The organism is Ruegeria sp. BHSC037 (assembly GCF_059613045.1).
Map to the genome: position 1 here is coordinate 1 of NZ_JBXWRT010000006.1, position 57,065 is coordinate 57,065.

49 protein-coding genes, 1 tRNA gene and 3 pseudogenes (1 of these 53 running past the window's edge) are annotated in these 57,065 nt (G+C 62.5%); 32 read left to right on the forward strand and 21 right to left on the reverse strand.

Annotation, left to right across the window (positions count from 1 at the left end; translation table 11 throughout):
- Nucleotides 1–136 (forward strand): EF-Tu C-terminal domain-related protein (locus AC2FMN_RS07330; protein ID WP_480664189.1); only part of this gene is annotated, 136 nt, incomplete at its 5' end.
- A 1,361-nt stretch (nucleotides 137–1,497) separates the two neighbouring features.
- On the opposite strand, the gene AC2FMN_RS07335 is transcribed toward AC2FMN_RS07330, so the two are convergent.
- Nucleotides 1,498–2,199 (reverse strand): lysophospholipid acyltransferase family protein, encoded by a 702-nt coding sequence (locus tag AC2FMN_RS07335; protein ID WP_496683381.1) that lies wholly within the window; start codon nucleotides 2,197–2,199, stop codon nucleotides 1,498–1,500.
- A gap of 142 nt (nucleotides 2,200–2,341) precedes the next feature.
- Here AC2FMN_RS07335 and AC2FMN_RS07340 point away from each other — a divergent pair.
- The 3 genes from AC2FMN_RS07340 (at nucleotide 2,342) to AC2FMN_RS07350 (ending at nucleotide 4,357) form a co-directional block, all read left to right on the forward strand.
- Nucleotides 2,342–2,417 (forward strand) — tRNA-Trp (locus AC2FMN_RS07340).
- A 127-nt stretch (nucleotides 2,418–2,544) separates the two neighbouring features.
- On the forward strand, nucleotides 2,545–3,684 hold the full coding sequence (gene lptF / locus AC2FMN_RS07345; protein ID WP_496687180.1) for an LPS export ABC transporter permease LptF: 1,140 nt from the start codon (nucleotides 2,545–2,547) through the stop codon (nucleotides 3,682–3,684).
- An 82-nt stretch (nucleotides 3,685–3,766) separates the two neighbouring features.
- Nucleotides 3,767–4,357, forward strand: a complete 591-nt coding sequence (locus AC2FMN_RS07350; protein ID WP_496683386.1) for an HD domain-containing protein — start codon at nucleotides 3,767–3,769, stop codon at nucleotides 4,355–4,357.
- Here AC2FMN_RS07350 and speB (AC2FMN_RS07355) read toward each other — a convergent pair.
- The 9 genes from speB (AC2FMN_RS07355) to AC2FMN_RS07395 all read right to left on the reverse strand — a co-directional run bounded on the left by speB (AC2FMN_RS07355) (nucleotide 4,354) and on the right by AC2FMN_RS07395 (nucleotide 15,255).
- Entirely contained in the window at nucleotides 4,354–5,196 is an 843-nt protein-coding gene (gene speB / locus AC2FMN_RS07355) for an agmatinase (RefSeq protein ID WP_496683388.1), read from the reverse strand. The genes AC2FMN_RS07350 and speB (AC2FMN_RS07355) overlap by 4 nt on opposite strands.
- Nucleotides 5,193–6,362, reverse strand: a complete 1,170-nt coding sequence (gene nspC, locus AC2FMN_RS07360) for a carboxynorspermidine decarboxylase (protein ID WP_496687181.1) — start codon at nucleotides 6,360–6,362, stop codon at nucleotides 5,193–5,195. The genes speB (AC2FMN_RS07355) and nspC overlap by 4 nt, the downstream gene beginning before the upstream one ends.
- Before the next feature lie 105 nt (nucleotides 6,363–6,467).
- Nucleotides 6,468–7,679: a saccharopine dehydrogenase family protein gene (locus tag AC2FMN_RS07365; protein ID WP_496687182.1), complete on the reverse strand. Its 1,212-nt coding sequence runs from the start codon at nucleotides 7,677–7,679 to the stop codon at nucleotides 6,468–6,470.
- Nucleotides 7,680–7,702: 23 nt separating this feature from the next.
- On the reverse strand, nucleotides 7,703–9,592 hold the full coding sequence (gene speA / locus AC2FMN_RS07370; protein ID WP_496683395.1) for a biosynthetic arginine decarboxylase: 1,890 nt from the start codon (nucleotides 9,590–9,592) through the stop codon (nucleotides 7,703–7,705).
- 99 nt (nucleotides 9,593–9,691) lie between these two features.
- On the reverse strand, nucleotides 9,692–10,780 hold the full coding sequence (locus AC2FMN_RS07375; protein ID WP_496687184.1) for a DUF1513 domain-containing protein: 1,089 nt from the start codon (nucleotides 10,778–10,780) through the stop codon (nucleotides 9,692–9,694).
- 3 nt (nucleotides 10,781–10,783) lie between these two features.
- Complete coding sequence (locus AC2FMN_RS07380) at nucleotides 10,784–11,794, reverse strand: imelysin family protein (protein ID WP_496687185.1); 1,011 nt, start codon at nucleotides 11,792–11,794, stop codon at nucleotides 10,784–10,786.
- A 3-nt stretch (nucleotides 11,795–11,797) separates the two neighbouring features.
- Nucleotides 11,798–13,345: a di-heme oxidoreductase family protein gene (locus AC2FMN_RS07385; RefSeq protein ID WP_496687187.1), complete on the reverse strand. Its 1,548-nt coding sequence runs from the start codon at nucleotides 13,343–13,345 to the stop codon at nucleotides 11,798–11,800.
- Nucleotides 13,305–13,790, reverse strand: a complete 486-nt coding sequence (gene bfr / locus AC2FMN_RS07390) for a bacterioferritin (protein ID WP_496687189.1) — start codon at nucleotides 13,788–13,790, stop codon at nucleotides 13,305–13,307. The genes AC2FMN_RS07385 and bfr overlap by 41 nt, the downstream gene beginning before the upstream one ends.
- 193 nt (nucleotides 13,791–13,983) lie before the next feature.
- Entirely contained in the window at nucleotides 13,984–15,255 is a 1,272-nt protein-coding gene (locus AC2FMN_RS07395) for an imelysin family protein (protein ID WP_496687190.1), read from the reverse strand.
- Nucleotides 15,256–15,509: 254 nt separating this feature from the next.
- Between AC2FMN_RS07395 and AC2FMN_RS07400 the strand changes: the two genes are divergently transcribed.
- Complete coding sequence (locus AC2FMN_RS07400) at nucleotides 15,510–16,022, forward strand: ZrgA family zinc uptake protein (RefSeq protein WP_496687191.1); 513 nt, start codon at nucleotides 15,510–15,512, stop codon at nucleotides 16,020–16,022.
- 17 nt (nucleotides 16,023–16,039) lie between these two features.
- On the opposite strand, the gene speB (AC2FMN_RS07405) is transcribed toward AC2FMN_RS07400, so the two are convergent.
- Complete coding sequence (speB, locus tag AC2FMN_RS07405; protein WP_496683415.1) at nucleotides 16,040–17,005, reverse strand: agmatinase; 966 nt, start codon at nucleotides 17,003–17,005, stop codon at nucleotides 16,040–16,042.
- Between the two features lie 311 nt (nucleotides 17,006–17,316).
- On the opposite strand from speB (AC2FMN_RS07405), the gene AC2FMN_RS07410 reads away from it, so the two are divergent.
- Nucleotides 17,317–20,976, forward strand: coding sequence for a flavoprotein (locus tag AC2FMN_RS07410; protein WP_496687192.1), 3,660 nt, complete (start codon nucleotides 17,317–17,319; stop codon nucleotides 20,974–20,976).
- Here the strand turns inward: AC2FMN_RS07410 and AC2FMN_RS07415 are convergent.
- Both AC2FMN_RS07415 and AC2FMN_RS07420 read right to left on the reverse strand, forming a co-directional pair.
- On the reverse strand, nucleotides 20,973–22,145 hold the full coding sequence (locus tag AC2FMN_RS07415; protein ID WP_496687194.1) for a hypothetical protein: 1,173 nt from the start codon (nucleotides 22,143–22,145) through the stop codon (nucleotides 20,973–20,975). The two genes, AC2FMN_RS07410 and AC2FMN_RS07415, sit on opposite strands and share 4 nt — an antisense overlap.
- 27 nt (nucleotides 22,146–22,172) lie before the next feature.
- On the reverse strand, nucleotides 22,173–25,460 hold the full coding sequence (locus AC2FMN_RS07420) for an adenylate/guanylate cyclase domain-containing protein (RefSeq protein ID WP_496687195.1): 3,288 nt from the start codon (nucleotides 25,458–25,460) through the stop codon (nucleotides 22,173–22,175).
- Nucleotides 25,461–26,053: 593 nt separating this feature from the next.
- On the opposite strand from AC2FMN_RS07420, the gene AC2FMN_RS07425 reads away from it, so the two are divergent.
- The 6 genes and pseudogenes from AC2FMN_RS07425 (at nucleotide 26,054) to AC2FMN_RS07450 (ending at nucleotide 31,198) form a co-directional block, all read left to right on the forward strand.
- Nucleotides 26,054–26,269 carry a 4Fe-4S binding protein gene (locus AC2FMN_RS07425; RefSeq protein WP_496683424.1) on the forward strand — a complete coding sequence of 72 codons (216 nt, stop codon included), beginning with the start codon at nucleotides 26,054–26,056 and terminating at the stop codon, nucleotides 26,267–26,269.
- Entirely contained in the window at nucleotides 26,266–26,553 is a 288-nt protein-coding gene (locus AC2FMN_RS07430; RefSeq protein WP_496687197.1) for a chaperone NapD, read from the forward strand. The genes AC2FMN_RS07425 and AC2FMN_RS07430 overlap by 4 nt, the downstream gene beginning before the upstream one ends.
- Nucleotides 26,550–28,783, forward strand: a pseudogene (locus tag AC2FMN_RS07435) (molybdopterin-dependent oxidoreductase). The gene AC2FMN_RS07430 and the pseudogene AC2FMN_RS07435 overlap by 4 nt, the downstream one beginning before the upstream one ends.
- A gap of 727 nt (nucleotides 28,784–29,510) precedes the next feature.
- Nucleotides 29,511–30,131, forward strand: coding sequence for a quinol dehydrogenase ferredoxin subunit NapH (gene napH / locus AC2FMN_RS07440; RefSeq protein ID WP_496687199.1), 621 nt, complete (start codon nucleotides 29,511–29,513; stop codon nucleotides 30,129–30,131).
- Nucleotides 30,132–30,170: 39 nt separating this feature from the next.
- A pseudogene (locus AC2FMN_RS07445) lies at nucleotides 30,171–30,581 on the forward strand (nitrate reductase cytochrome c-type subunit).
- 30 nt (nucleotides 30,582–30,611) lie between these two features.
- Nucleotides 30,612–31,198 (forward strand): annotated as a pseudogene (locus AC2FMN_RS07450) (NapC/NirT family cytochrome c).
- An 81-nt stretch (nucleotides 31,199–31,279) separates the two neighbouring features.
- Here the strand turns inward: AC2FMN_RS07450 and AC2FMN_RS07455 are convergent.
- Together AC2FMN_RS07455 and AC2FMN_RS07460 are read right to left on the reverse strand one after the other, a co-directional pair.
- Complete coding sequence (locus AC2FMN_RS07455) at nucleotides 31,280–32,080, reverse strand: hypothetical protein (RefSeq protein WP_496687200.1); 801 nt, start codon at nucleotides 32,078–32,080, stop codon at nucleotides 31,280–31,282.
- 3 nt (nucleotides 32,081–32,083) lie between these two features.
- Nucleotides 32,084–32,215 (reverse strand): hypothetical protein, encoded by a 132-nt coding sequence (locus tag AC2FMN_RS07460; RefSeq protein WP_496678654.1) that lies wholly within the window; start codon nucleotides 32,213–32,215, stop codon nucleotides 32,084–32,086.
- 519 nt (nucleotides 32,216–32,734) lie between these two features.
- Here AC2FMN_RS07460 and AC2FMN_RS07465 point away from each other — a divergent pair.
- The 4 genes from AC2FMN_RS07465 (at nucleotide 32,735) to AC2FMN_RS07480 (ending at nucleotide 34,621) form a co-directional block, all read left to right on the forward strand.
- Entirely contained in the window at nucleotides 32,735–33,100 is a 366-nt protein-coding gene (locus AC2FMN_RS07465) for a hypothetical protein (protein WP_496687202.1), read from the forward strand.
- Nucleotides 33,101–33,327: 227 nt separating this feature from the next.
- The gene (rpsD, locus tag AC2FMN_RS07470; RefSeq protein ID WP_005981478.1) at nucleotides 33,328–33,948 is read left to right on the forward strand and encodes a 30S ribosomal protein S4; all 621 of its coding nucleotides are present in this window, start codon (nucleotides 33,328–33,330) and stop codon (nucleotides 33,946–33,948) included.
- A 99-nt stretch (nucleotides 33,949–34,047) separates the two neighbouring features.
- Nucleotides 34,048–34,299 carry a YqhA family protein gene (locus AC2FMN_RS07475; protein WP_496678650.1) on the forward strand — a complete coding sequence of 84 codons (252 nt, stop codon included), beginning with the start codon at nucleotides 34,048–34,050 and terminating at the stop codon, nucleotides 34,297–34,299.
- Nucleotides 34,300–34,378: 79 nt separating this feature from the next.
- On the forward strand, nucleotides 34,379–34,621 hold the full coding sequence (locus tag AC2FMN_RS07480) for a hypothetical protein (RefSeq protein WP_496687203.1): 243 nt from the start codon (nucleotides 34,379–34,381) through the stop codon (nucleotides 34,619–34,621).
- 55 nt (nucleotides 34,622–34,676) lie between these two features.
- On the opposite strand, the gene AC2FMN_RS07485 is transcribed toward AC2FMN_RS07480, so the two are convergent.
- Nucleotides 34,677–35,138, reverse strand: a complete 462-nt coding sequence (locus AC2FMN_RS07485; protein ID WP_496687204.1) for an Lrp/AsnC family transcriptional regulator — start codon at nucleotides 35,136–35,138, stop codon at nucleotides 34,677–34,679.
- Nucleotides 35,139–35,241: 103 nt separating this feature from the next.
- On the opposite strand from AC2FMN_RS07485, the gene AC2FMN_RS07490 reads away from it, so the two are divergent.
- From AC2FMN_RS07490 to AC2FMN_RS07505, 4 genes are all read left to right on the forward strand, one after another.
- The gene (locus AC2FMN_RS07490) at nucleotides 35,242–36,657 is read left to right on the forward strand and encodes an aminotransferase class V-fold PLP-dependent enzyme (RefSeq protein WP_496687205.1); all 1,416 of its coding nucleotides are present in this window, start codon (nucleotides 35,242–35,244) and stop codon (nucleotides 36,655–36,657) included.
- A gap of 64 nt (nucleotides 36,658–36,721) precedes the next feature.
- Complete coding sequence (hisC, locus tag AC2FMN_RS07495) at nucleotides 36,722–37,807, forward strand: histidinol-phosphate transaminase (RefSeq protein ID WP_496687207.1); 1,086 nt, start codon at nucleotides 36,722–36,724, stop codon at nucleotides 37,805–37,807.
- The gene (locus tag AC2FMN_RS07500) at nucleotides 37,804–38,724 is read left to right on the forward strand and encodes a prephenate/arogenate dehydrogenase family protein (RefSeq protein WP_496687209.1); all 921 of its coding nucleotides are present in this window, start codon (nucleotides 37,804–37,806) and stop codon (nucleotides 38,722–38,724) included. Before hisC ends, AC2FMN_RS07500 begins: the two co-directional genes overlap by 4 nt.
- On the forward strand, nucleotides 38,721–39,578 hold the full coding sequence (locus AC2FMN_RS07505; protein ID WP_496687211.1) for an extensin-like domain-containing protein: 858 nt from the start codon (nucleotides 38,721–38,723) through the stop codon (nucleotides 39,576–39,578). Before AC2FMN_RS07500 ends, AC2FMN_RS07505 begins: the two co-directional genes overlap by 4 nt.
- Here AC2FMN_RS07505 and AC2FMN_RS07510 read toward each other — a convergent pair.
- Complete coding sequence (locus AC2FMN_RS07510) at nucleotides 39,575–40,576, reverse strand: DUF2125 domain-containing protein (RefSeq protein ID WP_496687213.1); 1,002 nt, start codon at nucleotides 40,574–40,576, stop codon at nucleotides 39,575–39,577. The genes AC2FMN_RS07505 and AC2FMN_RS07510 overlap by 4 nt on opposite strands.
- 67 nt (nucleotides 40,577–40,643) lie before the next feature.
- On the opposite strand from AC2FMN_RS07510, the gene AC2FMN_RS07515 reads away from it, so the two are divergent.
- From AC2FMN_RS07515 to AC2FMN_RS07525, 3 genes are all read left to right on the forward strand, one after another.
- The gene (locus AC2FMN_RS07515) at nucleotides 40,644–41,174 is read left to right on the forward strand and encodes a gamma-glutamylcyclotransferase (protein WP_496687214.1); all 531 of its coding nucleotides are present in this window, start codon (nucleotides 40,644–40,646) and stop codon (nucleotides 41,172–41,174) included.
- Nucleotides 41,175–41,243: 69 nt separating this feature from the next.
- A complete protein-coding gene (locus tag AC2FMN_RS07520) occupies nucleotides 41,244–42,422 on the forward strand; it encodes a biopolymer transporter ExbB (protein WP_496687216.1) in 1,179 nt (392 codons plus the stop codon).
- A 3-nt stretch (nucleotides 42,423–42,425) separates the two neighbouring features.
- Nucleotides 42,426–44,168, forward strand: coding sequence for a peptidoglycan -binding protein (locus AC2FMN_RS07525; protein WP_496687217.1), 1,743 nt, complete (start codon nucleotides 42,426–42,428; stop codon nucleotides 44,166–44,168).
- 320 nt (nucleotides 44,169–44,488) lie between these two features.
- Here AC2FMN_RS07525 and clpA read toward each other — a convergent pair whose 3' ends face one another.
- Complete coding sequence (gene clpA, locus AC2FMN_RS07530; protein WP_496678633.1) at nucleotides 44,489–46,813, reverse strand: ATP-dependent Clp protease ATP-binding subunit ClpA; 2,325 nt, start codon at nucleotides 46,811–46,813, stop codon at nucleotides 44,489–44,491.
- Nucleotides 46,814–46,990: 177 nt separating this feature from the next.
- Nucleotides 46,991–47,758 carry a hydroxyacylglutathione hydrolase gene (gloB, locus tag AC2FMN_RS07535; protein WP_496687219.1) on the reverse strand — a complete coding sequence of 256 codons (768 nt, stop codon included), beginning with the start codon at nucleotides 47,756–47,758 and terminating at the stop codon, nucleotides 46,991–46,993.
- Between the two features lie 61 nt (nucleotides 47,759–47,819).
- Between gloB and AC2FMN_RS07540 the strand changes: the two genes are divergently transcribed.
- The 7 genes from AC2FMN_RS07540 to AC2FMN_RS07570 all read left to right on the forward strand — a co-directional run bounded on the left by AC2FMN_RS07540 (nucleotide 47,820) and on the right by AC2FMN_RS07570 (nucleotide 54,188).
- Nucleotides 47,820–48,554, forward strand: a complete 735-nt coding sequence (locus tag AC2FMN_RS07540) for a class I SAM-dependent methyltransferase (protein WP_496678630.1) — start codon at nucleotides 47,820–47,822, stop codon at nucleotides 48,552–48,554.
- A gap of 314 nt (nucleotides 48,555–48,868) precedes the next feature.
- On the forward strand, nucleotides 48,869–49,429 hold the full coding sequence (locus AC2FMN_RS07545) for a F0F1 ATP synthase subunit delta (RefSeq protein WP_496678628.1): 561 nt from the start codon (nucleotides 48,869–48,871) through the stop codon (nucleotides 49,427–49,429).
- Nucleotides 49,430–50,968, forward strand: coding sequence for a F0F1 ATP synthase subunit alpha (gene atpA, locus AC2FMN_RS07550; protein ID WP_496678627.1), 1,539 nt, complete (start codon nucleotides 49,430–49,432; stop codon nucleotides 50,966–50,968).
- A gap of 12 nt (nucleotides 50,969–50,980) precedes the next feature.
- Nucleotides 50,981–51,856, forward strand: coding sequence for a F0F1 ATP synthase subunit gamma (locus AC2FMN_RS07555; RefSeq protein WP_005981511.1), 876 nt, complete (start codon nucleotides 50,981–50,983; stop codon nucleotides 51,854–51,856).
- Between the two features lie 20 nt (nucleotides 51,857–51,876).
- On the forward strand, nucleotides 51,877–53,301 hold the full coding sequence (gene atpD / locus AC2FMN_RS07560) for a F0F1 ATP synthase subunit beta (protein ID WP_490359724.1): 1,425 nt from the start codon (nucleotides 51,877–51,879) through the stop codon (nucleotides 53,299–53,301).
- A 12-nt stretch (nucleotides 53,302–53,313) separates the two neighbouring features.
- Entirely contained in the window at nucleotides 53,314–53,724 is a 411-nt protein-coding gene (locus tag AC2FMN_RS07565; RefSeq protein WP_490359723.1) for a F0F1 ATP synthase subunit epsilon, read from the forward strand.
- Between the two features lie 113 nt (nucleotides 53,725–53,837).
- On the forward strand, nucleotides 53,838–54,188 hold the full coding sequence (locus AC2FMN_RS07570) for an H-type lectin domain-containing protein (RefSeq protein WP_496678624.1): 351 nt from the start codon (nucleotides 53,838–53,840) through the stop codon (nucleotides 54,186–54,188).
- A gap of 85 nt (nucleotides 54,189–54,273) precedes the next feature.
- On the opposite strand, the gene AC2FMN_RS07575 is transcribed toward AC2FMN_RS07570, so the two are convergent.
- Entirely contained in the window at nucleotides 54,274–55,293 is a 1,020-nt protein-coding gene (locus AC2FMN_RS07575) for a ribose-phosphate pyrophosphokinase (RefSeq protein WP_496678622.1), read from the reverse strand.
- Between the two features lie 107 nt (nucleotides 55,294–55,400).
- Between AC2FMN_RS07575 and AC2FMN_RS07580 the strand changes: the two genes are divergently transcribed.
- Nucleotides 55,401–56,003, forward strand: coding sequence for a 2-hydroxychromene-2-carboxylate isomerase (locus AC2FMN_RS07580; RefSeq protein ID WP_496678620.1), 603 nt, complete (start codon nucleotides 55,401–55,403; stop codon nucleotides 56,001–56,003).
- Nucleotides 56,000–56,812, forward strand: a complete 813-nt coding sequence (locus AC2FMN_RS07585; RefSeq protein ID WP_496678618.1) for an alpha/beta fold hydrolase — start codon at nucleotides 56,000–56,002, stop codon at nucleotides 56,810–56,812. Before AC2FMN_RS07580 ends, AC2FMN_RS07585 begins: the two co-directional genes overlap by 4 nt.
- Here AC2FMN_RS07585 and AC2FMN_RS07590 read toward each other — a convergent pair.
- Nucleotides 56,809–57,065: the 3' portion of a threonine aldolase family protein gene (locus tag AC2FMN_RS07590; protein WP_496687221.1), read on the reverse strand. It continues 778 nt past the right edge of the window; 257 of the gene's 1,035 nt are visible here — the last part of the coding sequence; its start codon lies off the right edge, out of view; its stop codon occupies nucleotides 56,809–56,811. The two genes, AC2FMN_RS07585 and AC2FMN_RS07590, sit on opposite strands and share 4 nt — an antisense overlap.

A 57,065-nucleotide genomic window follows, 5' to 3' on the forward strand; every position in this document is an offset into this window, starting at 1 on the left:
GGTCATGCCGGGCGACAACGTCGGCTTCACCGTCGAACTGATCGCTCCGATCGCGATGGAAGACGGCCTGCGTTTCGCCATCCGCGAAGGCGGCCGCACCGTCGGCGCCGGGGTCGTCTCGAAAATCATCGAGTAATTCGCACACGCGAACGATCAGACGGAAAGGGCGTCCCTCGGGGCGCCCTTTTTGTTTGGATTCAATAATCACGAGACGCGCACAAAAAGTGTGTCGAAAATCATCGCGCGAGGCGCGCTTGCCGCGCCTGGTTGCGGCAGGTGATTTTCCAGGGGAAAATCTGCCGAAAGCAACTCGGTGAGGAAATCAGAGAAGGCCGCTCCCAATGGGGCGCCCTTTTTTGCGTCTGGGGCTCGGAAAACGACCGCTTCGACCCGGGAACCAGAGAGAATTGGTGGTTATGCAGGACACAATCGCCCGCGCATTGCACGACATGTTTTGCCAATGGGGTAGAAGGTTCAGAAATTAACCAATATCGAAGTCGACCAGCGGCGACTCCATGTAAATTCGACAGCCCGGATACAGTACAGAACCCGGTTTTTTGCACGTTTTCACGTTGGTGATTGGACCGCTGGAATTGCGGGAAATATACAGCTCTGTATCGCCGTAGGCGCTGGTTTTTTGGATCTCAGATGGGCGGCGCACCAGACACTAACGTTTTCAGCCCAAGTGATAGTCTCGACCGCATAAAACGCGGGTACATCAGTGGCTGTATACCCGCGAACGGGGGTGACATGATATGCGGCGAGATCATCCATCGGGACTTAGTCGGTCGACAACGTTTCGACATAGGGTCCCTCCTGGCTTTTGGGCAAAATCTCAGGTTGCCACGGGGTAAAAGCTTCACCTTGAATCAGTAAGACTTGGTCTTGCCGCGTCGCGTTGTTTCGAAATTTAAGTCGTGGATCGAAATAACCGCGCGGGGTGCTTAAGCAAACCTTTTCGATGTACGGCTGAAATTCCAGGAAAACGGTTATATTGTCAGACTGAACGGTCGGGTAAATGAAATCAGATGGCTCGAATGTGGATGCGTCGTAGGGGTCTGCCTTGCCCTTCACCATGCGCTAAATCTGAGCCGCCGGTGCTTTCTGTTTCTGGCTTGGGAGAAATGGACCAACAAAAAGTGCGGCGCAAATTGCCCCCCCAGCGCAACAATAAAAAGCTTTGTAGGAAGTATTGCATTCTACTTAAGGTAGATATGAGTGTGTCAAGGGCGCTGGTATTGATCAAGACAGCTCATAGTGCCGTCGAGACCCGTCGGCTTTCTCAGCAGACCGCCTTGCGATCAGTTGCATATTGATGAGCGACGGTTGACGAACGCGACAAATTCCTCCCAGCCTCTGGTGCGCGTTCTCATGCAGAACGTAAAGGCGGCGGCATGCGCAGCGTTTGGGTTCCATGGGGCTTGGAGCAGCATGACCGATATCAGGTCGACGGCTGTGGTTGCGGAGGAAACGCTGCCCAGGGCAAACCGGACGGCCCTATTCCGGCGCCCAGGGTTCTCGACCGACGATCCGGTCTGCTTCGGCGGTGATGTCGTTCATGTGCTGTTCCAGACTGAGACGAAGCGATTCGATCTCTTGTTCCGTCGCCTTGCGCGGGACGGTTTCAGTCCATTCGCGGCACAGGAACACCCCTTCGTTTCGCCAGGGGCGAGGCAGCAGGAGACGATCCCAAGTGCCGGCCTCACGGCCATGGCGCACGGAATATGTGATCCCGAACACTCGTTTGCCCGAACTGCGTGCCCATACCAGCGGAACAGTTGAACAAATCCGCTCGGGTCCTCGTGGGCCGTCTGCGGCTATGCCGATTGAGATGCCCTGCTTCATCTTGCCCAACACTTCGCGCGAGAGCGCCACATGACGTTTGTGGCTGGACATGGCGATGGTGTCCATTCCGAACAGTTTCTGCACCCGCCCCACCATGCTGCCGGCGCGCGCGGCCGAGGTGATGGAACAGATGCGCCCCTTGTCCAGCGGGAAGAAATAGGGGGACTGCGCCAGACGCTGATGCCACAACACCACGATGACCGGCTCGCCCTGTTCGGCCAGCTTGTCCAGCTCTTCATAGCCGATCCGTTGCCATCGCGTGTTGCGATGGACCAGTCGAATATATCCGGCGATGCGCCGAGCCAACCAGTTCAGAACGGCTTCGCTGTCTGCAATCTTCTTGCGCAGGCTCACGGCGGGTATCCTCTTTCTGGCCGAGCCCTGTCTTAGCGAACTGCACGGCCTGCGCAACTTGTTTGTCGAAACCGGAAGGCGCGGGAAACTGCAAAAAGCCTCTTGAGTCCGCCGCGTGGCTGGCATATCTGAGGCGCAGTATAGGGGTATAGCTCAGTTGGTAGAGCGACGGTCTCCAAAACCGTAGGTCGCGGGTTCGAACCCTGCTGCCCCTGCCATTTACCGCACATCGACCGTTGCTTTGCCGCCGAACCCACGCGCGCAACGAACGTGCAATCATGGTTTCTTCCGCCTTGCAAATGGCCTATTGTCCGCGTGATCGCAGGAACAGCTGAACGAGGTCACATGTCGCGCTTTGACGGATATTTCCTGCGGCAATTGCTGGTGCTTTTCGGCTTTTTCACCTTGGTGCTGGTGGGGGTCTTCTGGATCACCCGCTCGGTCAGCCTGTTCGAGCGGGTCATCAGCGGCGGTCAGTCGGCTATGGTGTTCCTCGAGTTCACCGCGCTGACTTTGCCGACGCTGATCCGCACGGTAATGCCGATGGCCGTGTTCGCGGCGGCCGTATATGTCACCAACCGCCTGACCCGCGAAAGCGAGCTGACGGTGATGCTGGCCACGGGCTCAAGCCCATGGCGGTTGGGGCGCGCGGTTTTCCTGTTCGGGGTGGTCACAGGGGTGATGATGGCGATCATCAGCGTGTTCCTGCGCCCCGCTTCGGTCGATCAGCTCGAACGGCGCGAATCCGAAGTGGCCGCCGATGTCACTGCGCAGTTGCTGAACGAAGGCGAATTCATGCATCCGGTGCCGGGCGTCACGGTCTATATCGGCCGAATTGATCTGGACGGTACGTTGCACGAAGTCTTCGTGTCGGACCGGCGTGACAGGGCCAATCCGGCTACCTATTCCAGCACCTCGGCCTATCTGGTGAACAACGGGTCGGGCGTGCATCTGGTCATGGTTGACGGGCTGGCACTAAGGCTGAACCGGGCCGGCCGAACGCTTGCGTCGACGCGGTTCGAGGATGCCGCCTATGACATCTCGGAGCTGACGCGAAAATCGGACTTGGGACAGCGCAGCATCGAAGCCATCTCGACGGCCGAACTTCTGGGCGACCTGGATACCTTGGCCGCGCAAGAGGGCCATTCCATCGGGCAGTTGGTGGATGAGCTGCATCAGCGGTTCTCGTGGGTTGCGATCTGCGTGGCCGTTGCCATGGTAGGATATGCAGCGCTGATGCTGGGCAGTTTTTCGCGTTTCGGTCTCTGGCCGCAGATATTCGGGGCCTTCACGATCCTTGTTCTGCTTGAAGGCGTGCGTGGGTTCGTTTCGCCGATCGTCATCGGCGACCCGCAGTTGTGGCCGCTTCTCTATGCGCCAGCGGCGCTTGGCGTGATTGTGTCGGGAGTGTTTCTGGCCCTGGCTGGCCGGCCGTTGACCCGTAGACGCGGCCGGTCCGATGCAGCTTGTCAGGCGGCGGCCTGACGGAGACTGCGCGGGTCATTTCGCTTTGAGGATGCAATCCGCCGCGCTACTCTCGGGGCAATATCCAACCGAGGGGCGCGCCATGCCAGACAATCGCCACACACCCAACTGGACCAGTTTCGAAGAGGCAACGAAGGCCGACTGGGATGCGGTCATGGCCTACGAGGACGCCTACAACGCTGCCCTGCCGGACCGCATCCTCGACGCCATCCGGTCACTGGACGAGGACTGGACGCCCTATCCGATCAACCGCTACCAGCATTGCCTGCAGGCCGCGACGCGCGCCTACGAGGATGGCGCGGACGAGGAAATCGTGATTGCGGCACTGGTGCATGACGTGGGCGACATCCTGTCGCCCTACAACCACGGCGAGCTGTCAGCGGCGATGATGAAGCCCTATGTGAGCGAAAAGGCTTATTGGATTTTGAAACATCACTGCGTGTTCCAAGGTTATTACTATAACCACCATCTGGGCGGAGACCGCAATGCGCGCGACAAGTATCGCGACAGCCCCTACTGGGAGGACTGCCGCTATTTCTGCCATGAATACGACCAGAAGGCGTTCGACCCGGACTATCCGACCAAGCCGCTGGAGTTCTTCGAGCCCATGCTGCGCCGCATCCTGAACAGGGGCGAGGGGCACATGGAGCTCAACGAAACCGCCGAGGACTAGCAGGAGGCCATCAGGCGATAGACGATCTGCGCGGCGGTGAAATCCCACGCCGCGTTGCCGTCCGGGGCCAGTTCCACCACGTCGAAGCCGACGCAGCGGCGGCCCTTCAGGGCGTGCTCGACGAGGTGCAGCGCCTGATAGTATCCCAGCCCGCCCGGAACCGGCGTGCCGGTTGCGGGCATCAGCGACGGGTCCAGCCCGTCGACGTCAAAGCTGACATAGACCAGTTCGGGGAAATCCTCGGGCAGGTCGACGGCATGGATGTTGCCGGTCACCAGTTCCTCGGCATCGACGTGAAAGACGTGGTGGCGCAGGCGGCTCTGGGCCTCTTCCTCGCAGAAGGCGCGGACGCCGAACTGGGCCAGGCGGATACCTTCCTCGGCCAGTAGGTGCATGACCGAGGCGTGGCTGTGCTTTTCGCCTTTGTAGGCATTGCGCAGGTCGGCATGGGCGTCGATCTGCACGATGCCGAGAGGCTGACCCAAGGCGCGGGCTACACCCATGACCGCGCCGTAGCTGAGCGAGTGTTCGCCGCCCAGCGTGACCGGCACCTTGCCGGCGCGGACGGCCACCTCGGTGCGTTGGGCCAGACGCTCCATGACGTCCGGCAGCGGGCCTTCGCAGTCCAGCGGGGGCTCGGTGAAGATGCCTTCGACACAGGGTTCGGCATGCCCGGTGATGCGTTCGAGTTCATTGCTGGCCTCGATTATCGCGGCGGGTCCGCCTGCCGTGCCCGAGCCGTAGGAGACCGTGCGCTCCAGAGGCACCGGGATCACGCGGAACCGGGCGTCTTCGCTGCGTTCGGCCTCGGTCAGTTCGCTGTCGAGGAAAATGCTCATGAAAGCCTCTCTTTGAAGTCGTCGTAGCCGAATTGCCTGATGATCTTCAGCTCATCGGTTTCGCTGTTCCACAGGGCGATCGTGGGCAGGGGCACACCGTTGAACGTGTTGGTCTTGACCATCGAGTAATGCGCCTGATCGAGGAAGGCAAAGCGCTGCCCGATCCGCAGCGGCTCGGCCCAGGTGTAATCGCCGATCACGTCGCCCGCCAGGCACGAGGGGCCGCCCAGACGATAGGTGTGGCCGGTTTCGGCCTCGTCCATCAGGGCGGGGCGATAGGGGGCTTCGATCACGTCGGGCATGTGGCAGGTGGCCGAGATGTCGGTGATCGCCAGATCCATGCCGTTGTGTGGCAGGTCCAGGATTTCCCCCACCAGGATGCCCGCATCCAGCGCCACCGCCTCGCCGGGTTCCAGATAGACCTCGACGCCGTATTTTGTGCGGATGTGTTTGATGAAGTCCACCAGCCCGTCGCGGTCATAGTCGCTGCGGGTGATGTGGTGGCCGCCGCCGAAATTCAGCCATTCCAGGTCGTTCAGGAAAGGCGCCAGCTTCGGTTCGACCGCGGCCCAGGTGCGCGCCAGCGGTTCGAACCCCTGCTCGCAGAGCGTGTGCATGTGCAGGCCATCCACGCCTTCCAGCGCCTTGGCGTCCAACTGGCTGACCGGGGTGCCGAGGCGCGAGCACGGAGCGCAGGGGTCGTATTTCGCAACCTCGCCTTCGGAGTGTTCGGGGTTGATGCGCAGCCCGACCTGCCGCCCGGCGGCCTGAGCCTTGGCCAAGAAGCGGTCTTTCTGCGCGGGGCTGTTGAAGATGATGTGATCCGACAGGGCGAGGATTTCGTCGATGTCGGAATCCTTGTAGCCCGCGCAGAAGGTCGCGACCTCGCCGCCATATTCCTCGCGGCCCAGCCGTGCCTCGTAGATGCCGCTGGCGCAGGTGCCGCCGAGATACTGGCGGACAAGCGGGGCCAGGGCGAACATCGAAAATGCCTTGAGCGCCGACAGGATATGCGCGCCGGACCGCTCGCCGATATCGGCCAGAACCGCCAGGTTTCGCTCCACCGCTTTTTCGTCGACGACGAAGCAGGGGGAAGGGACGCGGTTCAGGTCGAAGTGGCGGAAGGCGCCGGCATCTCCTGCCTGTGTCTGCATCAATTGGGTCATGTCCGGCATCTCCTGAAAGTGGAGAGGCCGGGGGCGCTGCCCCCGGACCCCCGGGATATTTTGGGCCAGATGAAGCAGGACGGTCGCGCGGACCGCCCCGAGGGATCAGAAATCGACGGGGCCGTCGAGTTCGTGGACTTGCCAGGGCAGGCCGTGCTTGTTCAGCATGTCCATGAAATCATCCGGGTCGAGCTGTTCCATGTTCCACACGCCCGGCTCGCGCCAGTTGCCCTTCAGCACCTGTGCCGCGCCGATCATGGCCGGGACGCCGGTGGTGTAGCTGACGGCTTGGCTGCCGACCTCGCGGTAGCATTCCTCATGGTCGCAGATGTTGTAGATGTAGTAGGTCTTTTCGCCCGAGCCGTCCTTGGCCTGGCCGGTGGCGATGTCACCGATGCAGGCCTTGCCCTTGGTTTCGGCGCCCAGATCGCCGGGGTCGGGCAGCAGCGTCTTCAGGAACTGGATCGGGATGATCTCGACCCCGTTATGCACCACCGGGTCGATCCGGGTCATACCGACATTCTGCAGCACCTTGGCATGGGTGATGTAGGCATCGCCGAAGGTCATCCAGAAACGGGCACGCTCGATCTCGGGGAAGTGGGTCGAGAGCGACTCGAGTTCCTCGTGATACATCAGGTACATGTTCTTCGGCCCAATGCCGGGGAAGTCGAACTCGACCTTGTGGGTCATGGCCGGCGTCACTTTCCATTCGCCGCCTTCCCAGTGGCGGGCGTCGGCCAGCACTTCGCGCAGGTTGATCTCGGGGTTGAAGTTGGTGGCGAATTCCTGATCGTTCTGGCCGCCATTGGCGTCCAGCACATCGATCTGGCGGATCGTGTCCAGCTTGTGTTTCTTGAGCCACTTGGCGAAGACGGATGTAACGCCCGGGTCAAACCCCGACCCCAGAATGGCGGTCAGGCCGGCCTGTTTGAACTTGTCCTGATAGGCCCATTGCCAGTGGTATTCGAACTTGGCCTCGTCCTCGGGCTCGTAATTGGCTGTGTCCAGGTAGTGGCACCCGGCCTCGAGGCAGGCATCCATCAGCACCAAGTCCTGATAGGGCAGGGCCAGGTTCACCAGGATCTCGGCCCCGGTTTCCTTGATCAGCTTGACGGTGTCGGCGATCTTGTAGGCGTCAAGCTCGGCCGTCTTGATGTCGACGCCGGTGCGCTCCTTGACCGACTTGGCGATGGCGTCGCATTTCGCCTTGGTGCGGCTGGCCAGCGTGATCTCGGTGAAGATGTCGGAATTCATCGCCATCTTGTGCACGGCGGCGTGGCTGACGCCACCCGCGCCAACAACCAGTGTCTTGCCCATGGGAAAATCTCCTTTCGCCGGGGTTATTCGTAATAGGTATAGCCGTTGATGCTGTCGCGGTAAGCGCTCATCAGGGTTTTGCGGTCCTTGGCCTTGAGCGTGCCGGTCGAAATCGCCTCGTCCACCATCTTGCGGAAGGCGGCAATGCAATCGCTGGGGTCGAACTCGACATAGGACAGGACTTCGCTGATGGTGTCGCCCTCTTGCTCGTGCAGCAGGTCGAACCCGCCATCGGCGCGCAGGTCGATGGTGACGACATTGGTGTCGCCGAACAGGTTGTGCAGGTCGCCAAGGGTTTCCTGATAGGCGCCGACGAAGAACACGCCCATGTAATAGTCGCGATCTTCGGGCAGGGAATGCACGGGCAGGCTGGGCGAGACGCCGTCAGCCAAGATGAACCGGTCGATCTTGCCGTCGCTATCACAGGTGATGTCGGACAGCACCGCGCGGCGGTCTGGGGCTTGATCCAGCATCTGCAGCGGCACGATCGGGTGCAGCTGGTCGATCGCCCATACGTCGGGCAGCGACTGGAATAGCGAGAAGTTGCAGTGATAGATATCGGCCAGCTTCTCCAACTGGTCATCCACATCAGTATCGACCTCGTCCGAGGCCGCCAGCGCCTTGATCCGTGCCATCAGCGACAGGTAGATGCGCTCGGCCCGGGCCATCTGACGCAGGTCCACGTAACCGCGGCGGAACAGGGCCCGCAACTCGTTGCGGTAGAAGGTAGCGTCGTTCCAGCATTCCTGCAGGCGGTCGTGGCTGAGATAACCGTTCACCGCCGCCAGATCTGACACAAGGTGGTGGTCGTCGGGTTCCACCTCGGGGCCGTTGGGTGCGTCATAGAGCGTGCTTTCTAGCACGTTGAACACCAGCATCGACGAAGTCGCCACCACCGCGCGGCCGCTCTCGGTCACCAGCGTGGGATGGTCCACTTCGGCTTCGTCCATGGCATAGGCCACGGTTTCCACCACATTGGCGCAGTATTCCTCAACCGTGTAGTTGATCGAGTTCTCGGTCGCCTTCTTCTCGCCCGTGTAATCGACGCCCATGCCGCCGCCCAGATCCAGGTGCGTCAGCGGCACGCCCTCGCGGGTCAGTTCGGTGTAATAACGGCAGGCCTCGCCCACGGCGCGGCGCACGTCGTTCACGTCGGGCACCTGGCTGCCCAGATGCGAATGCTGCAGCTTCAGGCAATGCAGCAGGCCCGCATCGCGCAGCTTGTCGACGACCGCGACCAGCTGATCGGTGTTCATGCCAAAGGTCGACCGATCCCCCGAGCTTTCCTGCCATTTGCCGCTGATCTGGTTGGTCAGTTTCACTCGCACGCCAAGCAGCGGCTCGATGCCCAGCTCGTTGTAAACCTCGATGACCGTGTCGGCCTCTTTCGGGCTTTCCAGAACGATGACCGTGTTGAACCCGATCTTGCGGCTGAGAATGGCCAACTCGATGAACTCTGCGTCCTTGACCCCGTTACACACGATCAGCGCCTCGGGGGCCAGACGGTGCGCCAGGGCGATCACCAGTTCGGGCTTCGAACCGGCTTCGAGCCCATAATTGTATTGCTTGCCGAACTCGACGATCCGGTCGACGACCTGCGCCTGCTGGTTCACCTTGATCGGGAACACGCCGCGATAGGACCCCTTGTAGCCGGTACGCGCGATCGCATCGCGGAAGCTTTCGTTGATGTGCGCGATCTCGCGTTCCAGATACGAGCTGATGCGCAGGATCATCGGCGCTTTGATCCCGCGCTGATCAAGGTCGTGCAGAATGCCGGGCAGGCTGATTGCCGCCGCATCGGGTGCCATGGGATTGCGCAGACCGATCTCGCCGTCCTCCGTCACCTCGATGAGACCCTTGCCCCATTTTTCAACTCCGTAGATGGAATGCGGTGCGACGGGCGTCTGTTTCAATCCAGTCAGTCCTTGCGTTGCAGGCGTGAAAATTTCGCCCGCCAATACGGCAGCTGTTCGATTCTTCCAAGTGTAATCTGTTTCGGAGGTTAGCCCAATTCAGATCACGGGTCGAATGGGAACCAGATGGTTGTCCCAGTGGACCCGAGGATGGGGCGATACCGCCGGGGTTGACCCAGCCAAATGCCCCACATCGCCGTGCCCGGTGGTAAAGACAAAGCCGGATGGCCCAGGGCCCAACCCGCACACGTCGCTGAACGAATGGGCGCGGTCAAAACGGACCGCCTCGGCATCAAAGACGAGCAGCGCGTTGCCGCGCGGGCAGGTGATGGCGACCTGTCGTCCCTCGGCGGAAAAGGCGACACTGCCCGCATAGCCGGCCAGCGTCGCCTGTATGTCTTCCGGCACAGACAGCAGGTGGTAACGGCCACCCCGCCGATGCAGCCCCAGCAGGGCCGGCTTGTGGGAGAAGTCGCCCTGCCACTGCATCGCAAAGGCCAGCAGGCCATCCGCGCGAACGGCCAGATGTCGGATCGAATTCTTGTGTAGCGCTGCGGGGAGTTCGACCTGCTCTAGAACCGATCCGTCGAGGCTGACATAGGTCAGGTTCGAGCGCATGGTCGGCAGGTTCAGCTTGGTGCGCCCTGTGTCCGGATGGGTTTCGATGCCGCCGTTGGCGATGGCCAGAGACTTGCCGTCGGGCATCAATACCACGTCATGGGGGCCGACCCCAGACGAAGAAAACTCGCCCATCCGGGCATAGCCCTCGGCCGCGTCCCAGACGCCGATGACCCCGGTGCCTGCCTCGTAGTCGTTTTCGGTGGTGAACAAACGGCGGCCGTCGGGCGAAAACGCGCCGTGGCCATAGAAATGACGCCCGTCCGGCGCCTTGAGCCGGGCCAGTTGGTCCCCGGTCGCGCAATCGATCACTAGCGCAAACCGCCCCGGACGGCGCGCGAATGCAACGGCCCGCGCGAGATGCGGATGGGCGGCGGGGGCGTGCCCGCGGCCGGGCAGGGGGATCGAGAACCGAACCTCCCCTGAACTGGTCAACCCGACCAAGCGGTACAACCCATCTTTGAACAAGGCGGCTGACAGAAAGTCGGGCGAGCCGACCGACGCCCAGCCGGGCAGGGGGGCAAGAGCGGCGGCTGCCAGACCGGCCAGAAATCCTCGGCGGCTGGTCATGGGTCAGTCTCCGTCCAGCGAATTGAACCCGGCGCTGATACCCAGGGTCGGACCCAGCTGTGCGGCGGCAAGGCTGCGGATGTCGTTGATTGACTGCTGTAGCGTCTCGACCCGAAACCGCCCCTGTGGCTCGGCCACGCCGGCCAGCGCGGGATCATCCAGCGCCTGCGCCCGGGCGATGCTGCGGGCAAAGGCATCGTCCAGCGAGGCCGCAATCTGCGGGTGGTCGGCCGCCAGCCGCGCCGCCAGATCACGCAGCGACGTCAATGACAGTTCCACATGCCGCAGCGTCCGCAGCGATCGGCGGGCCTCGGCCCGGTTGGGGCGGGGGCGGTCGAAACTGCCCATCGGGCGGCCCAGACGGGTATCGGCCGTGAATTCGAGCCCGATGACAAGGGCCTTGTAGAGCTCTTGCAGGGCTTCGTCGGGGGACCGATAGGGGCTGTCCGGCCCGGGTTGGGTAATGATGCGGGCATAGCCGTGCCAGTCCCGGTCGATGGCCCGGGTGGTGCGATGGATGTCGGCGGCGATGGCGCGGATCAATCCGCAGCGATAGGCCGCATCGCCCTGATCGGCAAAGGCCGGGTCGTACAGCATCCTCTCGAGCGCGAGGAATCCGCGCCCGGCGATCGAGGTTTCGGCAAAGGCATCGGGGTCGGCAATGGCCGGGTCTTCGGCCGCGATCATCGCCGACAGCGCCTTGGGCGTGAACCCTTTGCTGTCGGGCCAGAAGGCCAGGGCAAAGGCACGGTTACCGACTTCGGTCGGGCCGAACCGCAGGTGGCTGGCGGATATCCAGCCGTCGAAGGCGGCGTGATAGGCCGCGCGCAGATCGGCGGACCCCGGCGCGCAGTTGGCGCGAGCAGTGGCATCCAGCGCAGCCGTCGCTTCGACAAGGCGGTCGAAACGCGGCAGGATATGGGCCTTGGTTACGTCGACCAGGACCGCATCGCGGTTCTGTGCCATCGCGTACAGCGGGATCAAGGCGGAAAGGATCACGGCAATCAGGCGCATCGGTCACAGACTTTCGAGGAACCGGATCAACGCATCGCGGTCGGGCTTGGGCATGGAAACGACCGCATTGCGCGCGGCTTGGGCCTCGCCCCCGTGCCACAGGACCGCTTCGAGAAGCGAGCGCGCGCGGCCGTCATGCAGGAACTGGGTGTGTCCCGAAACCCGCCGGGTCAGGCCAATCCCCCACAGCGGCGCGGTGCGCCATTCGCGGCCCGTGGCGCGGGCCTCGGGGCGGTTGTCGGCCAGTCCCCCGCCCATGTCGTGCAGCAGCAGGTCCGTGTAGGGCCAGATCAGCTGGAAACTGTGCTCGGGCCGGTCGGGCAGGCGGTGGGTGACGAAAGCGGGCGTGTGACAAGACGCGCAGCCAATGGTGTGGAACACCTCTTTCCCGCGCAGAACCTGCGGGTCATCCACATCGCGCCGGGCGGGAACGCCCAGGTTGCGGCTGTAGAAGGCCACCAGATCCATGCCCTGCTGGTCGATCTCGAAGCCGCGTTCGTCGCCGTCACCATGCGGGGCGGCCTGGCAATCGGCCTGCGCCGGGGTGCAGTCGCCAAAGGGCGCGGGGTAGAGCGGGCTGGAAATGCCGATATCGCCGGCGAAGGCTGCGGCTGACTGCTCCATGATCGTCGGCATGCCCGCCTTAAGCCCGAACCGGCCCAGCATGGGTTCGCCGAATTCCCTCGACCACACGATGTTGGGCCGCCCCGAGATCCCGTCCCCATCGGCGTCGTCGGGGTCGGCCTTGGCCAGGATGTCCTCGGCCGGGATCGCCTCGAGCAGGCCCAGACCGATCATCTGCGGCGCCACGCGTGGGCTGAGCATCGCGTCCGGGTGCAAAGGCCCATAACCCAGATCGGCCGCTCTGTAGGTGGGCTTGCGCAGCGACACGGTTTCGCCGTCGGACAGTTCCACCGGGATTTCCTCGTAGGTGATGTCCAGCCGGTATTCGGCCTGGTGGCCGGGCAGGGCGAATTCCTGCATCTGGCCGCCATAGGTGGGTTCGGGCAGGGTGGCGAGATACCCCGCGATCTCTTCCGGCGCGTCCGCGGGCGTTCCGGGGATGGAAACGCGCAGGAACATCGAAATGGCGTTGTCTTCGGGTCCGGCCGGGGTGTGGCCACGCCCGTCCTTGATGTGACAGCGTTGGCACGACCGGGCGTTGAACAGCGGCCCTAGCCCATCCGAGGCCAGAGTCGAGGACGGAGACGACACCCAGACCTTCTTGAACAGCCCGTTGCCGACCTTGAAATCCAGCTCCTGCTCAAAGCTCAGGTTGGCCGAGGGTTGCGAGAACGCATCCGCATCGGTCCGGGCGCGCACCGTCGCGGCGCCTGCCGGGAGGTCTTCGTAGCGCTGGGGCTGCCTGAAATCCGACGGCACCGCGGTGGCTGCGGCGATCCGTGCCCTTTCAGCGTCGGTTCGGGGGAGAGGAGTCAGGTGGGTGTCCCGCAGATCCTGAGACAGTGAAGGGGTGGCTGCAAGAGCGGCCACCACGAAGAGGCCCGCCTTATTCGGCCTCGTCCATTTTCGATGTATTGAGTTGCGCATAATTTGCTTCGCCAAGCCTTTCATACAGGTCAAGCTGGGTTTCGAGGAAATCGATATGCCCTTCCTCGTCCGCCATGAGTTGTTCGGACAGCGCCATCGACACAACGTCGCCGGCCTGTTGGCAGTATTCGCGCGCTTCCTTGTGCAAGGCCCGGGCGTCGATCTCGGCCGCCAGGTCGCATTCCAGCGTTTCCTTGGGCGTCTGCCCGATATGCAGCGGGTCGAGCTTCTGCAGGTTGGGGTGGCCGCCCAGGAAGATGATCCGCGCGATCAGCTTGTCCGCGTGCTGCATCTCTTCGATGCTTTCCTCGCGGCTTCTCCAAGCCATGTGGCCCCGGCCCCAGTCCTCTTGCAGGCGGTAGTGCAGCCAGTACTGGTTGACCGCCGTCAGTTCATGCCGCAGGGACGTGTTGAGGTATTCGATGACCTTTGGATCGCCTTTCATTTACGCTCTCCTGTGTTGACCCCGCACGAAGAGTCCGGAGTTGCATGGGAACCCCAAGGGTATCGGTTGTGCGCATCGTTTCGAGAAACAGTGGCATGCAGCCGCCGCAATCTGCCGATTTCCCCAGAGCGTGGTAGATTTTTCCCGGCGTGAAGATCGCTTGCGGAGCTGCCGCGCTCTGGCCGGTGGTGTTTCAGTGAAAAACGGCATCAGGGTTGTCGAGGCTGTCGGACCCCTCGAACGCGATCTGGTCCAGTTCCAGCGCTGTCACGATCCGCTCGATGGTCTTGGTCTGGTCGATCAGGGCGTTGACGCCCCCCATGATCAGCGCTTCGCCACCCGCATGGCCGCGTTCGAGCATCTGGTCATAGGCCAGCCCGGCTTCGGCCGTGGTCTTGATCCGGCCCAGGGCCTGCATCGTGTTGGCCAGCTTGGTCTTCATCTCGTCGTCCAGTTCAGGGGCCGAGGCCAGAACCAGATCCGACAGGGAGGGGCCGGAAACCAACGTGCCGTCGATGCGGACATAGCTGCCCAGATACACGTTCTGGATGCCCAACCCGTCATAGTAGTGGCTGTTGTGGGTGGTGTCCGAGAAACAGTCATGTTCCTCTTCCGGGTCGTTCAGCATCAGGCCCAAGCGCATCCGCTCACCGGCTTGTTCGCCGTAGGACAGCGACCCCATCCCGGTCAGCATCGCGGTCAGACCAGCGCCTTCATTTTCGAACAGGGCTGCGCGGGCGCCGCCGCCATCGTTCCATTGGGTGGCCATCCATTCCAGGTCATTGACCAGCAGATCGGTTGCGGCCTGAAGGTATTGCGCACGCCGGTCGCAGTTCCCGTTGGTGCAGGCATCGCCCTGCGCATAGTCAGTCCACGGGCGGTTTCCGGCGCCGGGACCATGGCCGTTCATGTCCTGTCCCCACAGCAGAAACTCGATGGCGTGATATCCGGTGGCCACGTTGGCCTCGATCCCGTCCGCCTCGTGCAGGGTTTCGGCCAGCAGAGTCGGGGTGATCTCGCTTGCATCGATGGTTTCTCCCGACAGTTGGAAGGTCGGGTTGGCGATCACGTTCAGGGCCGCAAGCGCGTTTTCGTCGGTGGCCCCGCCATAGGCCGCATCGACATAGTCGATCAGGCCTTCGTCCAGCGGCCAAGCGTTCACCTTGCCTTCCCAGTCATCGACGATCGGGTTGCCGAACCGAAAGACCTCGGATTGTTGATAGGGCACCCGAGCCGCGATCCAAGCCGCGCGAGCGGCCTGCATGGTCTGGGCCGAAGGGCGTTCGATCAACGCACCCACGGCCGCCCGCAGGCGGTTGGCTGCGGTCAGGCTGTCTTCGTAAGTGGCTTGGGCGATATCGGCATAGGTGTCCAGCACGGCTGAGGTCGCCGGAGCGCCTCCGGCTGATGCGGCCGAGGCGATCAGCAAGGTCAAGGTGCTGGCGGCGGAAAGAAAACGGGGCATATTTCAGAGTCCTGTTTCAATGAAAATTCGGCGCGCGAAGTCGATGCGCGGCACCGAATTACTGAGTTAAATTGTCAGGTATGTCAATCTGAGTTTTTTTGTCAGCTTTTCGGGCGCGGCGATGCCGGGGCTTTGCATGGCCCGCCTCACTCGCCTCCCCATATCCGGCGAGGCTGAGACCCGCCGTTCTTTATTGCCTGACGGTCCGGGCCGGGTAGAATGATACGGTGATTTCGGGGTGAGTGGTGCCGGTCGTGTTCAAGTATCTGGTGGTTTCTTTGCTGGTTCTGTCCACCGCATCCCGGGCGCAGGAGGCCAAAAGCGAAACGGGTCCCGCAACGCTTAAGATCGGCATCCACGCCATGGACCTTACACTGTCTCTGTCGGCGCCCGGTCTGGATATCGTCGGCTTCGACCTGCCCGCGGGCGACAATGCCCAGCGGGCCCAGGTGGCGGCGGCGGTCTCGGAACTCTCGCGGCCGCTAAAACTTTTTGTCGTGGCGCCCGAGGCGGACTGCGTCACGGTTTCCGCCAATGTGGCGCTTGTCGAAACGCCCGGCGGCGAGGGCCGCAAGGCGCCCGAGTTCGAGGCCGAGTATCTGATCCGTTGCCGCGACATCAGCGCGATCAGCGCCCTGCGCACCGCCTATTTCGACCGATTCCCCAAGGCCCGCCGTCTGGTTGTGCTCGTCCGGTCCGAAACCGGCACGCGACGGTTCGAACTGACGCCCCAGAGTTTGGCAGCCGATCTGTCCGGGTTGACCTGACTCCAGCCATTCGGGTTCTAGGTCCTTTCGTGAAAGATGAAGCCTAAAAAGTTCAGCAGAATTTGCGCGGCCAGAATCTGGGTGCTTTCCGTTGGGTCATAGGCCGGAGCAACCTCGACCAGGTCGATGCCGACGACATTGCCGTGGCGGGCCAGCCCCTGAAGCAGTTCCAGCACATCATAGTACAGAAATCCGCCATGGCTGGGCGTTCCGGTGCCTGGCGCGATCGAGGGGCAGAAGGCGTCGATATCGATCGTCACATAATACCGTGCCCCGGCGGGAATGCGGTCGAGAACTGCTGGTGTTCCCAACTTGCGCACTTGCCGGACCGACAGGATGTCGGACCCGCGGGCGCGTGCGTCTTCGTATCCGTCCCGAGCGGTGGACGAGACGTTGCGAATGCCCAGTTGCGTCATGCCCGAGACATAGGGCTTCTCGATCGCGCGCCGCATCGGGTTGCCGTGTCCGGCCGTCACGCCGTGCCGCTCGTCCACAAAGTCCAGATGGGCGTCGATCTGGATCACATGGATCGGTCCGTTGCGGGCGCAATCATCGGCAAAGGCGTTGATGCAGGGAATGTTGACCGAATGATCGCCGCCGATCACGACCGGCAGCGCGTCTGCCTTCAGTATCTTGCGCACCCCGTGTTCGATGTTGGCATGGCTGGCCTCGGTTCGCGTGTGGATGATGTCGGCATCGCCCAGATCGACGATGCGCACGTCGCTGCCCAGATAGGTGGCGTCGTCTTCGTGGTCATAGGCGCCTGCATGGCCAAAGCTGAACAGGGTCGAGGCCTCGCGCACCGCCCTCGGGCCGAAACGGGCGCCACTGCGGTACTGGCATCCAAAGTCGAAAGGAGCGCCCAGAATGGCTACATCCGCGTCGATCCGGTCCCAATCCTGCACATAGGGTTTCTTCGCAAAGGTCGGAATGCCCACGAAAGGCAGGTTCAGGCGACCGGTCTCGTATCCGTGATCTGACATCTTGGCTCCGTTTGTTGCGTGCGCTGGCGGCGATCACGAGGCTAACAGCAACGTTGGCGCAATCAACACGCCTGTCGCGGGCGGATCCTGAGCAGACATATAAGGAACAAATATCAGTGCTTTTGCTGCCATTATGCATTAATCTAGCGCGATATGGCTCATTTAGCGTGTGCGTAATTTGAAGGTGGCACTTTCATTTGCCGGTCCGCGGGTCTGGGCCTTACGATTGGGCAGATCCGCCGTTTCCGATTTCTGGAACGTGAAAACCCGACACAAGAGATTGCGCCATTTGTTTGGGGAAGGGAACGGCCATGACCACGGAAGCGATTTCAAATTCTAAGCCGATCAACGCCACTGCGGAAGACTGGGGCAAGATCTTTGCCGTTCTGCCCAGCGAATTGGCCAAGAATAACCCCGACCAGTTGCAGAGCCGTTTTGAATTGTTCGAGGTGACCGAGGATGCGGTCCTTGCGCCGGACGGAATGTATGTCGTGCTGGACGGGATCGTGAAGCTGCGGCAGGGCGGGGTCAACCTGGCGACGGCCGATGATGGTGACTATTTCTATGAGGAACATCTTGAAATCCCGGATCTCCCTGTCAGCCTGCAGGCCGTCGCGCTTGCGGGGACGCGGATCGCCTATCTGTCGCGCGGCAAGTGGCATGAAATTCCGTCCGAGATCCGCGCCGAGTGTTTCGCGACCCTGTTCGGCGATCTGGTCAGCGTGCACCTGCAGAATTTCCAGCAGCCGATCAACTGCTGCAGCGTGACCGCGGCCGCGCTGAGCATGTCGGCGCTGGGCTTCAGTTGCGAGGTGAACGACATCTTCCGGGTCTGCGAACTACCCACCAGCTTTGTCGTCAATGACGGCATCTCGCTGGGTGAACTGTTCGACGTGGCCTGCACCTATATCCATTCGCAGGGTCTGCGCGACCTGGTGCAGGTCCAGGCCTATTTCATGGACGAGGCCACGACCTCAGTGCCGCTGCTGCTTGAGGCGATTGACGAATCCAATCGCCTGGGCGGGGACAACGACATTCTGGTGGCGAATTTTCAGGTTGGGGTCGCGCATGGCAAGCCCACCATGCCCGGCGGCCATTTCGCGGTGATCGCCAAGTGCAACCCCAGCACCGGTCTGGTGCACATGATGGATGTGCATCCCGAAAAATACGGCAAGCTGTGGGTCACCACGATCGACCGCTTGTACGCAGCCATGTCCGACCGAGACGGTACGTCGATGCGGGCGCGCGGTCTGTTGCGGTTTTCCGCGCGCGAGGCGGTCAAGACGACGTTGCAGACCTTCCGTCAGGACTGCAACTACGTGGACAGCACCCGGTATCTGGCCCGAGACCCCAAGAAACGCCGCAACCTGTTCCGGCGGGCCAGCCCGAACATGAACAGTCTAGGCGTTCTGGCCGAAAGCCTGCAGATTCTTGGCGATGTCCAGGTCACCGAAGACAAGCTGCTGATCGCGACCCAGACCTCGTACACCGAGGCGCTGAGCCGGGTATCGACCGCCAAGAAGATGAGCGAGATGGCCCAACGGTATCTGGCCGGCACTTCCGAGGTGCATATCGGCAGCACGTTCCGCAGCTATGCGGAGCGACCCGGGAAGGACAAAAGATCGCCGCAAGACTGGTTCCGGGATCAGCTGCGCAGTCTGAACGAACATGAGGGGCGCCACCTGATGATCAACATCGACTTCAACCGCGTGTTGGGGTTCGAGGTGATCCGGCCGCCTGAAAACGTGTTCCGCGAGACGGCGCTGCTGGAAGAGTTCTGGTGCCTGTGCATCGCCTATGACGAAAAGGCCGACCTTGTCACCGTCGTCGACATGAGCCCGGCCACGTCGCAGGTCTGGCAGGCGCCGCGGGGGCATATCTTTCGCGGGCTGCGCGACCTGAAGAGTCCGGCCATGCTGGTGATCGAGGAGACCCAGCCCCCGGAAGACCCCAGCGACGTGGCGCGGATTGTCCGAGAGAACCCGCTGGTTCTGTTTTACGAGGACGAGGACCCGTGGTCGCATATGTTGAGGAACATCTTGGCCAATATCGGCGCGACCTCCGTTAGGCTTGTCGATGTCGCTGGGCACGGGGCCAATGCCATGAAAATGCGCCGGCAACTGGTGGCGGAAAGTGGCAAGGAAAAGGTGCCTTATCTTTTCTTCAAGGGGAAATGTCTGGGCAAGCGCAGCGACATCGTCGACATGATCTTGGACGGCAGCCTGCAGGAAGAGATGAAGAAGGCTGGTCTGCCGGTCTTGCTGCGCCAAGAGTCGCCGAGCCTCGACAAGAACATCTTCGGCTACCCCAAGGGCGGGTTGACCGCGCCGCCGAACGGGCGGCGGAACGTTCTGTTGTGCGCCTGCGGCTCGTCCGCGGCCGACAAGGTGCCGGAACTTGTCGCCCGGATCACCAAGGCGGGCCACAACGTGAAACTGATCCCCTCGGTCGCCGCCGAGAAATTCTTTCGCGACATCGGATCCGACAAGGACGCCGAGGCCCGGAAAGCAAAGCGGAACCGCAAAAAGTCCAAGACCCAGAAGGTCGAGGACTACATCACCCACAACGATTACTACCGTGACGATGACGAGTGGAATTTCCGCTATACCGAGTTTGCCATGCCGTTGCGCGCCTCGCATCTGGCTTTGTGCGACTGGGCCGATTGCGTGATCGTCGCGCCGGTCACCTGCAACACGATGGGTAAAATCGCCAACGGCATTGCAGACAACTTGCTGACCTCGGTTTTTGTGGCCTGGCAGTACCGCAACAAGCCGGCGATCCTCTGCCCGGCCTGTAATACCAACATGTGGAACAACGTCACCACCCAGAAAAACGTCGAAAAGCTGCGCGATCTGGGGATCGATCTTGTCGGTCCCCGCAAGGGGCGCCTTTCGAACGGGATGATGGGCATCGGAATGATGGCCACGCCCGACCAGATCATGGAGGTGTTGGAAGAAGCGTTCGAAGAGCTGGAAAACCACGAACACAACATCTGCAAATGGGCGCAGGAGGCCGCGGCTTCGGATGATTTCAAGCGGTGGGAACCCGTGCTCAAGGCCATCGACGACGGGATTGCCGGCATCGACATCGTGGACGACAACAATGGCGACACGCTGCTGCACTATGCAGCCGGCGGCGAGGGCGAACTGACCGAGAACGGGCAGGACCTGGGCAAGCCGGACATCGAGGCCGCCAAGGCTCTGATCGCCCGCGGTATCAACGTGAACGCAACCAACGATCACGGCTTTACCAGCCTGCATGTGGCGGCGATGAACAACTCGGCCGAGATGGTCGCAACCCTGCTGGCGGCGGATAGCATCGATGCAAGCCCGCTGATCCATTTCCTGCAGGATCCGGTGCGTTCCAGGGGTATCAGGGTATCGGACGAGATCCGCGCAATGTTGGAAAACTGGGCCAACACCCATGGCCTGTCAGAGCCGGAAGAAGTGGAAGACGAAGACGACCTGATCGAAGACCGCGAGAAGACCTATCTGTACTTCACCTACGGATCGCTCAAAAAAGGCTTTCCGAACCACGACGCCCATGCGGATGTGCTGGATGATCTGGTCGGGCCTGCGATCACCCGGCAGCCGATGCCCCTGATCGTTCCCAAGGAGCCGTTCTGTGACAACCCGAACTGTGCCTATCTGCACCGCATGGCCACGCTGGTCGACCGCAAGGGCACCGGGCGTCCGATCAAGGGCGAGGTCTATCGGGTCACCTCGGGCGGGTTGAAGGAGTTGGACAAGCTCGAGGGCTTTCACGGGCCGGGCGCGGCCGACAACGTCTATGTCCGCAAGCGGATCAACGTTCTGATGGATGGCGTGAAAAAGCCCGCCTATGTCTATGTCATCGCCAATCCGGAAAAATACCTGGCCGATCTGGAGCGCGGCACGTCCGAGTTGGTGGACGAGTATACTATCGACATGGCGACGGGCACACTGAAGCCGGGGTACGAGGCGGTGACCTAACCGCTCTGGTGCGCCACTGCCGGGGGCGCGCCGGTGGCCGGTCGCGCCTTCACGCTGAGGTTCCAGCCGGTGATCGCGATCATGCAGATCAGGACGAAGGGCCAGAAGGCGGCCTTTGGGATCAGATTGTCCCTGTAGTGGATGACCCACAGCGACGGCGCGGATTCCGAGGCGAACAGATATGTGTTCACCGAGACAGCCAGCAGCATGAAATACATCAGGAAAAAGAACGATTCCATGTAGATGACCGGCGACCCGGCAAAGCCTTCGCGCAGTTGCACATGGGCCAGCAGGATCACGAAGAACAGGACCGAGCAGGTTCCGATCACGCCCGATGTGCTGAAATCGTGCCGCTCGACCAGGCTGGGCTTGCGCGTAACGGTCATCACCGCGCCGAACAGCAGCATCGTCACCACGATCAGCGGAATCATGTGCACCACGAAAGCGTTGGCGAAATTGCGTTTGATGACGAAATTATAGTGCAGTTCCGGAAGATTGGTCTGAAACTCGTTCTCGCCGATGCCCAGCGTCGTATCCAGATCGGACAATTTGTAGTCGAAATAGGTGTTCTCACGCTCCCACGTCCCCATGACGATGCGGTTGTCGATGCCAAAGATGTCCTGCGGTCCCGTGGCGGGGTAGGCGGTGAAATCCGGTACCAATGCCACGTTGACGTCGAAGCGCCCCGGCCAGAACCGGACCCAGACGGTTTTGTGGTCGAACGGATAGCTGGTGTAGTCGAAAGACTGGCGCAGGGTCTGTTCGAAATACCACCCGATCAGCGTACTGCCGTCCCTTTTCATTCGGTAGGCCTCTTGGATCACGCCATTCGCGACATCGACCGCTTCGGGCAGGAGAAAGCCCACCTCGTCCCGGTCCGGCCGGATCGCATCGTGTTCGCCATCCAGATAGTGCTGCCAGACATAGCCCGAGACCCGCACGTCGCTGGCGCCTTCGAAGCTGAAGCTCTTGATGAAGATGCCGGTCTTGACCCGCAGGTCCGGCGCGTTGTCCAGCCCGGCCAGAAAGGTATCGACGGCGGCCACATCCGGCAATTGCGTTGGATCGTTGTCAAACCGGTTCAACGCGACCCAGAGCTTGAACAGAACCAGCATCAAGACGGCGGACAGGATGCCCGACAACAGCCAAACCTTTTTTTCGATCGTCATCCGGGCCCTTTCGGTCTGATGTATCTGTCACTCCGCGGGTTCCGGCGCCAGGAAATCCAGGCTGCCGGTCAACGACCGCGATATGCCCATCTGTGCGAACCCGGATTGCAGCGCGTCGAATTCCGCATGGGTGCGGGGGTCCATCCCGGCGCGTCCGGCCTGGGCCAGGATACGGGTCTGGCGGATGGACAGATCGACCATCGGCAGGGGTTCCGAGGCGGTAAAGGCCGCAAGATCGTCGGCGAAGGCAACCGCGCGGTCCCACTCGTGCCGCGCCAGCATCACCGCGCTGGCGTCGGTATAGAAATGTAGGTGGCTGTGGCCCACGCAACCCTCGGCGATGATGGCGGCGCCCTGCGCCAGCAGATCGTCTTGCCGATCGGGATCATCCAGCGCCAGCGCCAGTGCCGAAAGGGCTTTGGGGCCGACGAAGTTGCGTCCGTGTTCCAACGCGATGTCAACGGCCTGTCCCCCCGTTTCGCGCGCCGCGCTGACCTCTCCGATATAGGCCTGAGTCCGGGCAAGATGCTCCAGCGCCTGCGCCTCGAGCCGTTTGGCCCCAACGCGCTGGGCGATCGCGGCAGATTGGGCGAATGCGTCACGCGCGCCGTCGAGGTCTCCCTGAAAAGTACAGGCCACACCCAGACAGGTCTGGGCCACGCATTCGGGGACGAAGGCAAAGTATTTCTGGCTGATCTCGATGGCTTCCTGCGCGTCGGCGCGGCCCTGGGCGACGTCTCCGGAGTAGCTGCGGGCAACGCTCAGATTGTGCAGGTTGGCTGCCAGATCGCGCACCAGACCGTGTTCGCGTGCCCGCTCGACCGCCTGCGTGTAAAATGTGGCAGCCGTCTGCATGGTCGCGTTCATGAAATTGGCGTCGCCAAAGCCGCTGAGCGCACCGACCTCCAGCCGCGCCGATCCCAGCTTGCGGGCCAGCTTCAGGGCGATTTCGTTGCTGTCCATGGCGTCCTGAACCCGGCCGAGCGGGAAATAGATGTTGCCCCGCACATAGTTGATCTGCGCCAGATCCCGTTCCAGACCGCTGCGTCTGGCGGCGTCTTCGGCAATGTCCAGGCTGTTCAGCGCATCCTGATACCGGCTAGCCTGACGGGCGGCCTGGGCCAGGCCGATATGGACCCGGCAGATCTGTTCGTCGCTGTCGGCCAGCGCCGCCGCTTCGCTGAATTCCCGCAGGGCGTCGTCGGACAGCCCCTGAAGCCGGTGGATTTCGGCGCGTGCGCAGTACAGGTCCAGCCGAACGTCCGGCGAGGCAGGCAATTCGAGGGCGCGCTCGATCAGGGGATTGGCATCGTCGAACTGGAACGACTGGATCAGGTTTTCTGCCGCCTCCAGATAGGCCAGGGCCGCATTCGGGGCGCCGGCCCGGTCCAGATGCCTTGCCCGCAAGGTGGCGTCTTTGCCTTCGTACCACCGGGCGGCCTGTTCATGCAGCCGGGCGCGTTCGGATTTGACCAGCGTCGCGTACGAGCCGTCGCGGATCAGGGCGTGAGCGAACATCAGATCGGACCCGGTTTCGCGGATCAGCGCGGTGCGGGTCAGGGTCGAGATGTCCAGTTGATCTTCGCCCAGCAGAAAGCTCAGAACCTCGGGCGAGAACCGTTGCCCCAGAACCGAGGCCGACTGGATCGCCGCCCGGCTGCTCCGGTCCAGCCCGTCCAGCCGCGATTGCACGATACCCTGGATGCTGCCCGGAACGGTTTCGCGGGTCAGGGCATCGATGTTGCGCAGCAATTGTTCAAGAAACAGGGGGTTGCCGCCCGCACGCTGAACGCAGGTTTCCAGAAGCGCGGGGTCGATGGCAGTGAATTCCTCGACCAGCATGCGGGCCTGCGCGTCACCCATCGGGGACAATTCCAGTTTCGAGATCAGCGCGCCGTCGGTGGCCATTTCCCAATCGCGATCAATCGGATCGCCTTCCACCCGACTTGTCATCTGAAGGACACAGGGCAGATCCCGCGTTGCCGAAGCGATCTGGCAGCATTGGGTCAGGATCTCGGGCGAGGCCCAGTGGATGTCCTCGACCTGGATCAGCAGGGGGGTCTCGCGGCTGCGGGCCCTCAGCAGATCTTCGATTACCTGACGCCGGCCGCGCATGCGCGCGGCGTTGTCCATCGCCGCATACACCTCGGCCAGGCCGGGCTCTTGTTCGAGGTCGAGCAGGGCGCTCAGATGGGCCGAACCGGCCGGGCTGACCCAGCCCCGGTCGATGGCTTGCCGGACGGCGTCGGCTCCTGCACCGCGGGCGTCCGATGGGTCCAGTCCCATCAGGCTTCGGGCGATGGACTGGATGGCGGAATGCCCTTCGCGGGTCCCGAAATCCATCACCACGCCGGAATGCACGGCGTAGGACAGGCTTTCGGCCAGGTCCGCCACCTGTTCGGAAAAGTGGGTCTTGCCGATGCCGGGTTCGCCCAGAACGATATGCACCTCGCCCTTGCCGTGTTGCTTGCAGCGGTCGAATGTGGCCGAGAACAGCGACAGCTCGCGGGCGCGTCCGATGAACTTGTGCCGGCGCGCGCGGATGTTTCGGGTCAGGCGATCCAGGCGCCAGACTTCGACATCCTTGTTCAGGCCCTTGATGGCCTTCGTGCCGATCGCCTCGCCGACGAACAGCGGCCCCAGGGCCCTCTGGATGTCGTGCGACACCAGTGTCTCGCCCGGGGCCGAGATATCGGTCAGGCGCGAGGCCAGGTTCACGCCGTCGCCCGTCACCGTGTATTCGGTATGGGCCGCGCTGCCGGTGTTGCTGGCGATGACCTGCCCCGAGGCGATGCCGATATGGCACGACAGCGGCGGGTCCAGCGTGGGCAGGGCGGCGTGGATCTCCAGCGCGGCGCGTGCGGCCCGTTCGGTGTCGTTGGTATGCGAGATCGGTGCTCCGAACACGGCCATCACGGCGTCGCCGATATGCTTGTCGATCCGGCCGCCGTACTTTTCGACCGCGCGATCGACCTTGCCGAAGAATGCGTTCAAAAGGGCGTGGATGTCCTCGGCGTCGCGCTCGCTGGACAGTTTCGTGAACCCGGTCAGGTCGGCGAACAGAACGGTGACCTGCCGTCTCGCCGGTTCCGGCGCGGTCGCAGGCTGGTAGGGGGTAACGGTTTCGGGTTCATCCAGTTCGGCGATGGCGCGCAGCAGCCGCCGGCGGTCGCCCACGGCGGTGACGCCGATCTCGCGCAGGTCCTCTCCCGTCAATTCGGGAAGGATCGCCAGATCGATCTTGTTGTCCGTGAACGCCTGGGCGTAGTCCGACAACCCAAGCGCGCTCAGCCATTCCTTCAGGTCGCCAGACATCGGGGCCCTCAGAAGCATCCACCCAAGCGCAGCCTAGACCAGAACACAGGGCCGAGTCTGCATTTTTCGTGCCAAAGGCGTATGATGTCTATGCATTTACTGGGGCGCCCTTCCCGAGACCGAGCCATACCTACAGGCAGATTCCAAGCTCTCAGCCTTGCAAAAACCTGAGTGCAGGCCTGTCGATTCGTCAGGGCAATACCGGCTGCGACTTGATCCAGATTAAGTCGACATTGACTCGCGCAGACTATGCACGCAGCACGAACGGAGTACCACGCATGTTGAACAAACTGGTGGGCGGCACATGTCTGCAGTCGCAAGCAGGCGGGTGTTCCTGACGGTGCGCCTGTCTTGCGAAGACGACGGAGCAATGTGGCCGCCGGGAGCGGACCGCGACAATTTCCCCGATCTCTGAACGAGTTGCGGCGACTGTGTCGCGGCTTGCCCCGAGAAGGGTCTGGTGCTGAACGCCCGCGCCTGCCGGTTTTCCAGCCGCAGGATGCGGGCTGTACCTTCTGCGGCGACTGCACCAATGTGTGCAAGACCAAGGCGCTGGACCTGGCCCGGTTTGCTTATGGCCGTGGAGCGCGCAGGTGGCCGCTACCAGCCTGTCCATGAACGCGGTCAGCTGCCGGATCTGTCAGGACTGTTGTGACCAGGGCGCCATCGGGTTTCGTTTGAAGACCGGCGGATTGGCCGACCCCGTCCTGAACGAAGACGCCTGCATCGGCTGCGGAGCCTGCGCCACCGCATGTCCTGCGGGCGCGATCACGTTGCAGCGGGCACAACATCTGGAGGCCGCCGAATGAATATCTGCGGATGCCTGGTTCATCTCGCGCCGACCTACACCGCCTCGGCCCGGTCGGCAATTGCCGGGTTCGACGGGGTCGAAATCCATGCCGAGGCCGAGGATGGCCGGTTCGTGGTGATCGTCGAGGATACGCCCGAACGCCTAGCCTCGGAGACGATCATGGACCTGCACCAGATCCCCGGGGTCGTGTCCCTGACCTATCACCATTTCGAAGATCTCGCGGAGACCCGCCTGCGTCCTGAAACTCCCAGCCAAGATTCCAGCCGGCGGCCCTCGTCATGACCATTACCGAATCTCGCCGCACGTTTCTGAAAGCAACTGCCGCCGCCGCGACAGCTTCCGCGGCCGGTATCCCGCTGGCAACGGGCCAGGCTGCGGCCCAAGTCGCCAATGCTGACATCCGCTGGGACAAGGCACCGTGCCGGTTCTGCGGTACGGGCTGCTCGGTTCTGGTGGGCAACAAGGATGGCCGCGTGGTCGCCACCCAGGGCGACCCTGACGCGCCGGTGAACCGGGGGCTGAACTGCATCAAGGGCTATTTCCTGTCCAAGATCATGTACGGCAAGGACCGTCTGACCACCCACTGCTGCGCAAGTCGAACGGCGTCTACGACAAGAACGGCGAGTTCTAGCCCGTCAGCTGGGACGAAGGCTTCGACGTGATGGCCCAGAAGTTGAAAGAGGCGCTGGTCAAGAAAAGTCCGACCAGCGTGGGCATGTTCGGCTCAGGGCAGTGGACCGTGTGGGAGGGCTATGCCGCGGCCAAGCTGATGAAGGCCTGGTTCCGATCGAACAACATCGACCCGAACGCGCGGCACTGCATGGCCTCGGCCGTGGTGGGCTTCATGCGCCCTTCGGCATCGACGGACCCATGGGCTGCTATGACGACCTCGAACATGGCCGAGATGCACCCGATTCGGTGGTCGCGCCTGACTGATACGCGCCTGACCAAGCCGGCGCGCAGGTGCATGTGCTGTCCACCTTCGAGCACCGCTCGCTCGAGCTGGCCGACAACGGCATCATCTTCAAGCCGCAGACCGACCCGGCGATCCTGAACTACATCGCCAACTACATCATCCAGACCGGCGCGGTGAACGAGGACTTCGTCAAGAACCACGTCAACATCACCAAGACCGCCACCGACATCGTCTACGGCCTGCGCGAGACTCACCCGCTGCAACAGGCCGCGGCGCATCCGGACTCGGGCAAGCTGGAGCCGATCTCGTTCGAGGAATATTCTGCCTCGGTCGCGGATTACACGCTGGAATACGTGTCCGAGCTGTCGGGCGTGCCGGCGAGCCAGCTCGAGCGACTGGCCAAGGAATATGCCGATCCGAACCGCAAGATCGCCGAGACCAATTGGAACATCCCCGCAGGCACCATCCCGGCCAAGCTGGGTTCCCACGCGGTTCTGCAGCACCGCAAACTGAAGGATGGCGACCTGAACGTCTATTGGGTGCCGTGCAACAACAACATGCAGGCCGCGCCCAACATGAACGAAGAAGGCTATCCCGGCTATCGCAACCCCGACAACTTCATCGTCGTGTCGGACCCGTACCCGACCGTCACCGCGGTTTCGGCCGACCTGATCCTGCCCACCGCCATGTGGGTCGAGAAGGAGGGCGCCTATGGCAACGCCGAACGCCGCACCCAGTTCTGGCGTAAGCAGGTCAAGGCCCCCGGGCGATGCCAAGTCGGACCTGTGGCAGCAGATGGAGTTCTCGAAACGCTTCACCGTCGAGGAGGTCTGGGACGAAGAACTGCTTGCCAAGATGCCCGAGCATCGCGGCAAGACCCTGTTCGAGGTGCTGTTCGCCAACGGTAAGGTCGACAAATATCCGCTGTCGGAGACCGCTGAAGGGGTCCACAACGACGAACCCGAGCATTTCGGGTTCTAAGTCCAGAAGGGCCTGTTCGAGGAATATCCCAGCTTTGGCCGCGGCAAGGCGCATGACCTTGCACCGTTCGAAACCTATCATCAGGCGCGCGGGCTGCGCTGGCCGGTCGTGGACGGGAAAGAGACGCTCTTTCGCTTCCGCGAAGGCTATGACCCGTATGTGCCCGAAGGCGCCGAGGTGAAATTCTATCGCCACAAGGACGGCAAGGCCAAGATCATCTTTGCGCCCTACAAGCCGGCGGCCGAGGAGCCGGACGAGGAATACGATCTGTGGCTGTGCACCGGCCGGGTGCTGGAGCACTGGCATTCCGGGGCGATGACCCGCCGCGTGCCCGAGTTGCACCGCGCCTTCCCCGCCGCTGTGGTGTTCATGCACCCCGAGGACGCCAAGGAACGCGGCGTGCGCCGCGGGCAAGAGATCGTGCTGTCTACCCGCCGCGGCAAAGTGATCAGCCGCGTCGAGATCCGCGGGCGCAACAAAGTGCCGCGTGGCCTCGTGCTCATGCCGTGGTTCGACGAGGGCCAGCTGACCAACAAGCTGACACTGGATGCGACCTGTCCGCTGTCCAAAGAGACGGACTTCAAGAAATGCGCCTGCAAGGTTGAGCGGGCGTAAGGGCAGGGGTCGCAAAGGTCGGGTGTGATGTCTTTGGTCGGCAAACCTCTTTCGCCGCAACGGCGCCGGTTCCTGCAGGATTCGGCGTGCGCGGCGGGTGGCTGTCTGGTCGCCGGGTCGTTGCTGGCCTTTCTGGCCCGCGACGCCCGCGCCCTGCCGGCCGAGGCCCTGCGGCCGCCGGGGGCGTTGCCCGAAGATGGCTTTCTGGACGCCTGCATCCGCTGCGGGCTGTGCGTCCGCGACTGTCCCTGTGAAACGCTGAAGCTGGCCGAGTTGGGTCTCGACGCGGTGGCGACCGGCACGCCGTACTTCATCGCTCGCGATGCGCCCTGCGAGATGTGCGAAGACATCCCCTGTGTCGCGGCCTGCCCGGACCGGGCGCGGACAACCTTGCCGCACCGGGCGGGTACGAACCGGGTTACAACCTTCCAGGGGCAGGCCAATGACAGCGCGCGCGCATATGCCCGTCGGGCACGAGGCCCGCGAGGTCAAAGGATGGGTCGGCGCGCATCGGTTCCTGCTGCTGCGGCGCTTCAGTTAGGTTTTCTTTCTGGCGCTGTTCCTGCTGGGGCCGTGGTTCGGCATCTGGATCGTCAAGGGCACGCTGGCCGGATCGCTGACGCTGGACCTGCTGCCGCTGACCGATCCGTTCATCCTGCTGCAGGAGCTGGTGGCTGGCCACTGGCGCTGATCCGCGGGCTGATCGTTCTGGTGGCCTGTGCGCTGATTGGCGGGCGGGTCTATTGTTCGGGGGTGCGCCCGATCAAAACCGGTTACGGATGCCGCGCATTGGCTGCACCGTCAGCTGGACCTGCCCAAGGGTTGGCAGCCCAAACGCAGCACCCGGTTGTGGATACTGGTGACGGTTCTGATCGTGTCGGCCCTGACCGGCGTGATCGCATGGGAATTGGTCAACCCCATCACCATGCTGCACCGCAGGCTGGTCTTTGGCATGGGTTTTGTCTGGGCGATGGTCGTGGCGATCTGTGTCTTTGACCTGTTCGTGGCCCGGCATGGCTGGTGCGGCCACATCTGCCAGGTCGGCGCCTTCTACGGCCTGATCGGCGCCAAAAGCCTGCTGCGGGTCAGCGCCACCAACCGCGCCGCCTGCGATGACTGCATGGATTGCTATGCGGTCTGCCCGGAAAACCAGGTGATCTCGCCCGCACTGAAGGGCAAGCCGGAATCCAGCCCGCTGATCCTGTCGCCCGATTGCACAACATGCGGCCGCTGCATCGATGTGTGTTCGGTCGATGTCTTCAAACTTACCCACCGGTTCAATGACGCCGACGTCGCGCCACCCGATCCGGCCGCCGCGCCTCAGGCGCGTGCCGCCAGACCTGCATAAGGGAGTGCCAAGATGAGAAAATCGATAGCGACAGGAGCAATGGCCCTGATCCCAGTGCTTCTTGTGGGTGGGCTTGCCTTTGCGCAATCCGCCCAGGTGTCGACCTCGCGCGGTGCGGATGTGAAGGAGCCCGTCATCCTTGACGAGGTCCACCGCAACGTCGAGGGCCGCATGCAGCGCAACTATCGCCAGCAGCCGCCGTTGATCCCGCACAAGATCGACCAGTACCAGATCGACATCCGCACCAATCAATGCCTGTCTTGCCACGACTGGACCAAGGCCGGTGAGCGCAACGCGCCGACCCTGTCGATGATTCACTATCTGGATCGCGAAGGCAACGAGCTCGATCAGATCGCGGGCACTCGGTAATTCTGCAACCAGTGCCACGTCCCGCAGGCGGATGTGCCAGCCCTGGTCGACAACCTGTTCCAGCCCTCGGCCGGAAACTGATCCAGCTTCGGACTGAAAGGAGCACCCGAAATGGCAGACTCACCTGAAAAGCGCGGCTTGATTGGCCGCATCTGGGCGTGGATCTGGACAGCGGCCACTGCGTTCAGCGCAGGCTTTCTGGTCTTGGCGGGCTTTCTGGCCGGCATCCTGTTCTGGGGTGGTTTCCACTGGACGCTTGAGATGACGAATACCGAAGAATTCTGCGTCTCGTGCCACACGATGGAAACCAACCTTGGCAATACCGGGAAACGATCCACTACAACAACCACTCCGGCGTACGGGTCATCTGTTCCAATTGCCACGTGCCCAAGGAATGGAGCTTTAAGATCGAAGCCAAGATCATGGCAGTGAAAGACGTCTATCACGAGCTGGTCGGCACCATCAGCACGCCCGAGAAATACGAGAATCACCGCCTGCAGATGGCCTCGGCCGTGTGGAAAAAGATGAAGGCCTCGGACAGCCGCGAATGCCGCAACTGTCACAATTTCGAATACATGGACTTCACCATTCAGGAAACGCGCGGCGCCAACGAGCACCAGCGTGCGATCGACGAGAACATGACCTGCATCGACTGCCACCAGGGCATCGCGCACAGCCTGCCGCCGGGTTATCTGTAAGAGTATCAGAAAGTGGTCGCATCGCTGGAGCCGGTGACCGGCACCGAGGTGGCGCAAAGTACCGGCGCGGCCGAGATCCGGTCATTCCTGAACAGCACATCCGACCAGGAGTGGCACGACATGCTTGAGATTTTGGGGACGATCGGCGGCAACATCTTGAGCCTGCCCGGCATTCTGGGCCTTGCACTGGGCATGATGACGCGCAAGTTGTGGCTGGGTGCGATTTTGGGTGCGGCCGTGGGTTTGCTGGAAACCCTGGCCTTTGCCCATTGGCAGTTCAGCAATGTCGAAACGCTGGAGTTGTCGATCGGAGTTCTGGTCGGTTTGCTGGCAGGCAACGTGGGCAGCGCCATCCGGATCAAGGGCGCCACGGTCTGAGGTTCGGGGCGCGCGCGGGGGCGGCGACCAAGTCTCAGTCCTAGCGCTTCTTGAGGTGCCGGATAATCGCATTGCAAGCAGTCCGGCCAGCCCCGGGGTCATGGTGCCAAGCAGGTCGCGCGAAACGGCCTTGAGGCCCTGCACCGTGTCGCGGGCTTCGGCCAGCGTGTCCTGCAATTCGGCCTCGATATCCCCGATCGCCATGTTGCGCAGCTTGGCCACCGGCGCGGTGTCGGTTTCGGCGCTGATCGAATTGGCAACGACCAGAAAAACCAACGCCACACCAAGATTGACCACCCCAGCGACCAGAGCGGCCACCGGTTTCGACATGGTGGTCGTCAGGGCAAAATAGCCCGCTATGTTCACCATCACGACGGCCAGCGCCGCCGCCAGCCCCGCGGCTGCGAAAAAGCCCGTACTTTTCGCCAGAACCGTCAGGTTGCGCTGGGCAATCAGGCGTTCGGTTCGCAGAATGATGGACGCGTTTCGTGAAATGCGGCTCATCTGTCACCCTCCTGGCGCGCGGCCTATCATGTAGCGCAGGGCACACACCCCGAGGGCGAACAGGATCGCCTTCTTGTGGGGCAGCGAATCCAGTTCGGTCAGGACGTCATCAAGCTCGCTGGACCATTCGTCCAACGTTTCCGGCAGCTTCTCGGAGAGGTCGCTTTTCGCGGCCTTCGCGTCGGACTCTGACGAGGCCTAGGGGCTGTTGTTTCGAGCGTTCTTCGAGCTGGTGTTTCAAATCTGCGACCTGCTTTTCAAGCTCGGCCTTGGTGACCATGGGTCTTTCTTTCTGCTGTCCGAGGGGTGCGTCGCCGTGTCGGTGGAATTTATGACTACGCGACAGTCCCATGTTGAGACATCGGGCAAGCAGCAGCACGCCCCGGGCTGAAAATCCGTTTTTCGCAGCGGGAATTATCATCTTGATTTGACAGAGGTGCAACATTTTCGTGATAGCTGCATTTCCGTCTCTTTTCCGCCCGATTCTTCCTTGATAGGTGTGCCCGCGTAAGGGGTGATACGTTAAAAGGTTTGGGCAGGCAGATGAACGCCAAGTATGACAATCGCGCAGCGGTTTTTTGGTCGCAGACGGAAATCGACGGTTTGGAAGCGGCGCCCTTGGCCGATTTGACCGTCGGGTCCGCCTGGTCTTTGATGGGCCGGGTCACCTATCTGCGCGATGTCGGGCACGTGATGTCCGCGCAAGCGGTGGCATCAGCAAGCAGGGCGGCGCAGTCACGGTCGGCTTCGCAGCTGTCCGGGTTTGAACCGTACGCGCCGATTGCCAAGGTTGTGCTGACAAATGGCGCTCAGAGTTTCGAGGCGGAATTGGCGCTTGTCGATGGCGCCAAAGAGCCGGTGTTGTTCTTCGAAAACGGATGCCCCGCCCGTGGTCAGGAATTCTGGGTCAGCGCGGTGAACGCGGTCACCCGGACCGACGCGCACGGCGCGACCCAAGCGAACGTGCTTGCTTTCCCGCCGAAGGCGGCAAAGGGCCGGGGGCGGGTTTGCGCGACATAGGTTGCAGTCTTCGGCGCGGATTTCCTTGGTCCGCCGAGACCGGCCGTTCACCCTTTTGGCGGAATTGTTACGCATGCGTGTTGACTCTGCGGGTTCGGCAGATATAAGCGCGGCTCCATTGGTGTTGGTGGCCCCCGCAAGGGGATGCCTGTCATGGGGGAGACCTCAAGAGGACAACGCCCTTCATAGTGGCCCGCTGGGCCTCGATCTGACGAAGGAGATCAGCCGTGACCAAACGCACGTCTGCCAAGTACAAAATCGACCGCCGGATGGGCGAAAACATCTGGGGTCGTCCGAAATCCCCGGTCAACCGCCGCGAATACGGCCCCGGCCAGCACGGCCAGCGCCGCAAGGGCAAGCTGTCGGACTTTGGCCTGCAGCTGCGCGCCAAGCAGAAGCTGAAAGGCTACTACGGCGACCTGACCGAAAAGCAGTTCCGCCGCATCTACGCCGAAGCCGAGCGTGTGAAGGGCGATACCGGTGAAAACCTGATCGGCCTGCTCGAGCGCCGTCTGGACGCCGTGGTCTATCGCGCCAAGTTCGTGCCGACCGTGTTCGCCGCACGTCAATTCGTGAACCACGGCCACGTCAAGGTGAACGGCAAGCGGGTGAACATCCCCAGCTACCGCGTCAAGGAAGGCGACGTGATCGAGGTCCGCGACAAGTCCAAGCAGCTGGCCGTCGTTCTGGAAGCGGTTGCCCTGGCCGAGCGTGACGTGCCGGATTACCTGGATGTCGACCACTCGAAGATGACCGCGACCTTCGTGCGCACCCCGTCGCTGGGCGACGTGCCGTACCCGGTCATGATGGAACCCAACCTGGTCGTCGAATTCTACGCCAAGAACTAAGACGGCGGCATTCGCGAATTTGGGGCCGTACGCTGCAAGGCGTGCGGCCCTTTTCGTTGTCATGTCCGTGCGCGCTTCCTGTCAAGGAAAGGGAGTCCCGTGCCCGCCAAACTCAGAATCGAGCATATCCTCGAACGAACCATCTGTGCGCTGCGTTGGCTCATGGCGCAGGTCTATCTGGGCCTCGGCCTAACCATCGGTCTTTTGATGGTCGTGTTCCTGCGCGAGCTTGCCCACTATCTGCCGCAGGCCATGGAGATGAGCGCTGAAACCGCGATCCTGACGGCTCTGACGTTGATCGACCTGTGTCTGGTCGGCAACCTGATGGTCATTGTGCTGATGTCGGGCTAAGAGAATTTCGTGTCGAAATTCGATCTGGACAGCGTCGACGACTGGCTGGCCTGGTTGGACAAGATCGATTTTTCCGAGCTTGAAGATCAAACTTCTGGGCTCGATCGTGGAAATTTCGGCGATCCATCTTCTGAAGCTGTTGATGGAGATCAGCAAGGAAAAGGATGCGCCTGTTGATGCCAAGCAGATACGGTGGTTTTCTGCGATTCATGCGGTTCTGGTCGCTTCGGGCCTTCTGCTGGGGGGTATGGATTGGCTGAAGGAGCGGGCCGTCCCGGCCAATCACGGCACAATCAAGTACGGCCGGGCGTCGGATCACTGACACCCCGCGCGGGCCGGCGGGGCCGTATATCGGCCCGGCCTCGGCCACGCAGAGTTTACAGAGGCAGCGGTCGTCCTTCGGCAATGGCCTCCATCGCGAAATACGAGGTCACGCTGTCCAACTCGACCTTCTCGATCAGGCGCTGATAAACCTTGTCATAACTCGCCATATCCTGCGTGACGACCTTGAGCTGATAGTCATAGTCGCCGCCGATCCGGTGGAAATCCACAACCTCGGGAATGGTGAGGACATGGCTGCGAAAGGCCTTCAGCCACTCAGCCGAGTGGTGACGCGTGCGCAGCATCACGAACACCACCAGGTTCAACCCCAGTTTTTCGCGCGCGATCCGGGCTGTCGACCCCGTGAGCACACCCGCGTCGTTCAGCGCCTTGAGGCGTCGCCAGCACGCGTTTTGAGACAGGCCGACACGCTCGGCCAGTTCCCGTTGGGACAGAGTCGCGTCCTTTTGCAGTTCGCGAAGAAGGCGTGTGTCAATTTGATCTATTTTTTCGATCATGATGGACCATATGACCCATGATCTCGGTAAATCAAGCAAATAAAGGTGAAATTCTCTCGCGAAAACCCGATCATATTCAGGGGCGCAATATGGAGCCGATGACATGACCCTGTCCCATTTTCGTGCAGAAATCCAAGCCGCCACTCGCAAGTCGACCCTGCGCGACGGGCTGATCGGAGAGAACGTTCTGATCCCGGGTCTGCATGGGGACGTGCCGCTTGTGTACGCGGATTACGTTGCCTCGGGCCGCGCATTACGGCAGGTCGAGGATTTTGTGGCCCAGCAGGTGTTGCCGTTCTATGCGAACAGCCACACTGAGGCCTCCTATTGCGGTTCCTACATGACGCGACTGCGCCGCGAGGCGCGCGCGGAAATAGCCCGCATCGTTGGCGCGAGGGGAGATGACGCGGTGATCTTCACCGGGTCCGGTGCCACTGCGGGGCTCAACCGGCTGGTCAGTTTGATGGGAGTGCAAGAGGCTGACCGGCCGGTTGTCTTGATCGGCCCGTACGAGCACCATTCGAACATCCTGCCCTGGCGCGAGAGCAAGGCGCAGGTCATCGAGATCCCCGAAGGCCCCGAGGGCGGGCCGGACATGGCGGTGCTGGAACAGACGCTGATCGAGCATTCGGATTCGGATCTGGTGATCGGGTCATTTTCGGCGGCGTCGAACGTTACGGGCGTGATCACCGACCCCGATCCGGTGACGCGGCTGCTGAAACGGCACGGGGCGCGCGCGGTCTGGGATTACGCCGGGGGTGGGCCCTATCTGCCGATGGATATGGGGCCGGACGATGCGCGCAAGGATGCCATCGTCGTTTCTCCGCACAAGTTTCCGGGAGGGCCGGGGGCTTCGGGTGTTCTGATCGTGACCCAGAGCGCCGTGCGCCGCACCTGTCCCAGCTGGCCGGGCGGGGGCACGGTCAGCTTCGTTTCGCCCTGGCGCCACGACTACAGCTCCGATCTGGCCACCCGCGAAGAGGCGGGAACCCCGAACGTGATCGGCGACATCCGCGCAGCCCTGGCCTTCATCGTTAAGGATGCCGTGGGCACCGACGAGATCGCCCGGCGCGAGGCGCTGTACAACCGAATGGCGCTGGAGGGATGGCGTGACAACCCGAACCTGACACTGTTGGGTGTGGATCACCCGCACCGCCTGCCGATCTTTTCCTTCCTAGTGCGCGACAACACAGGGCAACCGGTGCACCAACAGCTCTTCACCCGGATGCTCAGCGACATCTATGGGGTTCAGGCGCGCGGCGGGTGTGCCTGCGCCGGCCCCTATGCGCATCGGCTGCTGGGTATCGACAAGGCGGCCTCGGAGGCGCTGCATGCGGCGTTGTCGGCCGGGGAAGAGATGAAGAAACCGGGTTGGGTGCGGCTGAACTTCTCGTACATGATGCCCGAGGACACGGTTCAGTTCATCATCGACAGCGTCAATGACCTGTCGCGCCGCACGCAGGAATACGCCCCGTTCTACGCCGCCGATCCGGCAACCGCCCGCTTCAAGGCGGCGTGACGGAATTGCCGCTTTTCCCAAGGCCTTGAGACCTGTATGAGGGGCGCAACCAACGGAGCCCCTCATGAACAAGATCACCCCGCAACCCGGCATCATGGACATCGCGCTGTATCAGGGCGGCCAGTCGCATGTCGAGGGCGTGGAAAACGTCATCAAGCTGAGTTCCAACGAAAACCCCTTTGGCCCCAGCCCTAAGGCGATCGAAGCCGTGCGCGACAGCGCCACGATGCTGCATCGTTATCCGGTGACCGATCACTACAACCTGCGCGCCGCGATCGGCGAGCGGCACGGTCTGGACCCCGACCGGATCATTTGCGGCGTGGGCAGTGACGAAGTGCTGCAATTCGTGGCCCAGGCCTATGCCGGGCCGGGGGACGAGGTGATCCATACCGAGCATGGATTCTCGATGTACCCGATCATCGCCCGTATGGCCGGCGCGACCCCGGTCGAGGTGCCCGAGCGCGACCGCAAGGTCGATGTCGATGCGATCCTCGCCGCGGTGACCGACTGCACCCGGATCGTTTTCGTGACCAACCCGGGCAATCCGACCTCTACCATGATCTCGGACGCCGAACTGACGCGCCTGGCCGAGGGCCTGCCGCAGACCTGCCTGATGGTCCTGGATGGCGCCTATGCGGAATTCGTACCGGGCTTTGACGGCGGCGCCGGTCTGGTGGACCGGTTCGAGAACGTAATCATGACCCGCACCTTCTCGAAGATTTACGGGCTGGGCGGCATGCGGGTCGGCTGGGGCTATGCGCAACGCGAAATCATCGACGTGCTGAACCGCGTGCGCCAGCCCTTCAACCTGTCGCTGACGGCCATCGCAGCAGCGGAGGCCGCCGTGGCCGATGTGGAATATGTCGAGTTCTGTCGGGCAGAGAACGCGCGCTTGCGCGAATGGCTGTCGGCCGAACTGGCCAAGATCGGCGTTCCGTCCGATCCGTCCTGCACCAATTTCATCCTCGCGCGGTTCGTGGATCAGGCCGAGGCTGAGGCCTGCGACGCCTATCTGCAATCGAAAGGTTTGATCGTGCGCCGGGTTGCGGGCTACAAGTTGCCCAACGCACTGCGGATCACCGTGGGCGACGAAAAGGCCTGTCGCCGCGTGGTTGCGGCCATCACCGCGTTCAAAGGGGGCGCCGCATGAGCCAGATCTATGATCGCGTGGCGCTGATCGGGTTGGGCCTGATCGCCTCTTCGATGTACTGGGCGATCAAGCGCGCTGGGCTGGCGGGCGAGGTGACAGGCTATGCCCGGTCCGAGGCCACCCGCGACACTGCGCGGCGCATCGGGCTTTGCGACCGGGTCTGCGACACCGCGCAAGAGGCGGTCGAGGGCGCCGATCTGGTTGTCCTGTGTGTTCCGGTCGGGGCGATGGGCGCCGTCGCCAAGGACATCGCGCCGGTGCTAAAGCCCGGCGCGACCGTGTCGGATGTCGGTTCGGTCAAGCGGCACGTCATTCAGGAGGTCGGCCCGCATATTCCTGAAGGCGTGCACTTCGTGCCTGCCCACCCGCTGGCCGGGACCGAGCATTCCGGCCCCGAATCCGGCTTTGCCGAGCTGTTCGACAACCGCTGGTGCCTGCTGGTTCCGGTCGAAGGGTCTGACGCCGAGGCCATCGCACGCCTGCGCGCCTTGTGGGAAGGGATGGGATCCAATGTCGACGAGATGGATGCCGATCACCACGATCTGGTTCTGGCCGTCACCAGCCACGCGCCGCACCTGATCGCCTATACGATGGTGGGTGTGGCCGACGACCTGCGGCGTGTCACCGACTCCGAGGTCATCAAGTACTCTGCCGCCGGTTTCCGTGATTTCACCCGGATCGCGGCTTCGGACCCGACCATGTGGCGCGACGTGTTCCTGACCAACAAGGACGCGACGTTGGAAATCCTCGGTCGCTTTACCGAAGAGCTGTTTGCCCTCCAGCGCGCGATTCGCACGGGCGATGGTCAGCAGCTGTTCGACTATTTCACCCGCACCAGGGCGATCCGGCGCGGCATCATCGACGCGGGTCAGGACACCGACGCCCCCGATTTCGGACGGGTAAAGGCCAAGTCATGAGGGCGGCTCGGGGAACGATCTTGTCGATGGTGGCGGCGGTTCTGACCCAGGCTGCCAGCGCCGCGGCGCCCGATTCTTCCTTGGTTCCGATTGCACGGCCTGTGCCCGACACGAACCTGGTCACGGCGGCCTATGTCCCGGCAGGGACCGCAACGCCGATCACCGTTTCAGAAAGGACGCGACCCGTGTTGCGGCCCGTTTCCGCTCAGTTTCTGGCTGTTGCCGCGCGCCCGGCTGCACTGCCGTTCCTCGCGCCGGATTCGTCCTTGAAACCTTATCTGCGACCCGAAACGCTGGAACAGGAAATCCTTTTCAGGAAACGCAAACTGCAAAAGGGATCGGTGTGCGGCGACATTGCCATACAGGGCAAGCCGGTCGGCACCGTACCCGGCAAGATCCAGGCCTGCGGGATCAAGGATGCGGTCCAAATCACGTCCGTGTCGGGCGTGGCGCTCAGCCGGCCGTCGAAGATGGATTGCGGCACGGCCATCGCGTTGAACAAATGGGTCGACAAGACCGTCAAACCGACGTTCAAACGGCGCGGTCCAGTGGTCGAACTGCAGGTTGCCGCACACTACGCTTGCCGCACCCGGAACAACCGGAAAGGCGCCAGGATCTCGGAACATGGCAAGGGTCGGGCCATTGATATCTCGGGGTTCAAAATGGCCGATGGCGAGGTGGTGACTGTTCTGGACGGGTGGCGCAAGAACCCCTCGAAGAAGCAGCTGACCAAGATCTGGCGTGGAGCGTGCGGGCCGTTCGGAACGGTTCTGGGGCCGAATTCCGACCGTTATCACCGGGATCATTTCCATCTGGATACCGCCCGTTACCGCCGCGGCCCCTACTGCCGCTAACGCAGGATCAGGCGCGGAGCAGGCCCCAACGGCAACGGGCCGAGCGCCACGAACCCGTCGCGGAAATTCAGCTGCAGATCCAGCGCATTTGGATTACCCCCCAATCCGGCCAGCAGGTTCAGTGCCCGCGTGACCGGATCAACGGCTTGATCGGGCAGGGCACCCGCAGCATTGGCCATGGCGATCATGTCGCGCCAGTTCTCGGCCTTGATCGCCATTTCGCCGACTGGGATACCCTGTTCATCAACCTCTAACGCGCCGGTTGCCAGCAGCCGCAGTTCGCCCCATTGCACCTCGGCAAGGTGCAGGTCGATCAGGCGGGGTTGCGGACGGCGTTGCTCGAGCGCGGAACGGTCCCAGGTTTTGTCGAAGGTTACGTTCATGTCCAGCTTCAGCGTCTCGAACGCCTGCGGCAGGGACGTGGCCGAGCGCATGAGTGCGCGCAGATCGTCCCCGGGCGAGAACGCATCCGAGTTGATCTTGACGGCATAGCTCTCAGGTGTCTCGACCTGTTCCATCATCAGATGCAGCGATCCGGCGGCCGCGGACTCGGTTCCATCGCGCATGACCGACCACGGACCCGCTGACAGGGCCATCCGTTCCAACTCCAGCGCCACGCCGGGTCGCAGGTGAAGTTCGGCCTGTAGGTCCCGGGCCTGAATGGTCGCCGTCTGGTCGAAATACGACAGCCTCTGCGGCGTGTCGGCAAACCGCAACACTTGCCGCCCGGGCCAGATGGCGGGGCTTTGAAACTCGATCCAGTCGGCGCTCCAGGCCGTGCCTGTCTCCGGATCCGCCAGCGCCGGGCTGTCCAACCGGGTGCGGTGATGCAGTGGATAGCCCGAGGTATGGACCTGCGCGAAATCCGCCAGCCAGCCCCTGGCCTGCTGATGGTCGAACCATCCGGTGATCGCGCTGCGCAACCCGTACCCGGCGATGGCCCAATACGCGCTCCAGACGACCGCAAGAAAAATCAGAACTCGTATCAGTCGGCGCATGGGAAATGGCCCTTTTTCCTGCCTCGGAATTGATGTTTATAGGCCCAAACGGGCAAGGGCCAGAACTATGACGATGTGGGTATTCGGATACGGGTCGCTTTTGTGGAATCCGGGCTTTCCGGTAGCCCGGCGCGAACACGCGACGCTGCATGGCTATGCCCGGTCGTTCTGCATGCGGTCGATCCACCACCGGGGAACCGAAGAAAACCCCGGGCTGGTCCTGGCGCTGGATGAACATCCCAGTGCGCACTGCAAGGGCCTGGCGCTGGCGGTCGAGCCGGGCCACGAGGCGCGCACGCTGGACGAACTGCGCGAGCGGGAGTTGATCTCGTCGGCCTACGTGGAAAAGATGCTGGACGTACAGTTGGATGCCGGAGGAACCGTGAATGCGGTGACCTATGTGATCGACCCCGACCATGTGCAGTATTGCGGCGGTCTGCCGTTGGAAGAGCAGGCGCAGATCATAGCCGTGGCCGTCGGCGGGCGCGGCCCCAACACCGAATATCTGTACAACACCGCCGCACATCTGGCCGAGATCGGCCTGCACGACCCGGAACTCGAGTGTTTGTCGCGACGCGTGCGCAGCCTGACCGCATAAAGCCTTGGCGTCGCCGGCGGAAATTCTGTAGATTCTCGACAAAGCAGGCAAAAACCGGGAACAACTCGCATGGCGCAGGCACAGCACGGCGCGAGACCACATTTCTCGCAACCGATCCGGCAAATCGTGATGATGCTGATCGCAATCGGGCTTTCGGGGCTGGGCGTGTTTCTGGCGCTTCCCTATGTGCGGCCGGTCTTCGAAGCGAACCCCTATCTGAACGGATTCATCCTTCTGGTCTTTTTCATCGGGGTGTTGGCCTGTTTCTATCAGGTGACGCAATTGATCGGTTCGGTTCGCTGGATCGAGGCCTTCGTTGGCGGCGTCGTCCGCGAGGACGCTCAGACACCGCAATTGCTGGCCCCGTTGGCGTCGCTGCTGCGGTCACGCGGGGCGCGGTCCCAGATCAGCGCCAGCTCGGCCCGTTCGATTCTGGATTCGGTGGCCGTGCGGATCGAGGAAGAGCGCGAGTTCACCCGCTACATCACCAACCTTCTGATCTATCTGGGGCTGTTGGGCACCTTTTTCGGTCTGGCCACGACCGTTCCGGCCATCGTCGATACGATCCGCAGCCTGAACCCGCAGGAAGGTGAAGAAGGCCTGGCCGTGTTCAACCGTCTCATGTCCGGTCTGGAAAGCCAGCTTCAGGGCATGGGCGTGGCCTTTGGATCATCGCTGCTGGGGCTTGCGGGGTCGTTGATCGTCGGGCTGCTCGAGCTGTTTGCGGGCCACGGCCAGAACCGGTTCTACCGCGAGCTTGAGGAGTGGTTGTCCTCGATCACCCGGGTGGGGTTTGCCGCCGGCGACGAAGGCGGCGCAGAACTGGCCGTTCTGACGCCGGTTCTGGATGCGATGTCAGAACAGATGGACGCGCTGCAGGATCTGTTCGTCGCCCAGCAGGAAGACCGGGCCGAGGTCTCGGCTAGGTTGAGCAGCCTGGTCGAGGTCATTGCCGAGATGAACCAGCGCCAGGCGCAGGGCGAGGACGTAACCGCCGCGCTGGAACGTGTGGCGCTGGGGCAGGAGGCGTTGTTGGATCACATGCGCGAACATGGCGCGGGCGAGGGGATCGATGCCGAAAGCCGCATGCGCCTGCGGTCGATGGACGTGCAGTTGCTGCGCATTCTCGAAGAGATTTCGGCCGGCCGCCAGGACAGCATGAACGAATTGCGCAAGGATTTCGAGGTACTGATCAAGGCGCTGACCTCCTCGCGCGGGGCGGTGCGACCGGCCCCGGGAGGAGACTAGATCATGGCCCTGTCCCGGCGCACCGGTCAGCGTTTTCAGGGCTCGGTCTGGCCCGGATTCGTCGATGCGATGACAGGGCTGTTGATGGTGCTGACCTTTGTGCTGACCATCTTCATGGTGGTCCAGTTCGTTCTGCGCGAAACGATTTCGGGACAGGAGGATGAACTGACCCTGCTGTCGGACAAGGTTGCGGCGCTGGCCGACGCGCTGGGGCTGGAAGAGCGGGAAAACAGTCGCCTTCAAGCCCGCCTGGGCGCCTTGAATGCAACCCTGTCGCAGACGGAACAGGATCTGGCACAGGCACAGGCGCTGGTGTCTTCGTTGACCGCCGAGCGCGACCAGCGCGCCGCCGAACTGGAGGCCGCCCAGACGCGGATCACCGGGTTCGAGGCGCAGGTGGCCGCCCTGCTGGCCGAACAGCAGCGCACGCAGGCCCGGATCGGCGCGTTGGAAGATCAACGTCAACAGTTGCTGTCCGAACAAGAGGCGCTGAACCTGGCGCTGGCGCAAAGCCGAAACGAGATCGACGCCCAGACCGAGGCCGCGCGGCTGGCGGCGGCGCGGCGCGAGGCGCTTGAGGCGATGGTGGCGGATCTGGAAAAGGCCGGCGATGAGCAGGCGGCACGGATTTCCGAGTTGCAGTCCCGGTTGACCGACGAAGAAGCCGCCCGCTTGGCCGAGGCTGCGGCCGCCGAAGCGTTGCGTGAGAAACTGCAGGACGCGGATGCCGAACTGACGGCGATGACGCTGGCGCTCGAGGCGCAGCGGAAGGAGGCCGAAGAAACCCTGACTCTGCTGGCGGCGGCCGAGGCCGCCAAGGCCGAGCTGGAGCGGCAATTCGGTGAATTGAACCTCGAGGAACTCAAGGCCCGGTTGGAGGCGGCGCTGGCCGCCCGAACCAAGGCCGAGACAGAGGCCGACCAACAACGGCGGCTGGCCGCTGAGCGCGTGGCCCTGTTGGAGATAGCCCGTGAGACGCTGGCCGAGGAAAAGGCCATTTCGACCGAGGCGCAGCGCCAGACGGCTCTGCTGAACCAGCAGATAGCCGCTTTGCGCAATCAATTGGGGTCGCTGCAGGCTCTGTTGGATGACTACAAGGAACGCAACGCTGCCGCCGAGGTGCAGATTCAGACGCTTGGGCAGGACCTGAACGCGGCGCTGGCGCGGGCTGCTTCGGAGGAGAGGAAACGGCGGCTTCTGGAAGAGGCGGAACGGATCCGCCTTGAGGCCGAGGCCGAGAAACTTGCCGGCCAGAACCAAGAGCTTGCGCGGCAGGCAGAGGATCTGCAACGCTATCGTTCCGAGTTCTTCGGCCGGCTACGGGACGTTCTGGGCAACCAGGAGGGGGTGCGCATCGAGGGCGACCGTTTCGTGTTCTCCTCCGAAGTTCTGTTCCCGCCGGGGTCGGCCGTCCTGTCGGAAGACGGCAAGCGCGAAGTCGCCAAGGTGGCCAACATCCTGCGCAGCGTGGCGGCGGAAATCCCGTCGGAACTGAACTGGGTGATCCGCGTGGACGGTCATACCGACAACGTTCCGGTGACGCCCGGCGGGCGGTATCGCGATAATTGGGAGCTCAGTCAGGCGCGGGCTTTGTCGGTCGTGCGCTACATGGTCGACGAACTGGGAATCCCGCCCAATAGGCTTGCCGCCAACGGGTTTGGTGAGTTTCAGCCCGTGGATAACGCCGACACGCCCGAAGCCCGCGCAAGAAACCGCCGGATCGAGCTGAAGCTGACCGAACGCTGACACGGCGAATTTCGATCGGACGTCGGCAGCCGGTTGTCCGCCTCAATGCAGTTGCATCTCGAAGAAAAACGTCGCGATGGTCCCAGGCGCATCGCCTGGGCCGGGTCCTGCCGTGGCAATGCAGCCTATGGCTGTGGTCGCGAGGCCGACTGTCCAGATAATTGCAATTTGGCGGGTCATACCGTTTTCCGAATTGGATGGCTGTTTCGGATCATACGGTTGGCAGGTGCCGATCCGTCGCTGGGCCCGCCAAACGGGAGCAGCGAATGAAAAACCCGGCAGCAGCGCTGCCGGGTCCCATGTCTGATGTCCCATCGGGGTCAGTCCGCTGTCAACAGTGGCGGTTTGTTGCCGGAAATCCGCGGGTTTTCAGGGCCGAGAATCTCCAGATCCAACTCGCCCTTCTTGACCGACACGCGAACCACGCCGCCCTTTGCCAGCTTGCCAAACAACAGCTCTTCGGCCAGGGGCTTCTTGATGTGCTCCTGGATCACGCGACCCAATGGGCGGGCGCCCATCTTGTCGTCATAGCCCTTGTCAGCCAGCCATTCGGCAGCCTTCGGGGTCAGGTCGATGGTCACGCCACGATCCAGCAACTGCGCCTCGAGCTGCAGAACGAATTTCTCGACCACCTGCAGGATGACCTCTTTCGGCAGCGGGGCGAACGAGATCACCGCGTCCAGACGGTTGCGGAATTCGGGCGTGAATGTCCGTTCGATGGCGGCCGTATCCTCGCCCTCGCGCCGGTCGCGGCCAAAACCGATTGCGGCCTTGGCCTGTTCCTGCGCGCCCGCGTTCGAGGTCATGATCAGAACCACGTTGCGGAAATTCACCGTCCGGCCGTTGTGATCGGTCAGCTCGCCGTGGTCCATCACCTGAAGCAGAATGTTGAACACGTCCGGGTGCGCCTTCTCGATCTCGTCCAGCAACAGCACGCAATGCGGGTGCTGGTCAACGCCGTCAGTCAGTAGGCCGCCCTGATCAAACCCGACATAGCCCGGAGGCGCACCGATCAGACGGCTGACCGCGTGTTTCTCCATGTATTCCGACATGTCGAAACGCAGCAGTTCCACGCCCAGTTGGTCGGCCAGCTGCTTGGCGACCTCGGTTTTGCCGACACCGGTCGGACCAGCGAACAGGTAGTTGCCGATGGGTTTTTCCGGTTCGCGCAGACCGGCCCGCGCCAGCTTGATCGCGCTGGACAGAGCTTCGATTGCCTGATCCTGCCCGAACACCACCCGTTTCAACGAGTTCTCAAGGTCCTTCAGAACCTCGGCATCGTCCTTTGTGACGTTCTTGGGCGGGATGCGTGCGATCTTGGCCACCACGGCCTCGATCTCCTTGACGCCGATGGTCTTGCGCCGTTTGCTTTCGGCCACCAGATGCTGAGCGGCACCGGCCTCGTCGATCACGTCGATCGCCTTGTCGGGCAGCTTGCGGTCGTTGATGTAACGCGCGGACAGCTCGACCGCGGTCTTGATCGCGTCGGCGGTGTATTTAATGTCGTGATGCTTTTCGAAATAGGGTTTGAGGCCGCGCAGGATCTTCACGCTGTCCTCGACCGAGGGTTCGTTCACGTCGATCTTCTGGAACCGGCGCGACAGCGCGCGGTCCTTCTCAAAGTGCTGTCGGAACTCCTTGTAGGTGGTCGATCCCATGGTGCGCAGCTTGCCGCCCTGCAACGCGGGTTTCAGCAGGTTCGAGGCATCCATGGCCCCGCCCGACGTAGCACCCGCACCGATCACGGTGTGAATCTCGTCGATGAACAGCACGGCGTCGGGGTGGTCCTCAAGCTCGGTCACCACGGCCTTGAGCCGCTCTTCGAAATCGCCGCGATAGCGCGTGCCGGCCAGCAGCGCGCCCATGTCCAGCGAATAGATGGTCGTGTTCGACAGCACCTCGGGCGCGTCGCCCTGAACGATCTTGTAGGCCAGTCCTTCCGCAATCGCCGTCTTGCCCACACCCGGATCACCCACCAGCAGCGGGTTGTTCTTGCGTCGGCGGCACAGAACCTGAATGCAGCGCTCGACCTCGTCGGCGCGACCGATCAGCGGATCGACATCGCCTGCGCGGGCCTTGGCGTTCAAGTCCACGCAATACTTGCCCAGCGCGCTTTCCTTCTGGTCGGCTTCGCCGGCAGAGGACTGGGTTTCCTCTTCGCCCTGATCAGCCCCGGTGACCGGGCGATTTTCGCCATAGGCCGGGTCCTTGGCCACACCATGCGCGATGAAATTCACCGCGTCATAGCGGGTCATGTCCTGCTCTTGCAGGAAATAGGCGGCGTTGCTTTCACGCTCGGCGAAAATGGCCACCAGCACGTTCGCACCGGTCACCTCGGTCCGACCCGAACTTTGGACATGAATCGCCGCTCGCTGGATCACGCGCTGGAATGCCGCGGTCGGCACCGCCTCGGACCCGTCGATGTCGGTGACGAGGTTCGACAGGTCTTCGTCGATGAATTCGACCAAAGACCGGCGCAATTCTTCCAGATCCACGCTGCACGCCTTCATGACGCGCACCGCGTCAGGCTCCTCAAGCAACGCCAGCAGAAGATGTTCCAGCGTTGCGAATTCGTGACGCCGTTCGTTCGCCGCCGCCAGGGCTGCATGGATGGCTTGTTCAAGTGTGCTCGAGAATGAAGGCACGCGGGTGCTCCTCTAGTATTGGGCCGGACAGGGGGTTCGAGAATGGGTCGGATCCCCATCCCAACCATGACCTCATACTATTAGAGTTTGGTTGATCAGGCCGACGCTTCAAGGGTTTTCTTTCACTTGACAGTCACATTTACTGCGACCGTGTCCGTGATGAAGGGCATTTAGGCATCAAAAACGGTCTTTTCTAGCCCTGATCTCGGCAAAAACCTGGACGGGGTCTGCGCCGACCATGCCCAGATGCGCCTGAATCGCGGGATCCCTGGCGCGCAGAAACGGGTTCGTTGCCTTTTCCAGGCCCAATGATGACGGAACGGTCGGTCGGCCTGCCGCCCGCGCCGCGTCGATTTCGGCAGCGCGTCGTTGCAGGGCGGGGTTTTCCGGATCGACGGTCAAGGCAAACCGCGCGTTGGACTGGGTATATTCGTGCCCGGAACAGACCAGCGTATCGTCGGGCAGGGCGGCCAGTTTGGACAACGAGGACCACATCTGCTCGGCGTTGCCCTCGAACAGGCGGCCGCAGCCCAGCGCCATCAGGCTGTCGGCGGTGAACACCGCATGGCTTTGCGGCATGCAATAGGCAACATGGCCCACCGTGTGTCCCGAAACGTCAAAGACCTCGACAGGTTCGCCGCCGATTTCGAACAGGTCGCCCTCGGCCACCTGCATATCCAGGCTGGGAAGACGATGCGCGTCGGCCGCGGCGCCGACGACCTGGGCTGGGTGCCGGTCCAGTATGTCGGCCAAGCCATCGACGTGGTCCCAGTGGTGATGGGTCAGCAGCACATGGGTCAGGCGCCAGCCGCGTGCGTCGAGTTCGGACAAGATCGGGCCGGCATCGGGGGCGTCGATCAGGGCCGTTTCGCCGGTGGTCGCGTCATGGGCCAGAAAGGCGTAGTTGTCGCTGAGGCACGGAACGGTGACGATTTCAAGAGGCATGGCCTTTTGCCCTTTCGTTGCTAGACTGCGGCCAGCTAAGCCGATTGACCGGGTGTCCGCAATGCATCTCGATGTGCAGGATCTGAGAAACTTCTACTATCGCAGCACGTTGGGGCGGGCCGCGCAGGCCGCTATTCGTGGGCGGTTGGTCGAGTTTTGGCCCGAGGCCAAAGGACAGACGGTTGCGGGGTTCGGCTTTGCCGTTCCGCTGTTGCGTCCGTATCTGGCGGATGCGAGGCGTGTGGTGGGCTTGATGCCCGGCCCGCAGGGGGTGATGCCCTGGCCCGCGGGAATGCCCAATGTGTCGGTGCTGACCGAAGAAACCGCGTGGCCCATTGAGACCGGACATGTGGACAAGCTGGTGGTGATGCACGGGCTGGAAACCTCGGAACGGCCCAGCCAGTTGCTGGAGGAATGCTGGCGCGTGCTGGGCCCCGGCGGACGCGCCATATTCGTAGTGCCCAACCGGGCCGGGCTGTGGTCACGGACCGATCGCACGCCGTTCGGGTATGGCCACCCGTACTCGGCGACCCAGTTGGACAAACAGCTGCGGGCTCACCATTTCCTGCCCGAAAAACACTGCTCGGCCCTCTACATGCCGCCGTCGTTTCGGCGCTTCTGGCTGCGCTCGGGCAGTCTGATCGAGAAAGCCGGCCAGCGCATTCCGACGATCATGGCCGGCGGGGTGCTGATGGTCGAGGCCGGCAAGCAGGTGTTTCCCCCCAGCGGCAGCGTCACGAAAGATCGGCAAAAACGCCCGATCAAAGCGCTGGACGGGCTGTTGAAGCCGGCGTGATGGCCTAGGCGCGGAAGGTCAGGCACAGAGGCGAAAAGCTGAGGGAAATCGGCCACAGGAATCGCAAAAACCCGCAACCTGGTAACATTTTTCACCGCGCTAGATGGGTTCAAAGGGTCGCACTTGACGTAAGTGCATGAAATCAAAGGTTTTGTGGATAAACTGCCATCCGGCATAACATATTGCTAGGTTGGATTGGCTCTGCTACATCCCCGGTGATTTTGATCCCCGCCCTTCAAGGACGGGGTTTCTTCACGCCCCCGGGCTGGCTGTTGCCGTGAAAATCCGGGGCCTAAAATATCGGAAGGGTGGACGTGTCCGAACCAGCTTCGATTTCCACGGGCATCGCCAAGCGCTATGCCACGGCGATCTTCGAGATCGCAAAAGAGAACAATGACCTTGCGGGCCTGGAATCCGGCATCAACGACCTGTCGGAGGCCCTGAGCGAAAGCGCCGAGTTGCGCGACGTGATTTCTTCACCTTTGATTTCGCGCGCCGACCAGCAGAAGGCGATCACTGCCGTTGCCGAAAAGATGGGGCTGAACCCGATCCTGCGCAACACGCTGGCGCTGATGGCGCAGAAACGCCGGCTGTTCGTGCTGCCGCAGTTGATCAAGGTCCTGCGCGAGATGCTGGCCGAGGAGCGCGGGGAAATCACTGCCGAAGTCGTGTCGGCCAAATCGCTGACCAAGACCCAGCTTGAAAAGCTGTCCAAGACACTGTCCGAGCGCGTGGGCAAGGACGTGACCATCCATGCGACCGTCGATGAAAGCCTCATCGGTGGTCTTGTCGTCAAAGTGGGCTCGCAGATGATCGACAGCTCGATCCGCTCCAAGCTCAACTCCCTACAGAATGCAATGAAAGAGGTCGGATAAATGGGTATCCAAGCTGCAGAGATTTCTGCGATCCTGAAGGACCAGATCAAGAATTTTGGTCAAGAAGCCGAAGTGGCCGAAATCGGCCGTGTGCTGAGCGTCGGTGACGGTATCGCCCGTGTGTACGGCCTGGACAACGTGCAAGCAGGCGAGATGGTCGAGTTCCCCGGCGGCATCATGGGCATGGCGCTGAACCTCGAGGCCGACAACGTCGGTGTCGTGATCTTCGGTTCGGACCGTGACATCAAGGAAGGTGACACCGTCAAGCGCACCAAGTCGATCGTGGACGTTCCGGTTGGTGACGAACTGCTGGGCCGCGTCGTTGACGGCCTGGGCAACCCGCTGGACGGCAAGGGCCCGATCAATGCCAAGCAGCGCGGCGTCGCCGACGTCAAGGCGCCGGGCATCATCCCGCGTAAATCGGTGCACGAGCCGATGGCGACCGGCCTGAAGTCGGTTGACGCTATGATCCCGATCGGCCGCGGCCAGCGCGAGCTGATCATCGGTGACCGTCAGACCGGCAAGACCGCCGTGGCTCTGGACACCATCCTGAACCAGAAGGTCTACAACGACGCCGCCGGCGACGATGAATCGAAAAAGCTGTACTGCGTCTACGTGGCCATCGGCCAGAAGCGTTCGACCGTGGCCCAGCTGGTGAAGAAACTGGAAGAATCCGGCGCCATCGAATATTCGATCGTCGTGGCCGCAACCGCGTCCGACCCGGCGCCGATGCAGTTCCTGGCACCCTATGCCGCAACTGCGATGGCTGAATACTTCCGCGACAACGGCCGCCACGCCCTGATCATCTACGATGACCTGTCGAAACAAGCCGTCGCCTATCGTCAGATGTCGCTGCTGCTGCGCCGTCCGCCGGGGCGTGAAGCCTATCCGGGCGACGTTTTCTACCTGCACTCGCGCCTGCTGGAGCGTTCGGCCAAGCTGAACGAGGACTTCGGCGCCGGTTCGCTGACCGCTCTGCCGGTCATCGAAACCCAGGGCGGCGACGTGTCGGCCTTTATTCCGACCAACGTGATCTCGATCACCGACGGCCAGATCTTCCTGGAAACCGAGCTGTTCTATCAAGGTATCCGCCCTGCCGTGAACACCGGTCTGTCGGTTTCGCGCGTGGGTTCGTCGGCTCAGACCAACGCGATGAAGTCGGTTGCCGGTCCGGTGAAACTGGAACTGGCCCAGTATCGCGAAATGGCCGCGTTCGCGCAGTTTGGCTCTGACCTCGATGCCGCAACCCAGCAGCTGCTGAACCGTGGTGCGCGTCTGACCGAGCTGATGAAGCAGCCGCAGTACTCGCCGCTTACCAACGCGGAAATCGTCTGCGTGATCTTCGCCGGTACCAACGGCTATCTCGACAAGATCGACGTTTCGGACGTTGGCCGTTATGAGGCCGGTCTGCTGGCGCATCTGCGCGGCAAGCATGCCGATCTGCTGCAGTGGATCACCGACGAAGATCCCAAGATCAAGGGCGAGGCTGCCGACAAGATCAAGGCTGCGCTGGACGAATACGCCGCAACCTTCGCTTAAGGAGACGCGGCGATGCCAAGTCTTAAGGACCTTAAAAACAGGATCGAGTCGGTCAAATCGACCCGCAAGATCACCAAGGCCATGCAGATGGTCGCGGCCGCGAAACTGCGCCGCGCCCAGGAAGCTGCGGAACAGTCGCGCCCCTATGCCGAGCGGTTCAATGCCGTGATGGCGGGGCTGGCAGCATCGGTCGGGGGCAGCGACAGCGCCCCCAAGCTGCTGCGCGGCACGGGCAGCGACGATGTCCACCTTCTGGTCGTGATGACGGCCGAGCGTGGGCTCTGCGGCGGCTTCAACTCGAACATCGCCCGCCTGGCCCGCGCCAAGGCGGACGAACTGCGCGCCAAGGGCAAGACGGTCAAGATCTTGACCGTCGGCAAGAAAGGCCGCGACGCGCTCAAGCGTGACTATGGCGATCTGTTCGTCGGTCACATCGACCTGAGCGAAGTCAAGCGCATCGGCTATGCCAATGCGCAGGACATCGCAAAGGACATCCTGTCGCGTTTCGACGCGGGCGAGTTCGACGTTGCCACGATCTTCTACGCGAAGTTCCAGAACGTCGTGACCCAGATCCCGACGGCCCAGCAGATCATCCCCGCCTCGTTCGAGGAGACTGAGGGGGACGACAGCGGCGCCGTGTTCGATTACGAGCCCAGCGAAGAGGCCATTCTGGCCGAATTGCTGCCCAAGGGGGTCGCCACGGCGATCTTCTCGGCTCTGCTTGAAAACGGGGCCTCGGAACAGGGTGCACGGATGTCCGCGATGGACAACGCGACGCGCAACGCGGGCGAGATGATCGACAAGCTGACGATCCAGTTCAACCGCTCGCGTCAGGCCGTGATCACCAACGAGCTGATTGAAATCATTTCCGGCGCCGAAGCGCTGTAGAGACAAACCGGAGACGAAACATGGCGAATGCAAAAGGCAAAGTCACACAGATCATCGGGGCCGTCGTCGACGTGCACTTCGACGATCAGCTGCCTGAAATTCTGAACGCGCTGGAAACTGAAAACAACGGCAAGCGCCTGGTGCTGGAAGTTGCCCAGCACCTGGGTGAGAACACCGTCCGTACCATCGCGATGGACGCAACCGAAGGCCTGGTCCGCGGGGCCGAGGTTGTTGACACCGGCGCACCGATCTCGGTGCCGGTCGGCAACGCCACCCTGGGCCGCATCCTGAACGTGGTCGGCGAGCCGATCGACGAAAAAGGCCCGGTCGAAGCGACTGAAACCCGCGCCATCCACCAGCCCGCCCCCTCGTTCGACGAACAGTCGACCGAGTCGGAAATCCTGGTCACCGGCATCAAGGTCGTTGACCTGCTGGCCCCCTACGCCAAAGGCGGTAAGATCGGTCTGTTCGGCGGCGCCGGTGTGGGCAAGACCGTTCTGATCATGGAGCTGATCAACAACATCGCGAAAGTGCACTCGGGCTTCTCGGTGTTCGCCGGTGTTGGTGAACGGACCCGTGAAGGGAACGACCTTTACCACGAGATGATCGAATCGAACGTCATCAAGCCCGACAACCTGTCGGAAAGCCAGGTGGCCCTGGTCTACGGCCAGATGAACGAACCTCCGGGGGCCCGCGCTCGTGTTGCTCTGACCGGTCTGACCCTGGCCGAGCAGTTCCGCGACCAGTCCGGCACCGACGTTCTGTTCTTCGTCGACAACATCTTCCGCTTCACGCAGGCGGGCTCTGAGGTGTCGGCTCTGCTGGGTCGTATTCCTTCGGCTGTGGGCTACCAGCCGACGCTGGCCACCGACATGGGCGCCCTGCAGGAACGCATCACCTCGACCAAGAAGGGCTCGATCACCTCGGTGCAGGCGATCTACGTGCCTGCGGACGACTTGACCGACCCTGCGCCGGCAACCTCGTTCGCGCACCTGGACGCAACCACCGTTCTCAACCGTGCGATCTCGGAAAAGGGTATCTACCCGGCTGTGGACCCGCTCGACTCGACCTCGCGCCTGCTTGACCCGGCCATCGTCGGCGAGCGTCACTACAAGGTTGCGACCGACGTTCAGCAGATCCTCCAGCGCTACAAGTCGCTGCAGGACATCATCGCCATCCTCGGCATGGACGAACTGTCGGAAGAGGACAAGCTGACCGTGGCCCGCGCCCGCAAGATCGAGCGCTTCCTGTCGCAGCCGTTCGACGTGGCCGAAGTCTTCACCGGTTCGCCGGGTGTTCAGGTTCCGCTGGAAGTTACCATCGACTCGTTCGAGCGCGTCGTGGCCGGCGAATTCGACCACCTGCCCGAAGCGGCCTTCCTGATGGTTGGTGGCATCGACGAAGTGATCGCCAAAGCCGAGAAGATGGCCGCAGCAGCTGCCTAAGGAGTATCCCCGATGGCAAACACGATGCAATTCGACCTCGTCAGCCCGGAGCGGAGCCTTGCTTCGCTTCAGGCCAGCGCGGTCCAGATTCCCGGCGCGGACGGGGACATGACGGCGATGCCCGATCATGCCCCCACGATCACCACGCTGCGTCCGGGCATCCTGAAGGTCGAAGCGCCCGAAGGGACCAGCGAATACCTGGTCACCGGCGGGTTTGCCCAGATCAACGGCGATGCCCTGTCGGTGCTGGCCGAAAAGGCCATCCCGATTGACGAAGTGACCCGCACCCATCTGGACGAGCTGATTGCCGAGGCACGCGCCTCGCACGAGGCGGCGAAGGAAAACGGCGAGCAGACCATTGTCGACGAGGCAGCCAAGCTGTTGGCCGATATGGAAGCGCTGGGAACGCATATGAGCCTGTAAGGCCACTGCACTATCGGAATTGGAAACGGCCCTGCTGCTGCGGGGCCGTTTTTTTGTCGTGATTTTGTCAGGGTGCAGGGCTAAGCTTCGGAAATTCAAGCCAAAGAAGAATGATGAAGAAATTTCTGACTCACCCTATTGGAATTGACCAAGGCGAGACGGTCTTGTTTTCGGAATTCGCCGACGGCGGCGATATGTGGACAGGCGAAGGGCCGCGCGAGCGGCGCGCCGCCATTCGCTTCAACGAAGCTTTCCGCTCGGCCCCGGTCGTGCAGATTGGCGTTTCTCTTTGGGATGTCGATACGTCTTCGGCGCTGCGCGCCGAATTGTTGGCCGAGAACATCACCCCGCAAGGTTTTGACGCTGTGTTTCGCACATGGTCCGACACCCGCATCGCCCGAATTCGGGTCGCATGGACGGCAACCGGCGAGGTTTCGCATCCGGATGACTGGGACATCTCGTGACCGGCTTTGTCGGGCAACGAAAAAAAGCGAAAACCGGCTGAGCGGTTTTCGCTTTGGGGTCGTGAAGGTCCAGGCGACCGCCCGGTCAGCTCGTGTGGTACAGCGTCTCGTAGATCGGGGTCAGGGTTTTGTCTTCGAACAGGGACGACACTGAGGTTCCGTTCCAGATGTTCAGGATCGCCTGAGTAAAGATCGGCGCGGTCGGAACCGTGCGGATGTTCTTGGCATCCTGGATTTCCTTGGTGGGCTGGATCGTGTCGGTCAGAACCAGCGATTTCATCGCCGAGTTCGATACCCGCTCGACGGCGGGGCCGCTCATGACGCCATGGGTGATGTAGGAATGCACTTCCTTGGCCCCGTTGTCCATCAGGACCTGCGCCGCCTTGCACAGGGTCCCGGCGGTGTCGCAGATGTCATCCACGATCAGGCAGATCTTGTCGGTCACGTCGCCGATCACGGTCATCTCGGCCACTTCTCCGGCCTTTTCGCGGCGCTTGTCCACGATCGACAGCGGGGCGTTGATGCGTTTGGCCAGTTCGCGGGCACGGGCCACGCCGCCCACGTCGGGCGAGACGACCATGATTTCGTCCAGCCGGTCCTTGAACTGGTTCTTCACGTCCAGCGCAAAGATCGGCGAGGCATAGAGGTTGTCGACTGGGATGTCGAAAAAGCCCTGGATCTGGGCGGCGTGCAGATCCATGGTCAGAACCCGCTCGATCCCGGCACCGGTCAGCATGTTGGCCACCAGTTTGGCGCTGATCGGGGTGCGGGCCTTGGTGCGGCGGTCCTGACGAGCGTAGCCGAAATAGGGGATCACAGCCGTGATCCGACGCGCCGAAGACCGGCGCAATGCGTCGGCGATGATCAGCAGCTCCATCAGGTTGTCATTGGCCGGGTTCGAGGTCGGCTGGATGATGAACATGTCCTCGCCGCGGACGTTTTCGAACACCTCGACGAAGATTTCTCCGTCGTTGAAGCGTTCGACGCGGGCATCGACCAACCCCTGCTCGACACCGCGGTGCAGGCTCATGCGGCGGGCAATGGATTCGGCAAGCGGAAGGTTTGCGTTCCCAGCGATAAGCTTGGGTTCGTGACGTGTCGGCATCGGCTGAGGTCCCCGGGCAGCAGTGGCAATGTGACAGATTCGTGATGTTGACACCGCTTAGCATGGCCTTACCGTCACGCAAAGATAACTGGGTGGAGAAAGTGCACATGGCCGACATTGACTACTTTTTTGCGACACTGTCGCCCTATTCCTACCTCGCCGGACTGCGGCTGGAGGAGATCGCGGCCAAGCACGGCGCCACTATCGCGTACAAGCCTGTTGACATCATAGCGCTGTTCGGGCGCACCGGCGGCGTGCCCCCCAAGGACCGCCACCCGTCGCGCATCGAGTATCGTGCGCAGGAACTGGTGCGCCAAGCCAAGAAGACGGGCCTGCCGTTCAACCTGCAACCTGCACATTGGCCGACCAACGCAGCGCCGTCCTCATACGCCATCATCGCGGCCATTCAGGATGGATCGGGCGACGTGGGCAAACTGTGCCATTCCTTTCTGCGCGCCTGCTGGGCCGAGGACAGGGACATCGCGCAGGATGACGTGATCCGCGACTGTCTGGCCGGGGCGGGCTTTGACCCGGCGCTGGCCGACAGCGGCCTGCTGATCGGGGCCGAGACCTACGCCGCCAATCTCGAAGAAGCGGTGGACCGCGGCGTGTTTGGCGCGCCTTTCTACATCACGCAAGACGACCAAAGGTTCTGGGGGCAGGACCGGCTTGAGGATCTGGACCAGCATCTGGCGACGCTCAAGGCATGACCAAGGCCAAGCCCGTGCTGCCGCCCGTTCACGTTCGCGCTCTTGGGGCGGGCACCCGAAAGGTGCTGGCGCTGCATTGCACGATCGCGCATTCCGGTGCGTGGTCGGGTCTGGCGGCCGCTTTGGGCAACCGGGCCACGCTGATCGCACCCGACATGCTGTCGCACGGGCGCAGCCCGGATTGGGACGGGCAGGGAGACTTCTTCGACCTGACCACAGCCCTGTCGCGGGCGCAGCTGAGCGAACCGATGGACGTGATCGGGCATAGTTTCGGTGCGATGGTCGCGCTGCGGCTGGCCATCGAATACCCGGACCTGGTGCGCAGCGCCGTTCTGATCGAACCCGTGTTCTTTGCCGTCGCCCACCAAGACGCGCCTGCGCTTGCGGCGCAACACGCGGCCGAGTCTCAGCCCTACAAAGCCGCCCTTGCTGAAGGCGACGCGCCCCGGGCCGCCCGCCTGTTCAACCGCATGTGGGGCACGACCGACCGTAGCCCGCGCTGGCCGGATCTGCCCGAGCGGACCCGAAATGCGATGATCCGGGGTGTTGGCGTGGTTGGCGCGGTCGAGGGGCCGCTGTTCCGCGATACCACTGGCCTGCTGGCCCCGACGGCCATGGCGCGGGCTACGATGCCGATCCTGCTGCTGCATGGTTCGGCCTCGCACCCGATCATGGCGGTGGTCAATGCTGGGCTGCGCGCCCGCTTGCCCGATGCCCGGCAGGCTGTTCTTGAGGGGGCAGGGCACATGCTGCCCATCTCGCACCCGGGCGAGACGGCAGCGCAGATCGAGGCGTTCTGGCGCGCCTAGAGCAGCGCCAGGAACCGGTCGATTTCTTCGGTCGGTGTCGACCAGTCGCAGACGAACCGGCAGGCGAGCATCTCGTCCTCGTCCGGGCCGTCCAGCGAGTCGCCCCACAGGTGATAGACCGCACCGGCCGCGTGTAGCCGCTTGTGCAGGCTGCGGGGAAAGCTGGCAAAGATGATGTTGGCCTGGGGTTCATGCAGAAACTGCGCACCCGCAGCCAGCAGCCCATCGGCCAGACGCGCACAGTTGGCGTTCG

Bases quoted from the DNA above. Each gene is read 5' to 3' on its own strand.
- AC2FMN_RS07350 (WP_496683386.1), top strand. From the start codon at position 3,767: ATGCCAGACAATCGCCACACACCCAACTGGACCAGTTTCGAAGAGGCA.
- AC2FMN_RS07525 (WP_496687217.1), top strand. From the start codon at position 42,426: ATGGCCCTGTCCCGGCGCACCGGTCAGCGTTTTCAGGGCTCGGTCTGG.
- AC2FMN_RS07485 (WP_496687204.1), bottom strand. From the start codon at position 35,138: ATGATCGAAAAAATAGATCAAATTGACACACGCCTTCTTCGCGAACTG.
- AC2FMN_RS07500 (WP_496687209.1), top strand. From the start codon at position 37,804: ATGAGCCAGATCTATGATCGCGTGGCGCTGATCGGGTTGGGCCTGATC.
- AC2FMN_RS07575 (WP_496678622.1), bottom strand. From the start codon at position 55,293: ATGCCGACACGTCACGAACCCAAGCTTATCGCTGGGAACGCAAACCTT.
- AC2FMN_RS07585 (WP_496678618.1), top strand. From the start codon at position 56,000: ATGACCAAGGCCAAGCCCGTGCTGCCGCCCGTTCACGTTCGCGCTCTT.
- AC2FMN_RS07455 (WP_496687200.1), bottom strand. From the start codon at position 32,080: ATGAGCCGCATTTCACGAAACGCGTCCATCATTCTGCGAACCGAACGC.
- AC2FMN_RS07410 (WP_496687192.1), top strand. From the start codon at position 17,317: ATGACCACGGAAGCGATTTCAAATTCTAAGCCGATCAACGCCACTGCG.
- AC2FMN_RS07490 (WP_496687205.1), top strand. From the start codon at position 35,242: ATGACCCTGTCCCATTTTCGTGCAGAAATCCAAGCCGCCACTCGCAAG.
- AC2FMN_RS07430 (WP_496687197.1), top strand. From the start codon at position 26,266: ATGAATATCTGCGGATGCCTGGTTCATCTCGCGCCGACCTACACCGCC.
- AC2FMN_RS07540 (WP_496678630.1), top strand. From the start codon at position 47,820: ATGCATCTCGATGTGCAGGATCTGAGAAACTTCTACTATCGCAGCACG.
- speB (WP_496683388.1), bottom strand. From the start codon at position 5,196: ATGAGCATTTTCCTCGACAGCGAACTGACCGAGGCCGAACGCAGCGAA.
- AC2FMN_RS07580 (WP_496678620.1), top strand. From the start codon at position 55,401: ATGGCCGACATTGACTACTTTTTTGCGACACTGTCGCCCTATTCCTAC.
- AC2FMN_RS07520 (WP_496687216.1), top strand. From the start codon at position 41,244: ATGGCGCAGGCACAGCACGGCGCGAGACCACATTTCTCGCAACCGATC.
- atpA (WP_496678627.1), top strand. From the start codon at position 49,430: ATGGGTATCCAAGCTGCAGAGATTTCTGCGATCCTGAAGGACCAGATC.
- AC2FMN_RS07385 (WP_496687187.1), bottom strand. From the start codon at position 13,345: ATGCGCAACTCAATACATCGAAAATGGACGAGGCCGAATAAGGCGGGC.
- AC2FMN_RS07365 (WP_496687182.1), bottom strand. From the start codon at position 7,679: ATGGGCAAGACACTGGTTGTTGGCGCGGGTGGCGTCAGCCACGCCGCC.
- nspC (WP_496687181.1), bottom strand. From the start codon at position 6,362: ATGACCCAATTGATGCAGACACAGGCAGGAGATGCCGGCGCCTTCCGC.
- AC2FMN_RS07465 (WP_496687202.1), top strand. From the start codon at position 32,735: ATGGGCCGGGTCACCTATCTGCGCGATGTCGGGCACGTGATGTCCGCG.
- AC2FMN_RS07565 (WP_490359723.1), top strand. From the start codon at position 53,314: ATGGCAAACACGATGCAATTCGACCTCGTCAGCCCGGAGCGGAGCCTT.
- AC2FMN_RS07555 (WP_005981511.1), top strand. From the start codon at position 50,981: ATGCCAAGTCTTAAGGACCTTAAAAACAGGATCGAGTCGGTCAAATCG.
- speB (WP_496683415.1), bottom strand. From the start codon at position 17,005: ATGTCAGATCACGGATACGAGACCGGTCGCCTGAACCTGCCTTTCGTG.
- AC2FMN_RS07380 (WP_496687185.1), bottom strand. From the start codon at position 11,794: ATGCGCCTGATTGCCGTGATCCTTTCCGCCTTGATCCCGCTGTACGCG.
- AC2FMN_RS07505 (WP_496687211.1), top strand. From the start codon at position 38,721: ATGAGGGCGGCTCGGGGAACGATCTTGTCGATGGTGGCGGCGGTTCTG.
- gloB (WP_496687219.1), bottom strand. From the start codon at position 47,758: ATGCCTCTTGAAATCGTCACCGTTCCGTGCCTCAGCGACAACTACGCC.
- bfr (WP_496687189.1), bottom strand. From the start codon at position 13,790: ATGAAAGGCGATCCAAAGGTCATCGAATACCTCAACACGTCCCTGCGG.
- atpD (WP_490359724.1), top strand. From the start codon at position 51,877: ATGGCGAATGCAAAAGGCAAAGTCACACAGATCATCGGGGCCGTCGTC.
- hisC (WP_496687207.1), top strand. From the start codon at position 36,722: ATGAACAAGATCACCCCGCAACCCGGCATCATGGACATCGCGCTGTAT.
- AC2FMN_RS07515 (WP_496687214.1), top strand. From the start codon at position 40,644: ATGACGATGTGGGTATTCGGATACGGGTCGCTTTTGTGGAATCCGGGC.
- AC2FMN_RS07570 (WP_496678624.1), top strand. From the start codon at position 53,838: ATGAAGAAATTTCTGACTCACCCTATTGGAATTGACCAAGGCGAGACG.
- AC2FMN_RS07375 (WP_496687184.1), bottom strand. From the start codon at position 10,780: ATGACCAGCCGCCGAGGATTTCTGGCCGGTCTGGCAGCCGCCGCTCTT.
- AC2FMN_RS07395 (WP_496687190.1), bottom strand. From the start codon at position 15,255: ATGCCCCGTTTTCTTTCCGCCGCCAGCACCTTGACCTTGCTGATCGCC.
- AC2FMN_RS07420 (WP_496687195.1), bottom strand. From the start codon at position 25,460: ATGTCTGGCGACCTGAAGGAATGGCTGAGCGCGCTTGGGTTGTCGGAC.
- AC2FMN_RS07510 (WP_496687213.1), bottom strand. From the start codon at position 40,576: ATGCGCCGACTGATACGAGTTCTGATTTTTCTTGCGGTCGTCTGGAGC.
- AC2FMN_RS07415 (WP_496687194.1), bottom strand. From the start codon at position 22,145: ATGACGATCGAAAAAAAGGTTTGGCTGTTGTCGGGCATCCTGTCCGCC.
- lptF (WP_496687180.1), top strand. From the start codon at position 2,545: ATGTCGCGCTTTGACGGATATTTCCTGCGGCAATTGCTGGTGCTTTTC.